We start from the raw sequence: 57,671 nt of genomic DNA on the forward strand, positions 1-57,671 counted from the left end.
ACAACTGTTGCCCCTCCAGCTTGTCCTGCGCGTTACGCGTGGTACGGCCGAATGTCGACATGGTGTCCGAGTAATAGCGCTCGAAGGTGCCGGTATCGGCGGTGCCGTCACCGACATCGTCAATCACCACCGCCGCGGTGCGCAAGGCCGCCATTTGCAGCGCGACCACGTTGTTGCCCGTCTCACCGGCGGTGTCGCTTAGCGCCAATTTGTTGGGGTCGAATCCCTGATCGGGGTCGAGCGGATCTACCAGCAGTTGGGTCGAAAGCGCAATCGAACTCGCCGCACCCGCGTAACGGTCGGGATCCACCGCGGGTGGGGCGGGCGCGCCACCGGCCGTTGGGTCCAGCGGGTCGAAGAACTGCAGGCCGGTATCGTTCGGCGCGGCCGATAAGGTGAAACCGGCCGTGTGGACCGCGTTGAATTGGCTGATGAAACCCGCGGCGAACTTGTCGAGACGGCGGCGTAAACCCGCCAACTCGGTGTCGCGCAGTTCCAACTTGGCGCCCAACATGCCGCCGTTGATCTCGGCGGTAATGTCCACCGGGGTGGCGCCGCCGTTGTCCAACTGCACATCGTAAAAGTTGTTGTTGGCGCCGTTGAGCGCGATTGAAAGTTCGTACTGATCCTCGCCGACCAACACGAAGTTGCTGTCTTTGATGTTGACCTGAATGCGGCTGTCGCCCATGTCGTAGACGTCGATGGCAACCAAGGTGCTGAGTTCGTTGATTTTGCGGTAACGCTCGTCCACGATGTCCTGGGGCGGGTTGCCGCTGCGGAAGATGCCGTTGCCCAGCGATTCGATTTCCGCGGTGAGCTGGTTAATGCGCGTGACCACTTCCTCGACCTCGAGGTTGGTGCGGCTCTGAAACTGAAACAAATCGTTGTCACGTTGGCGAATCTCCGTCGCCAAGCGATCCCCTAGCTCCAAGACCTCGCGCCGGGCGCCGCTGTCCGCCGGCCGCAAGGTCGCTTCCTCCAGGCTGTCGAAGAACTGGCCCATCGAGGCGCGGATCCCCGAGAACTCGGTTTCCGCCAGCAAACCCTCAACCTCGGCCATGCCCGAGGCAAAGGTGTCTTGAAAGCCGTGGCGCCCTTCCTCGCGGGTCAACAACTGATCGGCAATCGAACTGCGCAGGCCGTTGATGCCGGCAACGGTGCTGCCGCCGCCCACCACCAACCCCAGTCCGCCGCTGCCCAAACCACTTATGCGCGTATCGGCCACCTGGCGGGTGTAGTTCTTGGTGTTGACGTTGGCGATGTTGTTACCGCTGACGTTGAGGCCGACTTGGGCGGTGCGGACCCCGGATAAACCGGTGAAGAGACTGGAGTTGAGGGTAACCATGACGTGTCCTTAAACCTGTTGCTGAATGCGACTGTGGGTGTTGAACACCTGGTGGGCGTAACCCTGGGCGTTGTACGCGTTCGGTTGCTGGAGGGCACCGGGCACACCTTGATTGGCCCAGCGCTCGAGAAACTTCCACTGGGCTTGCTGCAACATCTGGCTCTGGCGCGAGTACTTGCGGCATTCGTGCGTGATATGGCGAATTTGGTCAATCGCATCGCTAATGCGGTCGCGAGAACGAGCGTCGACGTAGGGGAGCAGCGCTTTCAGTGATTTGAAACGCTGCAATCCCCGCCGTTTCGCGATTTCGGTTAAGAGGGCGTCCTGCGCGGCCATGATCTGCTGAAGGTTGGTCAGCAGGGCTTCTTGCGGTTGGGTCATTTCAAAGAAACGGTACCAATCCGGCTTGATGAGAAATTCACGCAGGGCCTTCTGTCGTTCGGCCAATTCAGTAAGGACCTGAATTTTATGGACGAGCAGGGCTTCTAATTTGGCAAGTAGGGCATTCACGGTAACCCCTCCGACGGTGAAATCGATCTAACTAGATCGTGACGTCGATGGAATTAAAACCGCTGACCTGCTTTTCTTGGTTCGCTTCTTCTCCAGATAACGTATAGGCAGAACTGGTGTCTTGCGCTTCCTCGTCCTCTTCCTCAAGAGATTGATCGGGGTTTTGCCGTCCTTGTCGGTGTTCTTCACGAACGCCGATCTCTGCCGAATCCTGAAGGGCTTTGATGCTCAACGCGTGTTCGCGATTGGCTTCTTGCAGCGCACGGGCCGCTCGTTCCTTGGCAGCTTGATGCCCTTGGATTTGTGCTGAGTTGATCTGCTCCGCGTAAACGGTATTCGAGATCATGTTTCTCAGAAAGACAGGGTCGGACATGGGTAAACCTTAAATCGGGAGGGGACGGAGAAAGCGGTTTAAAGATCGGTGCTTAGTTCGTCGTCGATGACTTTCTGAGCAACCTCGCGCTCATCGCGATGGTACGTGCCCTCGGCCATTTCCTGCTGAATGCCGGAAATTGCCGCGGATCGAACGTCGGGTACACCGCGGATCGCACTTTGCGCTGTTTGAAACAGTGTGGCGGAGGCCGAAACCTCGACACTGTCGCTTACAGCACTTCTGCTTCCTGTGCGGGCACTTTTGCCGTAAGCCGTGGAGGCCGAGGCATAGGTGCTCGAGGAAACCGAGCCTTTTTCTACTTTCATGAAACCCTCCGGTTTTCTTTGCCGACTACCCACCAAGTTCATCGGTTGTCTAGGGTATGAGCTTAACCGGAAAGCATGTCAGGGCTATAACTCCTTGGTTTCATATGTGTTCTTCAGGGATTGGGCGAATCCTAATCCCTGGTTTTCAACCATTTGTTCCGCGGTGTGGCGAAAAAATTCGTCGCGGAAATAACCCATGCCCTGAGAGCCTTTGCCCAGCATGCCACCACCCGGTGAGCTGTCGTCCATGGTTTTTAACATAAATGTTACCAGTTGGACTTCCAATTCTTTGGCGGCGTCATCCATGCTCGGCGCGTCTTCGGCGTGCCGTTTGAGGCGCTCACGACCCGAGTTCGGGTTCGTTGGATTCATTGCGTTGTTGAGGACCGCCGCGAAGGGATTTTCATCCGCCCCGGCGGGTTGTTGCATGCTGCGTCGCCAAGCCGTGCTTGCATCGCTTTGATGGGTTGCTTGTTTGGCGGCGGCGTTCGCCATGGCGGCAAAGGTGTCCACGTCCATGATGACCTCCTGCGGTACGGCGAATGGTGAACGGTTAACGGCTTCGATGGGGATAAGCGATTAGATCAGTTTGAGTTCCGCGTGAATGGCGCCTGCTTCCTTCATGGCTTGCAGGATGGAAATAACGTCTCTCGGCGAGACCTTTAGCGCGTTGAGCGTTTCCGCGATTTGCCCGAGCGTGACCGCCTGTTCGGCGACAAAAACGCGCCCTGGTTCCTCACGGACCTCGGTGTTGGTGTTCTGCTGGTTTACGGTGCCCGGTGCATTTACCTGACCGCCGCCTGGAACGGCGGTGTTTTCAACTTGAACCTGAATGGTGATGTCGCCGTGGGAAATCGCCACCGCCTCAATCACCACCTTCTGACCGATGATGATGGTGCCGGTGCGTTCGTTGATCACAATCTTGGCGGCCTGATCCGGTCGCAGGGTGAGGTTTTCAATGCGGGCCACCAGCGCGACCATGTTGTTGCCGCGGAATTCAGGGGGGACCAGGATCTGCATGGTGCGCGAGTTCAGCGGGCGTGCGAATTCGCTGCCGAACATTTCGTTTACCGCGGCGACGGCGCGGTCCATGGTGGTGAAATCTTCTTGGTAAAAAATGTAGTGGAGGCGGTCCAAGGTCAGAAAATCGAAGTTGACCTCGCGTTCCACGATGGCGCCGTTGGGGATGGTGCCCACGGTGGGGTGGTTCTGCACGACCGAGGAGCCGGCGCCACCCGCGCTAAAACCGCCCACCGAAATCGGGCCTTGGGCGAGTGCGTAGGTTTTGCCGTCAACCGCCTTCAGCTCGGTGACCAGCAAGGTACCGCCCTGCAAACTGGCGGCGTCACCCAGGCTGGAAACCTGAATGTCGATACGGTGGCCGTTGCGGGCGAAAGGGGGCAGCTCGGCTTGAACCAAAACCATGGCCACGTTGGCGACCTTAATATTGGTTGGGTCCAGCTTGATCCCGGATTTGGACAGCGCGTTGGCCAGGGTTTGGGTGGTGAACCGGGTTTGGTCCTTGTCACCCGTACCCATCAAACCGACCACGATCCCGTACCCGGTTAACATGTTGTCGCGGACACCTTCCAAATTGGCGATGTCTTTAATGCGTACGTCCTGCGCTGAAAGCGGTGTGAGTAGCAGCATCACAACCCACCCAATCCATTTGGTGCGGCTGATGACGCCTGATGTGACAGCGTTCCCCATAATCGCCCTCCTGTGGCGGCGATCAATCTAGCAACGGGGGTGCCAAAGTCTATCTATGTTTAAGTTGTTGAAAATAATAAAGATGATGTTTTTGGTGTCGCCGCGCCCGCTCGCTGGGCGATTTCTACCCGGTGATTTTTGCCGGGTTGGCGGTTCCGTTCATGGGCTTGCGCTTGTTGACCTTGGTGGAAATCCAGGTCTTGGAGGCAAATTCTTCCGGGGTATTTCCGCGGCTTTCCGTTAAAATAACGGCCTAGTTAATCATATATCCGGCCCCTCGCTCTGATTGCTTTTCGTATTCTAAAACCATCACCGAAAGCGATCAATCGGGGCGGATGACTTACCAAAAAGCATGAAAATGTTTGTGATAACGGGACTTAACCAATGGGTTTCGCTGGGTTCACCCGCCGAACCCGGTCCCGATTCGATCACCTGGGAGCATCAGATGTTTCAGTCTCACGTACTTCGACTTGTGACTTTTGCGGCCTTGAGCTGCTTTTTTGCCGCCGGCACGTTGTTTGGCGCGACCTTTTATGTGGCCGTCGACGGCAACGACACGACCGGTACCGGTTCCACCACCACGCCCTGGGCGACCTTGCAACAGGCCGTTTCCCAGGTGAGTGACGGCGACGAAATCGTGGTTCGCGACGGCGTGTATCGCGGTCAAAACCTGCTGGAACGTCAGTTCGCCAACGGCATTGTGATTCGTTCCGAAAACAACTACCAGGCGCGTTTTGTCTTTACCGGGCCGTCCATTGTCGGCACCGATTGCCAGGGCATGCGTTTCCAGGGTTTTGTGTTTCAGCAAGAGACCCCTTTTCCCCAGGACAATGTGGTGATGATGACCGGCGATACCCAGCGCATTACCTTCGACAACAACATCTTCCACGACGCAATCCGCCTCAGCTTGCTTTATTTCGGCCCCGGCGGCGTTGATTTGACGATGACCAACAACATGTTCTACAACGCGGGTTTGGCCTCGGAGAGCAACCATATTCGCGTTGAAGGTGGTCGCAATGTATTGATCAGCGACAACGTCTTTTTTAACGATTACGAGGGCAGTGGGCGTGGCAACACCAACAACTCCGGTGCCTTTGTGTTTATCACCAACCCCACCGATGTGGCCGGCGTGGACAACATCCAGATTCGCCGCAACATCATGTTCCACTGGCAGGGTCTCGACAACATCAGCATGATCCAGTTGGGAAGCCTGAGCAACGCCGACCATTACGACGCCGAAAATGTGACGGTGGAGAACAACCTGATGCTGGGTGACGGTCCCTTGGACAGCCGCGCTTTCTTGACCCTGCAAAACGCGCGGAGCATCACCATTCGCAACAACACCTTCTCGGGTGACTTGCCCTCGCTGGCCTTTGCCTTCTACATGATTTCCAGCCAACCGACCATTCTCAACGACGAAATTACCATTACCAACAACATTTGGAACGACCCGTTCGGCACCATGGGCGCGCGCAACAACGAGGGCATTCTCGATTTTTGCGATTGCCTGCCGCAGTTCAACGACCTCGTGATTTTGGCCAACAACCTGTACTACAACGGCGGGAATCCCATGCCTTTTGACCAGGAAGAGTTACTGAACCCGGTGGGTGATTCAAGCGGCACCTTTGAAGATCCGCTGCTGGCGACGCCTGAAACCATTACCCTGCCGCGTTACAGCGGTGGGTCCTTCCTGGGTGGTCACGCCACCATCCGCGAGGTGTTTGTGGCCATGGCCGATGCCTACGGCCGGGTCGGTGCCGGTTCGCCCGCGATCAACGGCGCCCCGCTCAGCCCGGAAGACGACTTGCTCGGCAATCTGCGTGGTTCCACCGGCGATCTTGGCGCGATGGAGTTCGCGGTTTGTTCCCTGGCGGGTGATTTGAACGACGACCGCGCGGTGAACGAGGGTGACTTCGGTGTGTTCCGCGCGGCTTGGACGACGACCGGCGTTGCCGACCTCAACAACGACGGCCGCGTAAGCGTGCTCGACGGTGTTCAGTTACGCAACCAAATCGCCGCCTGCGGCGAGGAAACCTAACCCGCATTACTCACAAGGAATTCTGCTACGGGGCAACCCATGCGATTACGAGGGGGCGGCCTTCCGCATTCCTCGGTCGAGCCGCCTTCGCCTCAGCTGTTACGCCGAATGGTCGGCCCCGCGAAAGGTCGGCCCCCTATGCCGTCTCTCGGTCGTAATCTTCGTACTCACAAGGCTTTCAGCTTCTCGCGACGAACCCTTGTGAGAAATGCGGGCTAACCTAAGTGGCGCGGGGCAAGGTTGCGAGGCCTTGACCCGCCCTTAGCCCTTACCTTGTTCTTCGCCCGGCGAAAGGGTTTCATAGCCGCGGATGTTCCAGATCTCGTCGGCGTATTGGCGGATGGTGCGGTCGCTGGAGAATTTGCCGATACGGGCCACGTTCAGGACCGCCTTACGCGCCCAGGTGTCCTGGTCGGCAAACAACCGGGACGCCTTTTCCTGGGCCTCGATGTAGGACGGTAAGTCGGCGAGATGGAAGTATTCGTCGCCTTGGTCCAGCAGCGTTTGAAAAATCCAGCGGAACAGGCCGGGTTCCTGAGGACAAAAAAGATCGGTGTTGAAGGTGTCGACCACGCGGCGCACGCGGACGTCGCGGCGATAGGTATCCCAAGGGTCGTAACTTTGATTGGCGCGGTGGTTTTCGATTTGCTCCGCGCGCAACCCGAAAATGATGATGTTGTCCTTGCCGACTTCCTCGCGGATTTCGATGTTGGCGCCGTCCAGGGTACCGATGGTCAGGGCGCCGTTCATGGCAAACTTCATGTTGCCGGTGCCCGAGGCTTCCATGCCCGCGGTTGAAATCTGTTCGCTGAGATCGGCGGCGGGAATCAGTTTCTCCGCCAGTGAGACGCGGTAGTTGGGAATAAAAGCGACCTTCACCAAGCCGCGTGTGCGGCGGTCGTTGTTAATTACACGAGCCAGATTGTTGATTAATTTAATGTACTGCTTGGCGGCCCAGTAGCCCGGCGCCGCTTTGCCGGCAAACACGTAGGTGCGTGCTACCTCGGGTTCCTCGCCGTCTTCCACCACGCACAGGTATTGGTGGATGATGTGCATGACGTTGAGCAATTGGCGTTTGTACTCGTGGATGCGTTTGGCATGGATGTCGAACAAGGAACTGGGGTCGACGGTGACCCGTGCGCGCCGGTTAATTAAAGCCGCCAGCTTGGTTTTGTTTTCGAGTTTGGTGGCCATAAAGGCTTGGCGGAACTCGGCGTCCTCGGCATAGGGTTCCAATTCGCGCAGGTGGTCGAGGTTGGTGATCCAGGCGTCGCCGATGCGGCTGGTGATCAGATCGGCCAAGCGGGGGTTGGTTTTCAGTAACCAGCGGCGTTGGGTCACCCCGTTGGTTTTGTTGTTAAAGCGGCTAGGCCACATGTTGTAGAAATCGTTGACCACCTTGGTTTTGAGCAGGTGAGTGTGGAGTTCGGCCACGCCGTTAATGGAATGGCTGCCCGCCATCGCCAGGTGCGCCATGCGCACTTGTTTATGGGGGCCCTCCTCGAACAGCGACATCTGTTGCAGGCGAACCGGGTCATTGGGCCAACGCAACGCGACCTTTTTGAGGAAACGGCGGTTGATTTCGTCGAGAATTTGCAAGTGGCGCGGCAGTACCCGTTCGAACAAAGGCTGTGGCCACTTTTCCATGGCCTCGGGCAACAAGGTGTGGTTGGTGAAGGCAAAGGTGCGGGTGGTGATGTCCCAGGCGCTTTCCCAGGGTACACCTTTCTCGTCGACCAGAAACCGCATCAACTCGGCAATCGCGAGGGATGGGTGGGTGTCGTTGAGCTGGATGGCGACCATGTCGGGCAAGGCGTTAAACGAAAGGCCTTTGGCCTCGACACGGCGGGTGATGTCGCGCAAGGCACAGGCGGTGAAAAAGTACTCTTGGACCAGGCGCAACTCGCGGCCCGCCTCGAAACTGTCCTTTGGGTACAGCACCTTGGAGACCGTTTCCGAGGTCATTTTCTCCTCAACGGCCTTGAGGTAGTCGCCCTCGTTAAAAATGCGCATGTCGAAATTTTCCGAGGAGCGCGCCGAGTACAAGCGCAGGTAGTTCACCGTATTGCCGCCGTAACCGACGATGGGCATGTCGTGGGGGATGCCGACCAGGATTTTCCAGCCCATCCACATTGGGTTGTATTCGCCGGAGCGGTCGGTGGCGTGTTCGATGTAGCCGTAAAGGGGAATCATGCAGGCTTCGTTGGTGCGTTCGAGCATCCAGGGGCAGCCTTTTTCCGTCCAGTGATCGGGCTTTTCTTCCTGGTACCCGTTGGCAATTTCCTGCTTAAACAAGCCGTATTCGTAGTTGATGCCGTAGCCGTAACCGGGCATACCGAGCGTGGCCAGTGAGTCGAGGAAGCAGGCGGCTAGGCGGCCGAGCCCGCCGTTGCCCAGCGCGGCGTCGACTTCGCTGTTGCGGATTTCCTCGAGATCGAGACCAAGCGTCTCGGCCATCGCGCGCGCTTGGTCGTATATGCCCAGGTTGATCAGGTTGTTGCCCATGGAACGGCCCATCAAAAATTCCATCGACAGGTAGTAGAGCCGTTTGGCGCCGGCGGCTTCGTAGCGGGCCTCGGTGGCCATCATGCGGTCGACCATGCGGTCGCGAATCGCCAGGGCCAGGGCCATGTACTGGTCGTGGGTGGAGACCTCCGCTTTGAACAGGCCAAGCGAGTATTTGAGGTGGTGAAAAAACGAGGCTTTGAGTTCTTCGGCGGAGACGCCTTTCATTAAATCGGCCAGTGCGTCGAGTTGAATACTCATAGGTGCAAGCTCCTGTACGAGAAAAACCAAGCAATCCCGGCCCAGGCCCGGCGGTGGGGCAAAAGCGCGACCTTAATCAATGACCCAGGTTTCGGGGATCGCACGGCGATGGTTAGCTGGGGGGAGAGAATGCGGTTCCATCATAGCCGAAAAAAACCCGCGTCGGGTTGAAATCCGTGTGAAGGGACGCCGTGGGAAAAACAAGCTGATTCAGCTGTTTTCCGACGCGAGCGAACGCGCGAGGAGGAGGGCGTCACGGCCTGTTGCATAATAGTTTTTGCGGCGGCCGACGTCCGCAAAACCATGGCGGCGGTAAAAGGCGACGGCGCCGTGGTTGTTGTCGGCCACTTCGAGAAACATGCGCGTGACCGCGGCGTCGCGGCAATGGTGCAGCAAGGCGTCGAGCAGGTTCGCGGCCAAGCCGCGACGGCGGTGTTCCGGGCGACAGGCGATGCGCAGCAGTTCGGCTTCGCCGGCCACCACCATCGCATACACAAAAGCCAGGCAGGTGTCGCCGTTCCAGATTGCGAAACCCCGGTAGTGCAGATCCGCTTGAAATTGCGACGCCCGCCACGGCTGGTCAAACGCGGTCGCCTCGACCGCGGCAAAGGCCCTGCCGTCGATGCCCGGGGTGAGCTTGGCGGTCACGATCCTGATGCACCCAATTCTGGTACGCCCAATTTTTTGAAGTCGCGGCCGGAGGGGGCTTGGAACACCTGCAACTCAAACAGGGGCACCACGGCCAGCAGGTGGTCGAAAATATCACCTTGGATGCCCTCGTAGGCGGCCCAGGCTTGGTCGTTGGAGAAGCAGTAAATTTCCACCGGCAAGCCTTCGCTGGTGGGCGCCAGTTGGCGGACAATCAGGGTCATTTCCTGGTGAATCTTGGGATGGCGACGCAGGTAGAACTCGACGTAGGCGCGAAAGATACCGATGTTGGTTTGGCGACGAACATTGGCGGGATGGCTGGTGTCGGTTTGGGTGGTGCGGTGGTGGTCGTCGATCTCCTTGTCCTTGGCTGCAAGGTAATCCTTGAGCAGGGTGATCTTGCGCATCTTGGCCAAATCCTCATCCGACATAAACCGAATGGTGGTCATGTCGATGTTGAGTGCGCGTTTGATGCGACGGCCGCCCGATTCACTCATGCCGCGCCAGTTGGTGAAGGAATCGCTGATCAGGGAGTAAATCGGGATGTAGCTGATGGTTTTGTCCCAGTTCTGGACTTTTACCATGGTGAGGGTGACGTCGATTACGTCGCCGTCGGCGCCGTATTTGGGCATGGAGATCCAGTCGCCGGGGCGAACCATGTTGTTGGACGCGAGCTGGATGCCCGCGACAAAACCGAGGATGGTGTCCTTGAAGACCAACAACAAAATGGCGGTCAGGGCGCCCAAGCCGGAGAGCAGAATCAGCGGGGAACGGTCGATAATGGTCGAAATGATCAGGATCCCGGCAAACAGGTAAATGATGATTTTGAGTGCTTGGATGTAGCCTTTGATGGGCCGGTTGCGCGAGATGTCGAAGTTGCTGTAAATATCGGCAACCGCACTGAAAAACGAGTTAAGCACCAGCAGGCTGACCACGATCATGTAGACCATGGCCGCGCGGCGCATCAACATTTCCATTGGATGCGTCTCATGGGCCGGGAACACAAAGGCGGCTGAAATGTAAATCACAATCGCCGGGGCCAGGTGGGAGAGCCGGTTGAACACCTTTCGTTCCAGAAAAACATCGTCCCATTTGTTTTTGGTACGGGTGATGATGTAACCCAAGACCCTGAGGATGTAACGTTTGGCGATGAGGTTGGCCAAAAAGCTAAGTGTGAAAATACCGATTGCCAAAAGCAACAGGGCAAGCAATCCCGCCAGGGTTTGGCTGCCCGGCCCGAGGGCGCCGAGGTGGTCGTGGATCCAGTGGGTCAGAAAATCGTACATGGGCATGGCTCCTAGCCGAGGCGACGGCTTCGACTTTTCGATGGGTCGGCACGTCTTAGCTTTGCCGAGTTCCCGCATCGCGGTCAAAACGCCCAGCCTATCACACTCACGGGACGGGTCCCATGTGATTTCGTTCGTGTTCTGGTCCTGGAGGTAGCATCTTGGAAGAAAACATGTTAGTGGACCGAGGGGTCGGTTGTCTGCTCGGGGGTGCGGTCGGTGATGCGCTGGGTTTGCCTTTTGAAACCCTTTCTGCTCGGCGGATTGCCAAATGGTTTCGACCGGGTGGTTACCAACTGTTCTTTGGTCGCGGCATGGTGAGCGACGATACCGAGCACAGCTTTTTGGTTCTGAAGGTTTTGCATCTCTCACAAGGTGACCCGGTCCGGTTCCAACGCCTTTTACGCCGGGCATTGATGCTGTGGTTGCTCGCCTTGCCGACGGGGATCGGTTTCGCCACTTTGCGCGCCCTGCTCAAGTCCTGGCTGGGGTTGCCGGTCCGTTGGGCGGCGGTCAATTCACCTGGCAGCGGGCCGGCGATGCGCGCGGCGGTGATTGGTTGCTACGCGGCGCGTTTTCCCGAGCGCGCCGATGTAGACGCCTTGACCCGTGCCGCTACTGAAATGACCCACGCCAATCGCAAGGCCGAAATCGGGGCGCTCGCGATGGCGCGTTTGGCACGAATGGCGGCGCTGTCAAACACCATGCCCGGATGGCAAGAAGTCCGCGCGGAACTGCAGGCTGTCGGCGGCGACGATCCCGATTGGGTTCGGCTCATCGCTTTGATCGAGGCCGGCCTTGAGCAGCAATTGCCGGTCCCCGATTTCGCGGTTACCATCGGGCATCGTCGGCGCCAGGGTGGCTACGTCTACTTCACCACGCCTCTGGCCATTTACAGTTGGTTGCGCCATCCGGGGGATTTGATCGAAACGGTGGCGGCGGTGATTCGGTGCGGCGGCGATACCGATACCGGCGCGGCCATGGCGGGTGGGTTGGCCGGGGCGTCCCTGGGTGAGGCCGGCATTCCAGCACATTACCTGGAAACCCTATGTGATCAACCCTTGAGCGTGTCACGCTTGCGTCGTACCGCGGCGCAAGCCTTCGGCACCGGCCCGGCAAGTGGCCTGGGGTTGCTGTTTTTTCCGCTGTTGATGCTTCGGAATCTCAGCTTTTTGACCCTGATCGTCGCCCATCTGTTCCGCCGCCTTTTGCCGCCTTATTAACTAAATCGAGCGATTCTTGCCGGCGCACGCACACAACCTTTTGGGCTGCAAAATCTTGCGCGATTGCATCCACCCGAATTGCATACTTTAAGTATGAGCGCTTAGATGAAAGATGGAAATTTTCGGAAAAGAAGTGCTTAATTTTTAATATCGCGTCCCCGATCATTATTTATAAGGCTTGGCATGTTACCTTGGCCCAAGCGTGGGCCCCTGAGCGTAAATTGGCTGCCCCCGTAATCGCCGTTTTTAGCCCGCGCTTCTCACCAAGGTTTCCACTTCGTTGCAGGCCGCCTTCTGTGCCGCGTGGGGTCGTGGTTACCGATCCTGGCAACCCGGGGGGCGCCGGCCGCGTTTGGATGTGAGCCATGTCCATCGAAGATTTTCGAAACACGAAAACCCATCGTTCCGGTGGACCGCCGCCGCGTCCGCAATCGGAAGCCGGTGAATTTGACTCGGTTGTTCTGGGGATTCCTTACCAAATCGAAGCCAAGATCGGGCGCGGCGGCATGGGCACCGTGTACCGTGCGCGTCAAGAAGTTCCTAACCGCTTGGTGGCGCTCAAGCTGATTTCCGGCGGACGGCTGGACCAAGAGTTTCAACTAAGGTTTAAATCCGAGTACGAAGTGTTGGCCTTGATGAATCATCCCAACGTCGCCGCCGTCTACGATGTGGGTTTAACCAACTCAGGTGAATCCTACTTCACCATGGAATACGTGCCTGATAGCTGCAACATTCTCGAATATTGCCAGGGTGGCAATCTCTCGATTTCTGAGCGAATGAACCTGTTTCTTCAAGTTTGCCGCGGGGTGATGCATGCCCACCAACACGCGGTCATTCATCGCGATCTTAAACCCGCCAACATTTTGGTACACGGCGGCGATCCCCTGGTGAAAATCATTGATTTCGGGATCGCCAAACAGCTTGAAAGTAATGAGCTGATGCATTACCAAACCCGACAGGGCGACTTGGTGGGAACACCGGCCTACATGAGTCCTGAACAACTGGCGGGCGGTAAGGTGCTGGTGGATACCCGCAGTGATATTTACGCGTTGGGTTTAATTTTGTACCAACTTGCGACCGATTTGCCGCCGTTTGACCGTAAATCGATGGCCAACATGACCTACGACGCCTGCCTGCGTCATTTCCGGGAAGTCGGTCCCGAGCCGGCCCGGGAGCGCAACGCCACCGTCAGTGCCGATTTGGACGCCGTCATTGGAAAGGCCTTGGCCAAGGATGTAGAGAAACGTTACGCGACCGTGGAGGCTTTTGCCGCCGACGTACAGAACATACTTGAGAACCGACCGGTTTCGGCGCGTCCCCGTGGTTTCTTTTATCTTGCGGGCAAATTTTTGCGACGGAACCGATTTCGGTTCGTCTTTTCCGCGGCCTGTGGGGCGATGCTGCTTGCCGCGTTTGGTTTGCAATGGCTGCATCGGCAACACCAATTTGCACGTGAGTCCGCGGAATCGCTCAACGATTTAATGGAAGCCGTCCAATGGACGCCCAATCCCAATTTCATTTCCCAGGGCAAAGAACTGGCGGCCCTGCGGCAGTTGGAAAAAGATTTGAATTGGCCGGGACGGGAAGATCGGCTTAAAGCCAAAACCCATAACACCTTGGGCGAAGTTTACTTCCAGCTTGATCAGGCTGATTTTGCCATCGTCCATTTCAAAAAAGCGCTTGAGAGCGATGTCGGTGCGCTGGACGAGCATAAAACCCCGGTGCGGATTGATTACCATTTAAACCTTTCCCGCGCTTACCGCGCCAAAGGTGAGGTGGAACGGGCGATTGCCCAGGCACGTGCCGCCAAAAAGCTGATCGACAACCCCGCGGTGACCGTGCAAGAAGCGGTGGTGAATGTCCATTTGGCCGCGGCCTTGTCGCAATCGGAAGAGGGCGCCTTTGAGGCGGAAAACCTGCTGATTCGGGCGATTGACGTGTTGCGCGCGGTTGAAGGTGAGACCCATGATGATTTTTTATTGGGTGTCGGCTGTTTGGCCGACCTTTACCAGCGGCAACGCAAGTACAGCCGCGCGGAGGTCTACTACCGCATCGTTTTGGAGAAGCGGCCCTTGGTGGAAGGGTTGAGTTCGCCGCCGTTACTCTCGGCCCAGAATAACTTGGCATTTTGCCTGCGGCGACAAGGGCGTTTCGACGAGGCGGAAGCGCTTTTGCGACAGTCGCTTGCGATTCGTAAGGACGCTTTTCCCGAGCGACACCCTTCCGTTGTGCGCGGTATGGATAGCTTGGGCCGTCTTTTGCTTGTAACCGGCGAGTTCGAAGAGGCCGCCGCCTTGTACCGCCAAATTGTGGCGCACCTTCGTGCCAAGGGCGATTGTTCCGGGGGACTCAAGATGGTGAACCACTTGGCCCGCGCTTTGTGGGCGATGCAGGATTACGAGGGCGCGCTCGCTGTCTTGAAGGACATGTTGGCCCGATGTGAAGGTGCCGCGAACCCGGACCAACGGTCTTTGCGAACCGCAAATATTCTGGGTCAATACCAACTGGAATGCGGCATGCCCCGGCAGGCTTTGGTCACGGCTTTTCCCTTTATTGCCGCCGATGATGTGCAAGCCCCGAAAAAGAGGTTGCACGTGAGCCGTTACATTGAAGCGCGTGCTTTTTATGAAATTGGGGCGTCGGATATCGCGCTTGATTTGTTTTACCGCTTGGCAGCCGAGTTGACCGGGGATCCAATGGCTGAAGATGAACTGGCCTTGCGGGTTCACGCCTATATCTCGCTTGCTCAGTTCGCCGAGGGGGATCGCTCGGGTTTACCCATCTTGCAGGCGTACCTGGCCAAGATCGATGCGGCGGAGAACCCAAAATTGGTTCGGGAGATCGTCCAATTGCTTGACAACCCTCCCGAACCAAAATTTTGACGCAAACCCGCGCTACGAACCGCGACCGGCCCGTTTTTCCTCGCCCGCATTTCTCACAAGGAATTCTGCTGCGGGGCAAGCCTTGCGATTACGAGGGGGCGGCCATCCGCGGGGCGGCCATCCGCGGGGCGGCCATCCGCGGGGCGGCCATCCGCATTACTCAGTCGAGCCGCCTTCGCCTCAGTTGCTACGCCGAAAGGTCGGCCCCGCGAAAGGTCGGCCCCGCGAAAGGTCGGCCCCGCGAAAGGTCGGCCCCGCGAAAGGTCGGCCCCCTGTTCCGTGGCTTGGTCGTAATCTTCGTACTCACAAGTCGTTCAGCTTCTCGCGACGAATCCTTGTGAGATATGCGGGCTAGAAGGTATGTGTTGCGGGAATGATGATGACGACCACTTGCCGGGTGCTACCAACGCCTTCGGGGTCCTCGAGTGGGTCTTCGTCCTCTTCGTCAATAATGGCGTAGGGGTCGTTGTTGAAAACCAGGCCCGCGTTGGTGTCGGTGGCGGGGAGGGTGAGGATGACGATCTGTTGGGTTGAACCGACGCCCTCGGGGTCCTCAAGGGGATCTTCGTCCTCTTCGTCAATCATGGCGTAGGGGTCGTTGTTGAAAACCAGACCGGCGTTGGCGTCGGCGGCGGGAAGGGTGAGGATGAGGATCTGTTGGGTTGACCCGACGCCTTCGGGGTCCTCGAGTGGGTCCTCGTCCTCTTCGTCAATAATGGCGTAGGGGTCGTTGTTGAAAACCAGGTCGGCGTTGGCGTCGGCGGCGGGAAGGGTGAGGATGAGGATCTGTTGGGTTGAACCGACACCCTCGGGGTCTTCGAGGGGGTCCTCGTCCTCTTCATCAATAATGGCGTTCTGGTCCAGGTCCCCGAGAAGCCTGGGTCGGTCGGCGAGCAACGGGTCAAATCCATCGTAGATTTCAACCAGGCCATCCTTTGTCACAACTTGGAAAAGCTGATCGGCGTATTCGATTTGGAAGGGTTGTGCCTGGATCGAAACATGGGTCCGAATCATGTTTTGATCGATGAAGGTTTTTACAGGTTCGGCGGCAATGATAGTCAAAGTATGAATGAACAAAATGAATACGAAAAATGGCTTAAACATGGCTGACTCCTAACTGGTCATGCCTTTCAACCTCGCGGTTGAAGGCGCACGTCTCCCATGCCCCCGTGAAAGGGCCGGCGGGACGGTCGGCTCATGATCCCGTTTGGGTTGGGGAGGTCGGTGTCATCCCCTTTAAAACCCGATGATTGACGCAAAAGGTCGTGCCGGCTTTGATGCCGTGTCGGGAACCTTGATCAATCGGTTCTCTGACAGCATCTTGTTTTTGCTCGGCCTCGTGGCGGGCTTGTTGGGGCATGTCACGCGCGCATTTCTGGTCAGGCAGAAAGCTGGAACGCAATACGCGCTGTTCATGAGCATTTTGGTTCGGTCGGCTGGAGGGGCTGAACTGACTTTGTGATATTCAAAGCCGGATCGTTTGCTAACCGACACTTACCTTAATTGCCAAGACCATGCCAATTTTAGAAAAACATATAAGATTTTTATTGCAAGGTGCTTATGTGTTTGTGGGCCATGTTGCGGCATCATGTCAATCTTTGTCAAAGTCGACCTTACAAAAAAAATAACGTTAATTAACGACATTGCTTCTTCGGTTTTAAACGGGCGGTGTGCCGTCGGGCCAAATCCGTTTGCAGCGCCGCCGCAGCGCCGAAGCGGAAACGCACAACTGGTCCGCTGCTATTTGCAAATCGCCACCACATTCACGTAGCGCGACCAAAATGATGTCGGCCTCAAGTTCCGAGGCTTTGTGGAGGCCGGGGATTTTTTTCATGAGTAGGTATAAGGCGCCGCGCGAGATGCCGAGCCGGTCGGCGCCGGCTTGAATATCCCAGCGCGCGGTGCGCAGGGCCTCGCGAACTTCGTCATGGGACAGCTGCGACGGTTTGGTGCGTTTCTTAGGTGCTTCGAGCACGGGCTTCGGCGTTTGTTCTTCTGCCTGTTTCACCACGGCGGTGGGGTCGGATAAGGATTCCGTCAGGGTGGCGGTTGCGGTGAGGTAGGGTCGGCCGCGATTGGCGACCAAAAGCTGTTGTACCGAGTTGCGCAATTGACGGACGTTGCCGGGCCAGGGGCATTCCAGCAATTGCACCATCAACTTGGTTGGGATCCAGGGTGTGATGTAGGGATCCTTAGGTGTTATTCGCGCTAATTCTTGGAGTTCCTCCAAGATTGGTTGGGCGAAATGGAGGAACAGACGGCCCAAATCTTCCAAGCGTTTGGCCAGTGGTGGCAATTTGATTTCATAACCCGCGAGGCGGTGGAACAAAGGCGCCTTAAACGCATCCACCTCCATTTTGCTTTCCAGGTTGGCGTCCGTTGCCGCCAAGAACCGCGTATCGAAGGCGATGTTTTTCTGGGCACCGACCGGGGCGATCTCGCGGGTTTCCAAGGCACGCAGCAACATGACTTGAATTTCGGGTGAGGTTTCGCCGATCTCGTCCAAAAAAAGCGTGCCGTCTTGGGCCGAACGGAAGTAACCCAGTTGGTTTTGTTGTGAGCCGGTGTAAGCGCCTTTGACCGCGCCGAACAGTTCGCTGGCCGCCAGGCTCGCTGGGATGGCGCCCATGTTCACCGAAACAAAGGGTCCGCGGCGGTTGCCGGCCTCGTGGATCGCCGTGGCGACCAGTTCTTTGCCCGTTCCTGAACCGCCGCGCAGCAGTACCGGACAGGACAGATCCGCAACCAAGCTGATTTCTTTGCGCAGTTTGCGTACCGCTTCGCTGTGGCCCACCAAACCGTGGTGGACGACTTGGCGGGTGAGCAGGGGGCCGTGATGAAGCCATAACACAATGCGGTTTGCGAGCACCAAGTGCACGCCGCGTTCGAGTTCTTTGAGAAAGACCGCGCGGGGTTCCGTGAGGGTTTCCCCGTTGAGGACCGCCTGCCCTTTGCCGTTGGGATGGATCACCAATTGGCGACCCGTTCCGAAATCAAACTGGATGGGGGCGCGGCTGAGGAAGGGATCGGCCAAAGGCGACAGTAGGTAGCTGTCTGGATTCATGAAATCCGGGGCGATCCGCGATAACGCCATGTCTTTGCTCTGAAGCTGGTAGACATCGCCGATGCGACTGGGAATCGGATGGCTCACGATGGTGAAGGTTGGGAAACGGCGCGTTTCCTCCTCGGTCAACGTTTGCGAGGGTTCGGTTGCGGCATGGAGATGGTCTAAGTTCATAGGGTGATCGATTGTTTCATTAAAGATGGACCTTGGGCCGGCGCCATGGTGTGCGGGGCGATTGGTCGGAATGCGCTATGGGTCCGAGAACAGAGCCGAAAGTGTGCGATTCTTGGCGGTACACTTTAGGCAGAGGAACGGCGGTTTTTCAGTATCTTAGGTTGGGCTCTTTCTTTCGCGCAATGTCTTTTTTCTGGATCAACTTATCGACCGAGCGGACCTTTGTCGGCCGAATCACGCTATTGCAGGGAAAGGGGCAAAGGTTCCCGGTTTCGGATCCGTGGCATAATAATAAGTAACGATCTTTGAGGTACCAATGCGTGATTCAGTCGCCCAGTGGGTGGGCCGTTACCGACGCGAACTATTTTTTGGCTTGTGGCGCCGCGCGTATTTTTTTCACAGTGTTTGGTGGCTGCCCGCCGCCGCCTGTTGGGTGCTCGGCGCGCGCTTGCTCCAGCTAACACCTGGTTTCGGGTTCTTTTTTTTAATTGCGCTGCCCGTGCCCATGCTTACCGCTTGGTGGGCCGCGCGTCGTGCGTTGCCTTCGTCGGAACGGCTGGCCGCCGATTTGGATGCGCGGTATGCCTGCGGGGGTTTGCTGTTGGCCCACGATCAGGACGGGGGCGAATCCTGGGCCGACCATCTTCCCGAAGAGCGGGTTCCCAAGGTAAGCGTTCGTTTGGGTTACTCCCTACCCTGGACGTTGGTTGCTTGGGGGTTTCTTGCCGCGATGTTTCTGCTTCCCGAGGTTTGGTTCCAAACCGAATCGGCCGCGCCGATCATGATTCAAAGTCAGCTTGTCGAGAAAGAGCAGCAGATTAACCTGCTGGAAGAAGAAACCTTAATCGAACGACACGAAGCGGAGCAGTTGCGCAAAACGCTGCGCCAGGTTCGTCGTGAAGCGGAGCAAGGGAACCCGGCGGAAACCTGGCAAGCATTGGATGCGATGCAGCGGACCATGGACCGCCAGGCCCGTACCGCTTTTCAAAATCGCAAACAAAACATCGAGCAGGCGCAAATGACCGCGGCGCTGGGGCAACGGCTCAACAACAGCACGCTAAGTGACGAAGCTTGGCAAGAAGCCTTTGAAGACTACCAACAGTGGACCTCGGACCTTCGCGCGGATAACGCGGTGTTCGACCAGGCTTTTTCGGAAGTCGGTGACCTCAAGGGTTTGGACCGCGCCGAAGCCGGCGCCAAGCTGGTTGAACTCTCTCGGGTTGTCAAACTCAGCAAAGAAGAATTGGAAGCGCTGCGCAAGCGCCTGAAAGAAGGCAAGCTGGGTGATGCCGACACCGGTGTCCTCGTTGATGGAGATCTTGACGGGGACGAAGCGCTCGCGGCCTATTTGGCCGCGGCGGGTTCCGCGCCGCCCTCGGTTCGTTTTTTGGCGCCCGGCGGTGCCGGCACGAGCCGCGGGCCCGGCTCCGTAGCCATTCAGTGGTCTGGCAAAACACCTGACGGCAAAGATCCCTTTGAAGCGGTGTTGTTGCCCGAGGGGGCGTCGGGCCGCGACAACAGCAGTGTGCGCTTGGCGGTGGGTAGCGAGGCGCCCGAGGCCGATGGGCGCGCGCGCTCCAGCGGCCTCGACGGGCGCAATGTCGCGACCGGCGGTACCGGCAGCGCCAACCGCCAACAGGTATTGCCGCGGCATCGCGCCGCGGTCGGCCGCTATTTCGAACGCAACGACAAGGAACGCTAAATGGTGCCTGTGCCGGCGGCGCGCGTAGAACAGGCGGTGATCCTGATCGGCGGAGGGTCCACCCGCATGGGGCGCGATAAGGCGAGCATCCCGCGCGAGGGTCTGCCCCAGGCGCTGTACCTAGCCCATTTGTTACGCCCCTTTTCGGCGCGGGCCCCACTGTGGTTGGGGCGGCCCAGTCCCGAGTTGGCCCAACATCAGGCGCGCCTCGCGCCGGACATCAGGTGGCTTGCCGACCCAACCCCCGAGCGCCAAGGACCCGCGGCCGGCTTGGCCGCCCTGTATGCCGGTTCCGACGCGGCCGATTTTTTGGTTTTGGCGGTAGACCTGTTTTGGTTGACGGAACCGGCGATTGCCTGGCTCCTGGCGCTGCGAAGCGGACGTCGCGCGGTGCGGCCGTTGCTGCCGGGGCGGCCCTTCGGGGAGCCCTTGTGTGCGTGGTACCGGCGCGATGCCTTGACCGCGATGGTGGCGCGGTTTGACGCCGGGGAACGCGCGGTATCTCGAGCCTTGGATCCCGCGACAGGTTGCGATGTACCCGTACCCGCCGCCTTGGTGCCTTGTTTTCGGAATGGAAACGAGCCGGAAGCTTTGCGCGACGGCGGTTTTTCCCTGATGTGAAAGCTGTCTTGGGTCCAGGTGACAGGTGCGGCGTCGGCCGTTAAGGATGCCGCCGCGCCGGCCACCGCCCGTGCCGGACCAAAAGGTTTGGGTCCGAATGGCAAGGCGCGGTTTCAGGTGTTGGGTAGGCCGGTTCTTGTGTCGTCGCGTCGATGGGTTCGCCGAGGCGCTCACAAAGGCCTCACATGTGCGACCCATTAAAGCAAGGCGCTGAAAAAGACAAATGCCAAGCTAGAGATGATGACCGAGGCGGTGGAGTGTTCCTTGGAAACCGTGCTCAGCGCGATGATCTTAAAGGACAAGAACAGGAAAAAGGTGCGCAGGGTGTGGTGAACCAAATCGTATTGGGAACGCACTTCCTGGGGCACGATGGCAATCGCGATCAGGACCAGGAACACAAAAAACTCAAGCGGGGTGCTGAGGATAATCTCGGGTGTCTTTTTGAAGATGATTTTGCCGAAAACACCGGTGACGATCAGACAGAAACAAATCATTTCAAGTCCGGCCAGATTGATACCGAGAAATTCGGGTTTGACCTGAATCATTTGGCTGATGACGAGCACCGTGGCCGCCGCCAAAAAGAACAAGCTAAAGATGATGTAACTGCGCCCGTTTTCGCCGGCGGTGACAGAGAGGAATGCCAGCAGAATGACCGTGGAAATCGCAATAAACAACACATTGGCGGGTACCGACGGCAGCGCGATGAGAAACATTAAGCCGTAAAGCGTGCTGCCGATAAGAATCAAACGCAGGGAGGCTTTGGAAAACAAGGCTTGCATCTCAAACGAAAATAGATCGTCCCATTTGCGAAATAACCGTTGGAATATCCGACTGAAATTCAAGGTGCCGGAGACATGAGCAAACAATAAAGCGAACCCGACCAAAACCATCGGCAGCAGCACATAGCGGAGCTTACTCGAAATGGCCAGGGCGACGGCACAGGCGCTCAGCGCCGTGGATAAGCCGTAAATCACGCTCACCGTTTGGCTGTGGTTCATGCCCGTGCTCAACAGGCGGTGGTGGAAGTGTTTCTTGTCCGCGCTAAAGGGGCTGCGTCCCTCGGCCAAGCGTCGCACAATGGCCCACAAGGTGTCGGCGATGGGGATCAACAGCACCAGGATCGGGGTGATCAGGGCGAGGGTGGTCAGGGACTTGAAGTGGCCGGCAATCGATAGGGTGCCCAGCGAGTAGCCGAGAAACAAAGAGCCGGTATCGCCCATAAAGATCTCGGCGGGGTGGGTGTTGTACTTCAGGAACCCCAAAATACAGCCCACCAAAATCAGGCACAGTGAAAAGATCAAGTAGTCCTGGCGATAGTATGCCAAAAAGCCAAAGGAGCTAAAGGCGATAAGTGAAATGCCCCCGGCGAGGCCGTCAAGACCGTCACTAAGGTTGATTGCGTTGGTTATACCCACGATCCAGAACAAGGTAAGTGGATAAGACAGCAAACCCAAGCTGAAGTTGGAGCCCAGCACGCCGCCAAGAATATTGATGTTGACCCCGCTGAGTACCATCGCCGCCATTGCCGCGACGATCTGTCCCAATAACTTGAGTTTGGGGTCTAGGCCGATCGCATCATCGATGAGGCCGATGAACACAACCACCACCATGCCGATCAAAATGCCTTGGTGTTGCTGATACTGTTGCAGGTAAATGAGATAGGTCAGGATAAAGCCGAAAAAGATGGCCAATCCACCTAAACGTGGCTTGATGTCCTCGTGAACTTTGCGTTCGTTGGGCGCGTCCAGGGCGCCGGTCACGAAGGCCAGCTTTTTGATCGGCGGAACAAGCAACAGGGTCGTGATGAGGGATGTAATGAATAAAAGAAAAAACTTCAACTTATTCCTCCGTTCAGCCGACGGACGGCATAGCCCTGCTATGCATCGGGCCAAACAAATTGGTCATTATACAGACTCACTGGTCAACGTCCCAGGGAAACAAAGCCACTTTGGTAACGGGGTAGCAAAGATCACAGTACGCTCACCTAAAATGAAATGAAGAGACACAAAACACCGCGGGCGGGTTCGGTTGCCGGACGTGGGGCGGGTCGTGAACGGCGGCTGGAATGAAGGCCGTCACGGGTTCCGAGCACCGAAGGGAAGCACCTTCGCGGGGTGGTTGGGACGAGCAGCCGCGCATCGTCGGGGACCGTTTCGGACGGATGCGGGCGATGGGTGGATCTAGTGGTCGCACCCGGCTTAGAGACAGAGCAAATCAGGGGCCACTTTGGTTGGAATGATGGGTTCGCGCCGCGACCCTGCCCGGTTTTACAACCTTCTTACGCTTGAGCCCGATGTTTAACCAAGGCTTTGCTTGAAGAAATCGATTAATCGCGGGGCTTGGACGGACACGGTGAGGTTTTTCTGAACATAGTCGCGACCCGCGGCGCCCAGTGCCTTGCGTAAGTCCTGGTCGGCGAGGAGTTTGCCCAGTTGATCATGCCAGGCCGCATCGTTTTCGGCCAAAAGCCCGCCGCCCGATGCTTCCACGTAGTGGCGGTTCACCCCGACCGGTGACGCCACCGCGGGCACCCCGGCCGCCATGTATTGGATCATTTTCAGGCCGCATTTTCCCTCGGCCCATTCGGTCCGTTCTAAGGGCATAACGCCGATGTCGAAGCGTTCGATAAAACCAACCTCGTCCTCCTCGCGCCACGGACTGCTGCGGATTGTCAGGTGGTCGTGACGGCTTTCAGCGCCGACGATGTGCAGCTCGAACTCATTCTGCTTGCGCAGTTCAGCCAGGCCTGGATAGAGGTTTTCCATGAAAAACAACGTGTTGGGGGAGCCGATCCAGCCGATGGTGTTGCCCGCCAAGGGGGCACGTGCGCCGGCGTATTTGTCCCAATCGACGACGGTCGGTACCAAAATCAGGTTGTCGTTGACCTCGCGGCAATAGCGCTCCAGCCAAGGGTTCCCGCAAACAATGCCGCGCGCGCCGCTGAGAATGGTGCGGTATTTTTCGGCCAACAGCGGTTTGTTTTTATAACGCAGCCAAACCGCGTCGTCGAAATCGTAAAACCGCGCGCGGGGCAGCAAGGCGTAAACCCCGCGTTCCAAGAGTGCCGGCACCAGCGGCAGCATTTCGCCTTCCAACCAAACCGCGTCAAAACGTTTGGCGCGCAGGCAGGTGAGCAGCCGTTGGCAGTAGCGGCCCAACACGTGCAACTTGCTGATCGGTTTGCCGCCCCACATTTGGTCGAGGTAGCGGTCGGAAAAAAACGGTTGAACCTCGAAACGGAAGCCGGCACGGTCAAAATCGGCAAGGTATTGCAGGAAACGATAACGTGAACTGGGTCCTTTGGTTGGGTAACGGGTGAGGATCAAAAGGTTCAAACACAATTCCTTCAGGTCGTTGAATGGGCTGGGGGGTGGGCGATGGCTAGAAGTGGGCCGGCTTGCGGAGAAGCACATCCCACCAGGCGAGCCAATAGGCTTTGGCGGTGGTGAGTGGCTGTCGGCGGCGGAGCAGAGCGAATAAACAATGTGTCACCCCGTCGAGTGACAGAATGGCCAGCAGCGGGAACCAGGTGAAGCGACCGTGGTTTTTTTCGTAGTAGCGGCGCATCGAGCGCATTAAACGGCGGATGGTTAGCACCTTGACCTTGTCGGCGCTGGCCCCGCCGGCGTGGTAGACGGTGGCGGCGGGATCAAAAAACACCTTAAAGCCCGCTTGTTTGGCGCGCAGGCAGTAGTCAACTTCCTCGTAATACATGAAAAAGCCGCGGTCGAGGGGGCCGATCTGGTTGACGACCTCGCGGCGGATCACAAAGAAGGAGCCCATTACTTGGTCCACTTCTCGGGCGTAATCGTGGTCGAAGTCGCCCATTTTGTAGCTGTTCCAGAAGCCGCTGCGCGGAAAGAGGCGGTTGATACCGGTACCTTCGATGAGTTGGAACCAGAGATTGGGGAAGCGGCGACAACTGGGTTGGAGTTCACCGTCGTGGCCGAGGATGCGGCAACCGAGTACACCGATATCGGGATCGGCGTCGAGGCGGGCCAGGATCGGGGCGAGGCAATCGTTGGTGAGGCGTACGTCGCTGTTGACCAGGACGTGGTAGCGGCCGGTGCCGCGTTCAAACAGCGGGAAGTGGCCGCCCGCGAAGCCGAGGTTCCCGCCGGTTTCGATCAACACGGCCTCGGGGTATTTTTGGCGGACCATGTGGGCCGAGCCGTCACTGCTGGCGTTATCAGCCACGAGGATTTCAATCGGCAGGTCGCCGCTTGCCGCGCGAATCGAGGCCAGGCATTCGTCCAGCAGGTCGCGGGTGTTCCAATTAACGATGGCAAAAGAGAAAAGCGGGACGTTGTTCATGGTTCCTGGCTCCAAACAGCCCGGCATTCTACCCTGTTTCGATTGAGGATGGAAGGATCGGCGCCGCTTTGCCGCGTGGTGGTGGATGTTGACTGGGTATGGGCGTGGGTTGGTATTTGGTGATTTCTCAAGATGGGAGGATGGATAGATGATGGGCGATGATCGGGGTGTTGCTCAGTGGGGCTGAATCCGCCTTTGATGAAGTGGCGCAATGGGGCCTTTTGCTCAGGCTGAAGGGTTTCCGCGTTGGAAATGGGTGTGGGGTAGGTTGTACCCAAAAAAATAGGCCAGGCCAAAATCCGCTCATCGCGGAATCCAGCTTAATTCAAGTCCAAGCACTTAATCGCGCCACTTCATCAAAGGCGGAACGGGCGTCACCAGGCAGGAAACCCAAAATCGCCTATCTTGTAATCATCCTGGCATCATAAGAAATCAAGGAGACCAAGCTGTGCCCACGGGAACCACACAACATCAAGCCTAGCGCGCGCGGCGGTAATAAAAGTGGTTGCCGTGACGGGCGCGTTCGTAGCGGGCGGTGGCGCGGTACATGGACTCGGAGGAACCCACCAGCAACATGCCGCCCGCCGGAAGGCAATTGGCCAGGTCTTGGAAAAAGGGGAGGCGAATGTCGTTGGGAAAATAAAGCGCGACATTGCGGCAGAAAATGATGTCGAACACCTTGCCCCGTTTGCGGATGTCGAGCAGGTTGAAATGCTCGAAGTCGACCATGCCGCGAATTTCCTCACGCAAGGTCATGCGCCGGTCGGCGCGTAGGAAAAAGCGGCCTGCGTAGTCTTCCGGTAGGTAAGAGCCCAGGCGAAAGTATTCCGCTTTGCGGGCCTTGGCAAGGGTGTCGTCCGCGATGTCGGAAGCCAAGATTGTGCATTTCATGCTGGGTCGTTTGCGGCAGAATTCGTAGACCACCATCGCAATCGAGTAGGGCTCCTCACCCGTCGAGCAGGCCGCGCTCCATATCGAAACCTCGCGTTTTCCCAGGCGGTACAGCCGCTCCAATTCCTCGGTTAAGGCTTCGAAGGCCCAGGGATCGCGAAAGAAGCTGGTCTCGTGGGTGGTCATGGCTTCGATCACCGCGCCGACCAGGTCTGTTGCATCCGGTGCTTGTGCCCGTTCGTAGAGGGTTTCGAAGGAGTCACAGTGATAGCGCCGCAGCAGGGGGCGCAGGCGGTTTTGGAAAAGGTAACTTTTTTCGGCGGGAATCAGCACACCGCTGTGGTGCACCATAAATTCCTGCCATAAAGAAAACCCTTCTTGGGAAAGTTCTTGATCGAGGATAAGTGGCTTGTCCAGTGTTCTGCTCCAGGACGTTAATGGCTAATGATAAGATAATCCGAACAACTTCTAAACAAAATGTGTGGGACCTCACCAGCGTGGGCTCACCGAAATGAACCTGACCGGGATTGGAATGGCCCGGGGGGCAAACCTGTTTACCCTTTGTGCCGATGCTCGGGCGCCCTTGCGGCGACCCGTTTTCGGCGCGATGGGTGAACCGTGTGACTGTTTGAATCGGTTGTGATTGGCAAGGTTGGGTTTTTTGCAAAAAAAGCCGGTTTACCGAGAAAAACGTTTAGTCATGTTTGGGTAGGATGGTTTTTTGTCGGGCGTCGCTGTGACCCTACGCGGGGTGAAGGTCGGGAAAACCACGAAACAAGAAGGGGCGAACCATGGCGGATTTGGTCATTATTGGGAACGGCGTGGCCGGAACCACGGTGGCGCGGCATGTGCGCAAGCACAGTGATCGCGACATCACGATTATCTCGTCGGAATCGCGACATTTTTATTCGCGTCCGGCGCTGATGTACCTCTACATGGGCCACATGAAATACGACAACATCAAGCCCTACGAGGATTGGTTCTGGGAAAAGAACCGCTTGGATTTGATGTTTGATTATGTGCGCCACATTGATACGGACAACAAGAAGCTGACCTTGGCCAACACCGCCGACCTGCACTACAACCAACTGGTGCTGGCCACGGGTTCCAAATCCAATTATTTCGGGTGGCCGGGTCAGAACCTGCAAGGTGTTCAGGGCTTATACAGTTTGCAGGACCTGGAACTCATGGAAGACAACACCCGCGAAGCGCGTGAGGCGGTGGTGATCGGTGGTGGTCTGATCGGCATCGAAATGGCCGAAATGCTGCTCACCCGCGGCATCAAGGTGACCTTCCTGGTGCGCGAGGACCGTTATTGGGGCAATGTGTTGCGGCGCGAGGAAGGTGAATTGATCGGGCGTCATGTGGCGGAGCACCACGTTGATTTGCGGCTCGCCACCGAATTGGACGCGATCCTGGGTGACGACGGCGGCCGTGTGCGTGCAATTCGCACCAAAAGCGGGGAAGAGATCCCGTGCCAGTTTGTCGGTTTGACCGCCGGGGTTCATCCCAACATCGATTTGGTGCGCGATTCTTCCATTCAACACGGCCGCGGTATTCGGGTGAATACCCACCTTGAGACCAATGTTCCCGATGTCTTTGCTTGCGGCGATTGCGCCGAAATAATCGAAGGCGACGCCGAGCGTGGCCGGATTGAGCCGCTTTGGTATACCGGCAAAATGCAGGCTGAAGCACTGGCGCAAACCCTGGTGGGCAAACGCACCGAATACGACCGGGGCATTTGGTTTAACTCCGCCAAATTTTTTGACATTGAGTACCACACCTATGGGTTTGTCGCCGCCGAGCCGCGTGATTGTGAGGAAACCTTTTACTGGGAACATCCCGACGGGAAACAGTGCATGCGGCTGGTGTACCACCGTGATGACGGCCGTTTGATCGGTATGAACAGTTTTGGGATTCGCTACCGGCACCGCGTGTTTGAGCGCTGGTTGGCCGAAAACCGGACCGTGGCTTACGTGCTAACCCATCTAAACGAGGCCAATTTCGACCCCGAATTTTTCAAGCGTTTCGAACGAGAGATGGTCGCCGCTTACAACCAAACCGCCAAAACCCCGATTCAGTTGAAGCGTCGCAAAGTGCTGGGCATTTTTTAGGCTGCCGGGACAGGGAGGATTCTTTTTATGCGTCATTTAGATTTGAGTTTGCAACTGATTCCCGAACGGGCCCACGCCACCCTGGACGGCCTGCAGAAATTGGGATTGGGCGGGGTGTCGATCGGTTTGTTGCTGTTGGTCGTTTCGGTGATGAGCGGGAGCACCGTGCAGGCGGGAACCGGTTTCGGGTTGGTGGTGTTCGGCGCCTTGGCCTACATTGTCCAAACCCGCAACGACGGACCGCCGGGCATCAAGAACAACTTTATTATGTTCAGCAGCATCATGTCGCGTGGGTACCTGGCTTGGATGGCGGCCGTGTTTATGACCGGTTTCTACATCATCCTTTACTTTTATCCCCAGCACCTGAAACCGCTGGTGGTGCTGGTGAACCCCCTGCAGGTGTGGCTCTCGGGTTCCTCCGCCTGGGACGCGAACGGCAACATGAGCCAGTGGTTCCTGTACGGTTTCATTTACACCGTCACCATTTTGGTGATGGGTGTCCGGGCACTCATTAAATACCGACACAGCCGCTACCAAATCCTGCGCACCCTGTCGGTGATGTTCTTCCAGCTTGCATTTGCCTTCACCATTCCCAACGTGCTGGCCAAGTTCAACAACGGTCTGTACTTCGAGTGGGCCAACATCTGGCCGTTGCGCTACTACGAACTGTTTCCCTACAGCGTGGAAGGTCTGATTAGCAGCGGCGGGCTTGGTAAGTTCATGCTGTTTTGGGCCGTCTTCTCCATCTTGATCTTGACCCCGGTGTTGACCTACTTTTTCGGCAAGCGCTGGTACTGTTCGTGGGTTTGCGGTTGCGGCGGTTTGGCCGAAACCTTGGGCGACCCGTTTCGGCAAAATTCCGATAAATCGTTGCGTGCCTGGAAGGTCGAGCGATGGATGATTCACAGCGTGTTGGTTTTGGTGGTGGTGACCACCGGGCTGATGTGGGCCAACCACCTTTATGGTGGTGAGATTCTGGGCACCTGGTCCGGTCGTTTTTCTTCCGGTTACGGCTTCTTGATTCACTCGATCTTCGCCGGCGTGATCGGCACCGGTTTTTACCCGGTGATGGGTAGCCGCGTGTGGTGTCGCTTCGGCTGTCCGATGGCCGCGGTGCTCGGCATTTTGCAGCGGTTTTTCTCGCGGTTCCGCATTACGACCAACGGTGGGCAATGTATTTCCTGCGGGAACTGCTCGACCTATTGTGAGATGGGGATCGACGTGCGCTGGTACGCTCAGCGCGGCGAGAACATTGTGCGGGCTTCCTGCGTGGGTTGCGGCATGTGTTCGGCCGTGTGTCCCCGCGGTGTGCTCAACCTGGAAAACGGTCCGATGAACAACCGCACCGGGTTCCAAGTCTAACCCGCATTTCTCACAAGGAATTCTGCTACGGGGCAAGCCATGCGATTACGAGGGTTTGCCTTCCGCGGGGCGGCTATTCGGCTTATTCGGTCGAGCCGCCTTCGCCTCAACTGCAACGCCGATAGGTCGGCCCCGCGATAGGTCGGCCCCGCGATAGGTCGGCCCCGCGAAAGGTCGGCCCCGCGAAAGGTCGGCCCCGCGAAAGGTCGGCCCCGCGAAAGGTCGGCCCCGCGAAAGGTCGGCCCCCGGTGCCGTGGCTTGGTCGTCATCTTTGTACGCACAAGGCTTTCAGCTTTTCGCGACGAATCCTTGTGAGCATTGCGGGCTAAAAGGTGTCAAATGACGACGGCTGATTCCGTTCAGGGCCGGTCCAGGGTTCTCCAAGCGGAGGCCGGGTCGGCCTTTTTCCGTTCTTGAGGTCTGGTGATTCGCCGTTGGGGACTTATCTTTTACTTGTGCGGTTTTTGGCTAGCGCCCAAAAACAAAGGGCTGTCTTTTCAGGGCTGCTCCGTTATGATGTAAGGTTCCGGCTTGAACCCCCAAGCTTGCTTTTTCTTTCCGCCAGTTCCCTAGCCCCCATTTATTATCAAAGACAGGAGACCTGAGAAATGACTCATCTTTTTTCCTCCGAATCCGTTACCGAAGGGCACCCGGATAAAATCTCCGATCAAATCAGTGACGCGGTCCTCGACGCCGCGCTGACGGGCGATCCCAAAAGCCGTGTTGCGTGCGAAACCTTCGTGACCACGGGTCTCATCGTTGTGGGCGGTGAAATCACCACCTCGTCCCAATTGGACATTGCCAATATCGCCCGTGATGTGGTTCGCGACATCGGCTACACCGACTCCGCCATGGGTTTTGACGCCGATACCTGTGCCGTGATGGTTACCTTGGACAAGCAATCGCCCGATATCGCCATGGGTGTCGACACCGATGGCGCCGGCGACCAAGGCTTGATGTTTGGTTACGCCTGCCGCGAGACCGAAGAACTGATGCCGTTCCCCATCGACTTGGCCCACAAGCTCTCGCGCCGTTTGACCGACGTTCGCAAAAAAGGCCCGCTGCAGTACTTGCGCGCCGACGGCAAGACGCAGGTTTCCGTGCGTTATGACGGCACCGAGCCGGTCGCCATTGACGCGGTGGTTGTTTCCAGTCAGCACGAAGACAAAATCGAGTTGGAACAGCTTCGCCAAGACATTCGCGAGCACGTGATCAACCCCATCATTCCCGCGAACCTGCTCCACAACGGCACCCATTACCACATCAACCCGACCGGTCGTTTTGTGACGGGTGGTCCCATGGGTGACGCCGGTTTGACCGGCCGCAAGATCATTGTGGACACCTACGGTGGGTACGCGCGCCACGGTGGCGGCGCTTTCTCCGGTAAGGACTGCACCAAGGTTGACCGTTCCGCCGCGTACGCCGCGCGTTACGTCGCCAAGAACCTGGTTGCCGCGGGTTTGGCCGACCGTTGCGAAATTCAAGTCGCTTACGCCATTGGTGTCGTGGACCCCGTTTCCATCCACGTCGAAACTTTTGGTACCGGCAAGCGTCCTGAAACGGAACTCGTCGCGCTGATCGAAAAGCACTTTGACCTTACGCCTAAAGGGATTATCGAGCATCTTGGCCTGCGACGTCCGATTTTCCGCGCCAGTGCCACCTACGGTCACTTCGGCCGCCCCGAATTCCCCTGGGAACAATTGGACATGGTCGATAAACTTAGCTAGGAACCGCAACCGAGCTCGGTTCCGAGGGTGGGACCGAGCCGCATCATTGCTTAGGGAGCAGAAAGAATGACGACTTCTACCAAAGACTACAAAGTCGCCGATATCAGCCTTGCCGACTTTGGTCGCAAAGAGATTGAAATCGCAGAAAAAGAAATGCCCGGCTTGATGGCCATTCGGAAAAAGTACCAGGACGAAAAACCCCTGGCCGGTGCGCGTATCGCCGGTTGTCTCCATATGACCGTTCAGACCGCTGTTTTGATGGAGACCCTGATCGCCCTGGGTGCTTCAATCCGCTGGTCTTCTTGTAACATTTACTCCACGCAGGACCACGCCGCCGCCGCCATGGCCGCCGCCGGTATTCCTACCTTTGCTTGGAAAGGTGAAACCGAGGAAGAGTACGAGTGGTGCATTGAGCAAACCTTGCGTTGGCCCGATGGTAAGCCGCTGAACATGATCCTGGACGACGGTGGCGATTTGACCCTGTTGGTCCACGAAAAATACCCCGAAATGCTGGACGGCATTAAAGGTGTCACCGAGGAAACCACCACCGGTGTTCACCGCCTCTACCAAATGTTTGAGCGTGGCGAGTTGAAAGTTCCCGCCATCAACGTCAACGACTCCGTGACCAAGTCCAAGTTCGACAACCTGTACGGCTGCCGCGAGTCCTTGGCCGACGGCATCAAGCGCGCCACCGACACCATGATCGCGGGTAAAACCGTGGTTGTTGCCGGTTACGGCGATGTTGGTAAGGGTTGTGCCCACTCCATGCGCAGCTACGGCGCCCGTGTTTTGGTTACCGAAATCGATCCCATCTGTGCACTTCAAGCCTGCATGGAAGGTTTCCAGGTTGTGACCATGGAAGACGCCGCCCCGGTTGCCGACATCTTCGTCACCACCACCGGTTGTAAAGGCATTGTCACCGGCGCCCACTTGGATGTCATGAAAGACAATTCCATCGTGTGTAACATCGGCCACTTCGATTGCGAAATCGACATCGCCTACCTGGAAAACCGCGAGGACATCAAAGAGGTCAACATCAAACCTCAAGTCGACGCCTTCCATTATCCCGACGGCAAAGTGGTCATCGTGCTGGCGCGCGGTCGCTTGGTTAACCTGGGTTGCGCCACCGGCCACCCCTCTTTCGTAATGAGCAACAGCTTCTGTAACCAGGTTTTGGCGCAAATCGCCATCTGGACCGAACCCGAGAACTACCCCCTCGGTGTTCACGTACTGCCCAAGAAATTGGACGAAGAAGTTGCCGCGTTGCACCTCGACAAGCTGGGTGCAAAGCTGACCAAGCTCAGCCAAGAGCAAGCCGACTACCTCGGTATTCCCGCCGAAGGTCCCTACAAGCCCGAACACTACCGCTACTAAGCGAACGCGCTTACAACAGCCACAAAAGGTCTCCCTCGGGAGGCCTTTTTTGGTGTTGGGGTGATGGTTAAGGGACGCCTACCTCGGCGCGCCGGATCATTTCGGGCCTCGGATCCCGTCGCGCCGGACCGACATCCCACCCAATATTCCGATGCGCACCCTCCCCGCCACGCCAAACGCCCCGAACCCCCGCCAGACCTGTCATCCCAACCCACGAATCAAAAACACGCCAACCAAAACCAACGCCAACCCGGCATTTCTTCCGAACCCGCCTTGGGCTAGAATGACCCGTCTACGTTCCGGCCCTTATTCATCTTCTCCAGGAGACACGCCATGGCCAACCTTCAGTTATACAGTTATTACCGCAGCTCTTGTTCCTACCGTGTACGCATCGCTTTGAATCTTAAAAACCTGGCTTACGAAACGGTCCCCGTCCACCTCGTGCGCGACGGCGGCCAACAGCACCAGGCGGCCTACCGCGAACGCAACCCCATGCGCCAAGTCCCCACCCTGGTTGTCGGCGACGACAGCATCGGCCAATCCATGGCGATCATCGAATACCTGGAACAGGTCCATCCCGAACCCGCGCTTTTTCCCAAGGACCCCGTTGCCGCCGCCAAGGTGCGCGCCTTCTGCGAAATGATCAACGCCGGCATCCAACCCGTGCAAAACCTCAGTGTGCTCCTTTACCTGGAAAACGAGATGGGTGCGACCGGGAAACGCGGCAAATGGGGCAACTACTGGATCCACCGCGGTTTCGAAGCCCTCGAACAAAGCCTGCAACACAGCGCGGGCCGCTTTTGCTTCGGCGATACCGTCACCGCCGCGGACTGTTTCCTGATTCCCCAGGTCTACAACGCGCTCCGTTTCAAAGTGGACATGGCCCAATTCCCCACCATCGCGCGCATCAACGAAACCTGCCTCGCCATGGAGGCCTTCGACGCCGCCACCCCGGCCAACCAACCGGATACCCCGGCCGATTACGGCAGCTAAGCGCGGCGGAACCCTTACCCATGAAACACGTTCTTCTGTCACGCACCGACAACCTGGGCGACGTCATGCTGACGTTGCCCATGGCCAAGGCGCTCAAAAGCGTTCATCCCCATTGCCGCATCTGGTTTTTGGGCAAAACCTACACGCGGGCGCTCGTCGAGGCCTGCGCTTCCGTCGACGGCTTTGTCAATTGGGACGATTTACGCCAACAACCCGCCGACGAACAACGGCGTTTCCTGCGGGCTTTGGACCTAGATACCGTGTTCCACGTTTTTCCGAACCGCGAGGTCGCCAAGGTGATGAAAGCGGCCGGAATCCGCGACCGTGTCGGTACCAGCCACCGCTTGTGGCACTGGTGGACCTGCAACCGCCTGCTGTTTTACTCGCGCAAACGTTCCGACCACCACGAGGCCCAGCTCAACCTGATGATGCTCCAGCGCCACGGGGTGCCCTTCTACGAACGCGATCAAATCGCCGCGCTCTACGACCTCGCCGACTTCGTCCCACTCCCCGAACACCTCGCCAAGTTAATTGATCCCAACCGCTTCAACCTGGTCCTGCACCCCAAAAGCAAGGGCAGCGCGCGCGATTGGCACGCGACCAAGTTCCGGGCCTTGTGTGAAACGTTACCGCGGGAACGCTTTAACATCTTCGTGACCGGAACGTCCGCCGAGGGCGACGCCGTGCGCGCTGACTTTTTGTCGCATTGCCCCTGGGTCCACGACGTCACCGGCCGCATGAACCTCGACGAACTCTTTGCCTTCCTCGTTGCGGCGGACGGCTTGGTCGCCGCCAGCACCGGCCCGCTCCACATGTGCGCCGCCGCGGGCCGCCACGCGCTCGGCCTGTTCGCGCCGATGCGCCCCATTCATCCCGGACGCTGGGCGCCCTTGGGCCCCAAAGCCGAGGTGTTGGTCGCCGACAAGGACTGCAACGCCTGCCGCAAGCAAACAAGCTGCCCTTGCATCGCCGATCTTGCCGTCGCCCAAGTCGCCGCCCGTGTTACCGCCTGGGCCGACACCGCCTTGGAATCCATGAAAAAAGCGTAAAGCTTTGCGAAGCCCACCGTGCCCGCCGCGCGGCTGTGGTATGTTTCGGAATCATGGTCCCAGATTTGCTCCATCCCCATGCCGGGGTGTCCATCGCACGAGTCGACCGCGTCGGCATGTCCCTGAAAGGTTTTTTTACACAAAACCCCTCGGCACGGGTCAATACGGCCCCGTTCCACCGCCGGTTATGTCACAATACCCCACCGCTTCCATTGAAGATCCAACGGCTTACAGCCAGGGAGGTTGTCCATGTTTGTTCCCGTCGTTCGTGTGCTGTGTGTGTTGCTGCTATTTGGCTTTGTCGTCGTCGGCACCACCTTCGCCCAAGATATGCGTGTCCTCAATGAAGGACGTTTTTTGATTGCCGAGAAGAAGTTCGATCAGGCTTTGCAAAAGTTTGACGCCATCCTCAAATCGCACCCCAACCACTTGGAAGCCAAGCTCGGTAAAATGGAAGCCTTGGGCAGCCAGCGCAAAACCAGCGATGTCGCCAAAGTGGCCGGCGTCGCCAAGGCAGGGGGGAGCGCCGACGAGTTAACCCTCTCCGGCTACAACAAATTTTGGAAGAAAGATTTCCCCGGCGCCCTGGCGGACTTCAACAGCGCCACCCAAAAAGATGCCAACGCCTACATGGCCCATTACCTCGCCGGCTACCTCAACTGGCGTCTGATCAAATACGATCAAGCCCTGGTCCACTTGGAGAAAACCGTTAAACTCAAGCCGGACATGGCCGAGGCTTATTACATTCTCGGCGAGATCTACAAATCCAAGGGCGACGCCAAAAAAGTCATCACCTATTGGAATGAGTACATGAAACGCATTCCCCACTCCGGCACCCGTTTCGATTATGTCAACAACACCCTGAAAAAGTTGGGGGGCCAATAACCCGTGCGCAAAAAGCTGATTCGGTTCGGCGCCACCCTCCTCGTCATTCTGCTCCTCACCCTCGGTTTCGTCCACACGCCGACCTTCGGGGATTTCGTGCTTGACGAAATCGAGGCCTTGGCCGCCGACGCGGGTTACACCTTCCAGGCGGACGGGATGCGCGTCAACCTATTCGCCCTCAGTGCGACCCTCACCGGGTTACGGCTGTCCGGCCCCGGTCTTGAGGTCGCGATCAACGAGGTGTACGTCAATGCCGACATGGCGATCGGCGCGGAGCACATCGCGCTCGACGCCCTGCGGGTTGACACCGGCACCATCGCACTCACGGACGAATTGTTCGCGAGCAGTCCCACGCCCCAACCCGAAAGTAGCGCGCCCTTTAAGCCGCCGCTAATCGATATTGATCGCCTCGAAATCAAAGACATCGACACCCGTTTCCGCGATAAAAACGTCCCCATCAACGCCGCCTTTAACCAGTTCCGTTTCGATTACGCCGAGGACCAGTTTGAAAGCAGCGGCCTGTTTCCCAGTGCCGTCGCCGCCGATATCACCACCCCGCCGCTGCGGTTTAACTTGCGCGGTAAAAGCCGCCATTTCCTCATGTACGAGGACCTCGCCCTGACCCTTACCGGCGAAGACGAACAGCTAAAGCTCTCGCTCACCGGCGCGATCAAAGCCGACTTTGAGCCCGATCTGGCCTTCGAGGCCGCGCTCCAACCCGCCCTGCTCAAAGCGCTGTTACCCGCGGACCAGGTTCCCCCGCAACTGAGCGGTGTCGCCCCGGTTCAGCTCCAGGGTAGCCTGAACGACCGCCTGCTCAAAGCCACCTTGACCACCGCCTACGACACTGCCGCGCTGCAACAGGAGCAATTGGCAACCGTCACCATCCCACTTTCCTTAACCGCGGAAACCGGCTGGCGCGAAGCGGAAATGCCAACCCGGATCGTGCTCGATCTCGGCGATTGGGGTCGCGCCGAAAGTGACCTGCGCCTGCCCGACCAACAGGTTCAGGGCACGCTCAAGCTCGCGCTCAACCGGCTCGATCAATTGGTACGCGACGTGCCCCACCTGCGTGAGCTCAACCTCGACGGCCGTTTCAAATTGCCTACCAAGGACCCGCAACAAGGAACCGCCTCGATCAAACTCGCCGCCTTGGGTGCCAACCTGAACCTCAACGTCGAGGGCAGCCTTAAAAACGGTATCCTTGGATTTGTGGGCAACGGTCGCCTCTCGCCCCAAAGCCGGCTCGACTTCAGCGGCAGTTACAGCGACAAATTGCGCATCGACGCCGACGTTGCGCTCACCGGCGTTCAGGATCTGGCTCCCTTTGTGACCCTGCCCGATGAATTGTGTACCGAAACGATTGCGCTCAACATTCAGCGCTTTACCCTCGACCCCGGCGGCGACGCGGTCACCTGGCGTATCGAGAAAGCCGCCGCCTCGATTCAAAACCTGTCCTTCGGCGATCTGTGGCGCGACGACCTTTTCCTTTCCCTTGGCGGCGACCACCGACGTTTGGCCGGCACGCTCCACGCCCTCGCCGGCGCCCAGCAGCAACCGATGGCCGTGTTCCAACTACAACCGGAACAACAGGTTTGGGATCAGCTCACCATTGCCGTTGAACACTTCGCGCTTCCCGTTTCCGACTACCAAATCGACACCGCACTATTTGCGAACGGTTCCGGCCCGCTGCTGAATCCAAACTTACAGGGCGCGACCAACGTCGCCGTTAGAAACGACAACGGCCAACCGCTTGCCAAACTCGACACCCTGCTCCACCTGGAGCAACAGGTGCTCCAGCTTCAACAAACCACCCTGCGCAGCGCCGCCGTCCAAGCTGACGGCAACAGTACCCTTTTTCTCGAAGCCTTGCTCGGCGACAATCCCGACGCCGGCCTCGCCTGGAACACCGATCTACAGGTCGTTGGGCGCGAAAACCCCGATTTCGTAGCCTTGATCGACCAAGAACTCCCGCAATTCGTCGTCCACCTGCGCGGCAACCAAGACCTACTCCAAGCCGACGTCAGCCTCCCGCGCCAGGATTTAACCGTCGCCGCCATGGCATTCCCGCTGGAAACCCCGCAACCGGCCCGGTTCGACATCGATCCCAACGCCCCCAGCGTCGCCGGCAACCTCGACACCCTTCACATCGCCGGCGTCAACCTTCGCGATCTGGTCCTCGGCGTTGAAGAAACCGGCTTGCGCATCGACGGCAGGCTCTCACTGGCCGACATCGACACGCTTAAATCGACGTTGGGCGACTCCTGGCCGCAAGACCTGGTGATCGACACCCTCGGCGGCAGCTTCCACGCCCAAGCCGACCCAACCTTCGAACAGCTTCGTGGGGCCTTCACCCTCGACGGCGCCACCTGGTCCTTTATGGAGCAACCGCTTACTTTTGAACCGGTAACCGTACGTTACGACGGCAAGCTCCGGGTGGAACCCACCAAGCTGACCTACCTCGGCGTCGAGGTGGCCGTCCCCGATTTTGAGGCCCCCGCGGACGTAGCCGTTTATGTTCCTGTTGAAATCGCCGTCGGCGACCCACGGCGCATCGTCGATTTCCTTGGCGAGGATTGGCCCGAGTTCCTTTCACTGAATATTTTCCGGGCGCAACTCGCGCTCCACGCCGGCCTCGACGGGTCAGACCCACAAATCGACTTCGAAATCAACGAACTCGACGCCGATCTCGCCGAAAAAAACCTGCGTATCTACAACCTCACCGGTCGTTACGCCGAAGGCATTTTCCTCGATCCCGGTCGCATCGAACTGGCCGGCATCCCCATGGACGTGCGCGAAAACGGCGAAGGTTTCACGCTCACCACCGAACTGACCCCCAACGATTTCGACATGCTCGCGGGCGGTTTCGCGGGCGGCGGCCGCTCCCAGCTCACCCTGGACTGGATCAACCAACCGGAGCAACCCCAAATCAAACTCCGCCTGGAACAGCTCTCCGGAGTGTTGGTTTACACGGAGCCCTGGCTGGAAATCGAAGATTTGGTGCTGGAAATGGAAAGCGGCCCCAATTGGTCCTTTACGATCACGCGCGGCGTAAGCAACCTCAACGGCGGCACCTTGAGCCTCGACGGCCACCTGCAACCGCTCGCCGAGGACGGTGCTCAGGTCCGCATCGGCATCGCCCTGACCGATGTCTCGCTTACCGAGGCCGATTACCAAATCAAAATGACCAACTACCTGCAATGGCAATACGCACCCAACGTCAACCAGATCAACGGCACCGTGCGCCTCGACAAAAGCCTGCTCGTTCCCGACCTCGGCTTGAAAACCCTGATCGAGGACCAACTCAACGCGGGTGAGGAACTGTACTTCCCCGATCCCTTCCTTGAGGACATCGACTTGTTGGTGGTGGTGCAGGCCACCCAGCCGATCACCATCGACACCGACCTGGGTTTCGTCGAACTAGAGGTCCCGGCCGTGGTGGTCGGCGGTAACCTCGCCGAACCCATCGTGTTGGAAGGCCAGGTCTTTATTAATGAAGGCAGCGTGGTTTCCCTGGGCAAGGAGTCGATTGCCTTCCGCGACAGTCAGATCCAGTTTGAGGCCTCGCGCCCCAACGATCCCTACCTCCAGCTTTACATGGATTACGAAACCCTGACCGGCCACACCCCGATCAACCTGATCAGTTATGCCAGCGAAGTGAGCCAAAACCTGGACGGCGGCAACCTGGCCGGCCTCATCTCCAACTTCCTGGTGGGCCAGGTTTCGTCCTTGATCAGTTTGGAGAGCGAGTCGAGCCAAACCTTGTTCAACAGTAGTTTCACCCTGGTGGTGAGCCGGCCCTTGGCGCGCCGCGTGATTACCCGCTACGCCTATCCCTTACAGGACGGCGCCGGCAAACAGCGGTTTGAACTGCAACTCGGCCCTAAATACGATTCCTACGTGAATTTTATTAGCCAGGAAGACACCCTGACCACCTCGCTGCGTCACCAGCGTTCGTTCGGCTACCACGAGGGCAAACGACCCGAGATCATCCGCGACCGTGACTTCACCCCGGGCGACCTGCCTCGTTGGGTGCGTCGCAAGTTCCGTCTCAGCGAAGAGGACGAGTACACGCCGACCCGCTGGCGCCACGCCGAGGTGGATCTGCGTAGGCGGGCACGGGAACGCGGTTACTTGACCCCGGAGATTGAGGGCGAGTACGACAACCATCGTCTGGAAGTGATCGTTGACTTGGGCGACCGCGTCGACATCAAGCTGGAGGAAACGGGTTTCGCCCAAACCGAGTTTAAGCTCTCAGAAGACAAATTACGGCGCATCATGCGCCGCCTGGGTCGCGATGAAGAAACCGACAAACGCATGATTGCGGATTTGATCGAGCGCATGGCCGCCGCCGAGGGGTACCCCAGCGCCTTTGCCAACGTGGCCAAAACCGACAGCGGGTTTGTGGTCGAGCTGTTTACCAGCCAGAAGATCAACAACATCGGTTTAACCTTCGGTGAGGCGACGCCAATTTTAGAAGATCTGTTGAAGGACAAGGACTGGGTCAACCAGTTCATGTTGGATTGGCTGTCCTCGGAAAGCAGCGCGCGTGACCGCCTGCGCGCGATCCTGGCCGCGCGCGGCTACTTAAACGTGAACATCAGCCGCGGCGATTTCGTGGACATGACCCATTACCGCATTCCGGTTGATCCCGGTCAGCGCGGCATTTTGGTGGAGGTCTACAAAAACGGCGAGCCGGTGCGTTCCAATTTGGTGGGTCGCCCCTTCGAGTACGGCTTCCTGGCCCGCGTTGCCCAAGATTTGTTCCCCAACAAAAACGCACGCGTGAAACCCATTCCCCAGGACGGCAACATCGCGATCAACGTGATGTACAGCGCGCCGGTCGAAATCCAATACGATGATTTGGCGATTGCCAACGAGGGTCGCATTAGCGACAAGAACCTCAACCGATTTGTGGGTTACCGCGACAGCATCACCAAGAAAAAGCTGATCGACGCCCAGAACCGGCTGAATGAAACCGGCGCCTTCCGCATGGTGCGTTTGGAGACCCAGGGCGAGCATGCCAAGTTGTTTTTGCGGGAGCGCAACCGCTACAGCGCGGGTTTGGAAGTGAACTACGACGAACGCAACAAAGCCGGTTACGCGATTCAGTTTAGCGACAACATGTTCTTGAAGCGGTTGGACCGCTTTTCGATGCGGGCGGAGCACAACAACCGCATTGATGATTTACTGACCCAGGTTCGCCTGCGCCGTTTGTGGTGGTTGCCGGTGGATTTTCAATTGAGCGGGCGCTGGACCGACAACAAGGAGCCGATTTTCACCCAGGTGGAGGACGACGACTTCTTTGGGCAACGGCGCCGCTCGCAACAGTTCGAAACCATTACCGAGGGTTCGCTGGAAGCGATTTACAAATTAACCGAGACCCAGGAAGTCAGTGCCGGGGTGCGCATGCGCCGCTCGACTTTAAACGACATTAGCGAGGTCTTCGGCCCGGACGACGAGGGCAAACCCAACAGTGACCCGGCCAACCTGTTGCTGAGCACGGAAAACGAATTTGCGGTGGACGCGTTGCCGATCAATTTGACCTGGGTCTACCGCACCTTGGACAACCCGACCAAGCCGCGTTCCGGCTTGTTGTTGTCGTTGGCGGTGGAGCATTCGATTGACGGATTCGGCACCGACGAGGCGGTGGAGGGCACGCGTTGGCTGGGCAAAATGAGCCGTTTCCAGTCGTGGAACAAGTGGTTGTGGACCCACCGTTTGGAGTCGGGCATTTACCGGCGCACGCAGGACTTGGAAGTTTCGGGCGGCGGCACGGGCAGCGGCAGCGAGGTGGACACGGTCTTTTTCCTGGGGGGTTCGACCACGATGCGCGGCTTTGATCAAGAGTTCGCGGGTCCGATCGGCAAGGAATTAAGCGCGACCTTGGACGAGGACGGCGTAACGATTTTGTCGCCGCCAACCTTCCGCGGCCTGGGTGGCGATGCCATGTTTTTCATGAGCGAGGAACTGACGTACCACACCAATTGGTATTGGATCGAGGTGGCCGGTTTCGTGGATACGGGTTGGGTGTGGAACAAGTACGACGAGATGTTTGATTTCAGCCCGGCGGTGACGGGTGGTTTCGGCTTAGGCATTGATTCGCCGATTGGTTATTTCCGGTTCGATTGGGCGCGGCCGATTTACGACGACGCGCTGCAACGGGTTTTGGACGATTCAACCAACATCACCCCCGACGACCAGGAATTCGCCAGGGAACGTGCGTTGCAAGAGTTCACCTTCCGGTTCGGGCGTACTTTTTAGCACGGGTGATCCGGCGCGTGCGCCGCCGAACAAAATGCCGCGCTTTTGGATGGCGGTACACGCCCACCGCCGCCATGTCCGTTTGGGTGGTGATCCGGCCTGGGTTAAAAACCGAATCTAACCGTCGATTTGGAGGTGCCAGCGTGCGCCCGACGCCTCGGCCTGTTCCAGGACTTCTAAAAACTCATTGAGCTCGTCGGTGATGTTTTCCTGGTTCTCCACCGCCGCCTCTTCCTCTTCCAGGTGGGCGATCAAGGTTTGTAACCAGTTAATCCCTTCCACCGGTTCAAACCAAGTACCGCTAATCGGGCGGTCTTCCGACTCTTCCATCCCGAAATCGTCGTCGTCATCGCTCTCGTCGTAATCGCCACCGTCGCCCACGTAATCGCTTTCCGGGTCACCGAACCAATCTTCAAAGGTGCTAATCCCCAACGCTTGGGTGAGCGCCTCAAGTTCTTCCGAGGCCCTCGCCAGGGCTTTGCCGTTCACAAAAGAGTCGAAGCCGGGGTCCTCTTGGTCTAGCACGATGTAGTATGCGGCGCTCATGACGGGGTTCCTCTCATCTTAATCGGGTGCGGACGCACCTCCGGCACCGGGCCGGTTCGGACATAAGCCGGAATGGGGTGGCGCGACTGATGCCTCCCGCGTAATGGTTCCATTCGCGTTCATTGTCCACGGCTTGTTGGCTTTTTGCAATCTTCAAATTGCCTGTCCGCGGCAAAAAAGACCCGATCCATGACGGCTCAGGCCACGGTTAGAACTTCGTCCCCTCACGCTTTTGTGGTAAAACCTTGGGTCCTAAGCCCGCGGTTCTCACAAGGATTCGTCGCGAGAAGCTGAAAGCCTTGTGAGTACAAAGATTCCGACCGAGGGACGGCACAGGGGTCCGACCTTTCGGCGTAGCAGCTGAGGCGAAGGCGGCTCGACCGAGTAAGGCGGATGGCCGCCCCCTCGTAATCGCATGGGTTTCGGCTTCGCAGCAGATTCCTTGTGAGAACCGCGGGCTAAGCAGCGCCGTATTCCTCGGCCCTACACCCTTCTTTGCCGGTACGCGTAAAAAGGTGGTCTCCCTTGGCTTCCCAAAAAAAACTCTTCTTATTGACAACCGAATCCAGCGGTGACCTTCTCGGTGCCCGGCTTTTGGCCGCCCTGAAACCCAATGTACCTGGGCTTGAGGTGCGCGGGGTTGGTGGCGAAAAGCTCAAGGCCGAGGGCATGCATTTGGTGCGGGCCGTCAGTGATTTTAATGTGATGGGTCTGGTTGAGGTGCTTTCCCAGCTCAGTCGCCTCCGCGCCATGTTCGCGGAATTGGTTGAAGACCTGCGCACCTGGCAGCCGGATGTGGTGGTGCTGATTGACGCCCCCGATTTTAACCTGCGCTTCGCCAAAGCTTTGCGCGGCCTGGGTATTCCCGTTGTCTACTACGTTTCTCCCCAGGTTTGGGCCTGGCGCAAGGGGCGCGCCAAGAAAATTGCCAAGCTGGTCGACCACATGATGGTGCTTTTTCGTTTTGAAACCGAGATTTACCACCAATACGGCTTGAAAACGACCTGGGTCGGTCATCCCCTCGTTGACGAAGTAACCTGTGACACCTCGCGGGCGGCTTTCCTTGCCGAGGAAGGTTTGGACCCGTCTCGGCCCTTGGTGGCCTTGGCGCCTGGTTCCCGTCGTAAAGAAGTCAAAAGCCTGCTGCCGACCATGTTGGATGTTGCCAAGGCCAAAGGGGATCGCTATCAATTTGCGATTCCGGCCGCACCCACCATCGATACCGGCTTGATGAAACAACTCATGGCCGAGGCCGGGGTGCAGATCCCGATTTTGCCTGGTAAGATGCGGCCACTGATCCGCCATGCCGACGCCGCCGTGGTGGCTTCCGGCACCGCCACCCTCGAAACCGGCTTGCTCGGCACGCCCATGATCGTCGGCTACCGCTTACAGCGACTTAGTTACGCGCTTGCCAAGCGTTTGGTGCAGTTGGACAACATTGCCCTGGTCAACATTGTGTTGGGTCGTCGTGTCGTTCCTGAGTTGATTCAGGACGCGTTTAACCCGGATACCATTTGGACCGAGCTGGAACCCTTGCTGGAAGACGCGGCCCATCGTCGCGAGGTTGAGGCCGAGCTGGCGCGTTTGCCGGAGGCGCTTGGTGGGGGTGGTGCCGCGAATCGGGCCGCCGCCGTGGTGAAGGATTATTTGATTTGAAAAAACTGATCGCGCTTCTCATTCCTTACCGCGGTATTTTCTTTCTTGCCGTGGCGGCCTTGGTCCTGGGGGCCGTGGCCAACTCGGCGCTGACCGGTTTGGTCAGCTCCTTGATGAACAACGTCATGACCGAACAGGCCGGCACCGTTGAAAGCCAGGCCGATAAGATGTTTGGTTACCGCGAGCGGATGGAAGATATCGAGCAGGCGTTGAAAGGGATCGGCATTCCGCTGGACCAATTGGGGAAAGCCAAGGACGAAGCTTTGGTGAACCCGATCCCATGGTCGATCATGGCGATTCTGGTGTTTTTGACCCAGGCCTTCTTCAACTACTTGGGTACCTACACCATGGGCCGCATCGGGTTGATGGTGGTCGTCGGGTTGCGCCAGGATTTGACCGAAAAAATGATGGCGCTGTCCATGAACTTTTTCAAGCATTACAGCACCGGCGACTTAATCGCGCGCGTTAACACCGATGTGTTGCGGGTCCAGCAGGCGATTTCGGTTAAGGCCGGCGAGATGATCAAGGAATCGGCCAACGTCGTGGTGTTTGTGATCGTGGTTTTCGCCCTAAATTGGAAGCTGTCGACCACCCTGTTTGTGTTGGTGCCCTTAGTGGGTTTGCCGGTCTCGATTTTCTCGCGCAAGATTCGCAAATATTCGCGCCAATCTCAGTCCTACCTTGGGCATTTGACCGCCCACCTTAAGGAAGTCTTAGTAGGCGTGCAAATCGTCAAAGGTTTCCGGCGCGAGGCCTTTGAGGCGGGCAAATTGCGGGAACTCAACCAGAAGTTTTTGAAATACGCCTTGCGCGAATTGCGCATTATGGCCGTGACCACCCCGGTCATGGGCCTGATCGGCATGGCCGTGGTGGTTTCCTTCGTGTGTTACGGCAGCTTCATCATTCAAAGCGGTGAGATGAACCAGGGCGATTTCCTGTTTTATTTGTTGTGCGTTTACCAGCTGTATCAACCGATCAAACGCATGGCGCGCGCCAACAGCGACATCCAGCAGGCTGTCGGGGTTCTGCCGCGCCTTGACGAAATATTGCAGTGGAACAACGACATTCCCGAGCCCGCGCGGCCGCGACCGGTGCCCAATGCGCCCGTCGTGTCCTCCATTCGTTTCGAGGATGTCTCGTTCCGTTACAGCGATTCAGGTGAAGAAGAAAACGAGGATCGCGCTTGGGTGCTGGATGAGGTCGCTTTTGAGGTCGGCCGCGGTCGGGTCATCGCGCTGGTGGGTGCCTCGGGTAGTGGTAAGTCTACCCTGGCCAAGCTGTTACCGCGTTTTTATGATGTCAGCCGGGGGGCGATTGTCATCAATGGCGTGGACATCCGCGATGTATCGAAAAGTGATTTGCGCGCCCTGTTCGCCCTGGTTACCCAGGACACCGTTTTATTTGACGACAGCATTCACAACAACATCGCCTACGGCATGCCCGACGTGCCTCGCGAGGACGTAATCGCCGCCGCCCGCAAGGCCTTCGCCCACGAATTTATCGAGCGTCTGCCCGAGGGTTACGAAACCGTCATCGGCGAGTCGGGTTCGCGACTCTCCGGCGGCCAGCGGCAGCGGATTTCCATCGCGCGTGCTATTCTCAAGGACGCGCCCGTGTTGATTCTCGACGAGGCCACTTCCGCGCTGGATACCGAAAGCGAGCGCGAGGTGCAGCAAGCCTTGGATGCGTTGATGGATGAGCGGACGACCCTGGTCATTGCGCACCGATTGTCCACCATTCGCAAGGCCGATCAGATTTTGGTTTTGGACGAGGGCCGTGTGGTGGAGCGGGGCAATCACGCCGCCTTGCTGGCGGAAAACGGTTTGTACCGCAAGTTGATTCAATTACAGGAGGAGGGACGCGATGCTTTATAGCATGACGGGTTATGGCGAGGCCGTTGTAGAAAACGACGATCTGCGCGCCGGTTTTCGTATTAAATCGGTAAACAACAAAGGGTTGGATATCAATTTGAAATTGCCCTTTGATTTTATGTACCTGGAAGGTGAATTGCGGCGGATGCTCAAAAAAAGCCTCTTCCGCGGGCGGATTGATGTGTTTTGCGAGATCGAAATTCGCGATCCCGACGCCTTGCCGCCGACCCCGCTCAATCGCTCGCGCATGAAGCAGCTTGTTCAGTTGGCCGAGCAAATTAAAGGCAACTACCCGGTAGAAGGCGCGTTGGAGTTAAATACCCTGATTCGCATGAGTGATCTGACCGTTACCCAGCGGACCGGATTCCGTTTACCGGAAGCCTTCGAGCAGGCGATTCGTCAAACCGTGACCGAGGCCGTGGGTCGTTTGGAAGCCTCGCGGCGCAAGGAAGGCGCCAACCTGGAGCCTTTTTTTCTGGAGTCCCTTGCCAAGATTGAAAAGCAGGTTGAGGCCTTGGCGGACCTGATGGACGCCCGGCGCGATGTGTTGCGTGAGCAGATCACCAAACGCGTGAAGCTGTTGCTGGAAGATACCAATTTGGATGAAAACCGCTTGGGCCAGGAAGTGGTTTATTACGCCGACCGACTCGATGTCACCGAGGAAATCACCCGTTTGGGTGCCCACCTCAAAACCACGACCGCCTTGATCAAAAGCGATAAGCGGCCGATGGGTAAAGAGTTGGAGTTTTTGTTGCAGGAGCAAATGCGCGAGGTCACCACCATCGGCAACAAAGCCAAGCACAAAGAGATCGCGGACATGGTGGTGGCGTTGAAGACGACCTACGAAAAAATTCGTGAGCAGGTCCTTAACGTGGAGTGATGGGTTCGGGGGAACCCGAGCAAGGAGAATGTTTTGCGTTCACATACTTATCCCGGAAACCTTTACATGATGATTGGTCCGTCCGGTGCCGGGAAATCGACGCTGTTGCGCAGGCTTATTGATGAAGACCCGCATCTATCCTTTAGTGTCAGTTACACCACCCGTGCCCCGCGTCATGGTGAGGTTGACGGCAAGGATTACTTTTTTATTGATCGTGCCCGCTTTGAGGCCATGATCAAAGAAGGCGCCTTTTTAGAATGGGCCGAGGTGCACGCCAATTGCTACGGTACCTCGCGCGCACACATCGTCGAGCAGTTGCGTGCCGGTGAAGATGTTTTGCTTGATGTGGACGTCCAGGGCGCGATTAATTTAAAGCGGCAAATGGAATCCGTCGTGGCGATTTTTGTGGCGCCGCCCAATGTTGCCGCGTTGCGTGCTCGGCTAGAGGCTCGCGGCAAAGACAGTGCGGCGGTTATTGAGCGTCGGTTGAAAAATGCGCGCGGTGAAATGGAACAAATGGAGCAGTTTGACTTTTTGCTGGTGAATGATGACCTGGACCGTTGTTATGACGAGCTGCGCACCATTGTTGCCGCCGACCGCTTGCGTCTTTTTCGCCGCCGCGGTTTGGCGGCGGAGTTACTTGATCATTTTTAGGTCAGCCGTTAAAATCATGGTTTGCGCCTGGTGAAAGATTCCCTTTCGCCGGGCGCGACCGCACCTCCGTCACCGGCGCATGGACCCCATTCCCGGCGACAACCCCGAATTCATGTGGAGATGTTCATGCACGTACCTGATAATATTGGCTCGAAGTACCGCTTAATCGTTTTGGCCGGCCAGCGCGTATCCCAATTGCAACGTGGCGCCGCACCCCGTGTTGAGAATGTTGAAAACCAAAAGATGACCACGATTGCGATGCGTGAAGCCTCTTCAGGCACCTTGTCTTTCCATCCCAAGGGTTTGCTCGAAAAAGAACACCAAGCATACTAAACCCGGGGCCGCTTGGAGCGGCTCTGGTTTGGTGATCTGATTGTTTGTGCGCCGATGCGAGCGACCCTTTGTCGTTTCGCTGTAAAGGAGCCCCTGTGCTCGCTGATTTCCAAGCCTCCGAGATTGTTGGGGAGCGCGCTTCGATTGCGCTGGGTATCACCGGCGGCATTGCTGCATACAAGGCCGCCGAACTGGTGCGTTTACTGGTCGGCGCCGGTCATACCGTTTACCCGATCATGACCCGTTGGGCGACCGAGTTTGTTGCCCCGCTTACTTTTCAGACTTTGTCAGGGCATCCCGTCCGTATGGCGACTGCCGGTTTTGCGGACGGTGGCATTGACCATATCGATTTGATTCGCAAGTGTGAGTTGTTGTTGGTCGCCCCGCTGACTGCCAATACCATGGCCAAAATGGCCGGGGGTTTGGCGGATAATTTCTTAACCAGCACCTACCTAGCTCATCGCGGGAAAACCATGGTTTGTCCGGCGATGAACACCGCGATGTTGGAGCACCCCGCTACCCGGCGCAATATGGCGCAACTTCAAGCCGACGGGGTCGAGGTCGTGCTGGGCGAGGCCGGTGACTTGGCTTGTGGTGAGGTTGGCGCCGGTCGGATGGCCGAAGCGGCCACGATTTTAGATCATGTTCGCTGGGTCTTGGCGCCGAAGCATCCCTTTCTTGAGGGGAAACGCGTTTTGGTTAGCGCCGGGCCGACCCAGGAAGATGTGGATCCGGTACGTTTCTTAACCAACCGCAGCAGCGGCAAAATGGGCTTGGCTGTTGCCGCGGCCTTTCGCGATGCCGGTGCCGAGGTTGAAGTCGTGCATGGCCCGATTCATGTGCCGGTTCCCGCGCGGGTCAAGGCGCGCCCGGTGCGTTCCGCCGCCGACATGGCGAGCGTGGTGTTGTCGCGTCAGCCCGATGTCGACATCATTGTGATGGCCGCCGCGGTCGCTGATTTCCGGCCGCGCCCGTCCACGGAAAAACTTAAAAAAGCGGCCTTTGACGGTGCTCTCCACTTGGATCGAACTCAGGATATTTTAGCCACCCTGGGGCAGCGCAAGCGCGCCGATCAGTGTTTGGTGGGGTTTGCCGCGGAGACCGGTTCCGTCCTCGAAAACGCGGCGAAAAAAATACGCGACAAAAACCTCGACTTTATTTTTGCCAACGATGTTGCCGCCGCCGGTTTGGGTTTTGCCGGGGATCGCAATCGCTTGATTGCCTTGAACCGCCACGGGGTGCAACATGATTTGGGAACCCGTGATAAAGAAGCCCTGGCCCGTGAGTTGGTGGCGTACGTGGTGCACGAGCTTCAGCACCGGTCATGACTTTTTCCGATACGCCGGCTTCCCTAAAACATGCACGGGCAAACCTTGACGGGTTTGACCGCGTCCAGGTTTGCCCATTTTCTATGGGTCGGTATTCGCCGTACGGGTGATCTAGCCCTGGGCGGCTTCCATTTCTTTCATTTTCTTGCGCAGGGACAGGGGGCGCATGTCGGTCCAAACTTCCTGGATGTAGTCCAGGCATTCTGTTTTGGAGCCCTCTTTGCCGGCGTCGTTCCAGCCGAGCGGTAATTCGCGATCAGCAGGCCAGTAAGAGTACTGTTCCTCGTGGTTGTAAACCACTTTGTAGATGGTGTTGTCTTCGCTTTCAGACATGAAAGTCCTCCTAACGTGAATCGGATGGTCCTGGGGAAAAAAATGGACACCGTGAAAAATGGCGTTGCTTGAGAAACAAAAGCCATTTTACCTAAGCGGTGCGATAAGCGCGAGGGGTTTTCGCTAAAGGTCTGGAGCGATATGGCTTGGGAAAAGCGGCGTTGAACAACCGCACCCCTTAGGTGCGGTGTGTATGTCGCACACCGTTGCAGCCCAGAGGTTTCGCTAAAATCACCGCGTCGCGTTTCTTAGGTAAAGCTTGATCTGACCATCTGTCGAGCATGATAACGCAAAAACAACAAAATTTTAACCGATGAGATGGGGGATGGTTCGGCCGGCGTGTGGTCCGGTGTGCGCCGGTTCCAAGGCGCCTGGAACTGGCGATTGTGTTTGTTTGGCCATCGATGTCCGATCAAACCTGTACGTCGAAAGTGGGGGGGCTAACCCAGGAGCAAAAACAGCGTGCCTTTGCACCGCCGTCGACCATCAGGCGGCCTTGCCGCCTTTGAACACGCGAAACTTGCCGCGTCGCAACCCGCCTCCGCCGCGACCGTGGGCGAGGAGCAGGCCCGCGACAAAACCGCCGATGTGGGTCATGAAGGCGATTTGTTGGGTGGCGGTGCTTCCCAGCTGGGTGATGAACCCCAGGAATTGGCCGAGCAGCCACATGGCGAGCAGGCCTTTGTACGGGATGATGTGGTCGCGGTAGTTGTTGCCGCGGAATTTCCCAATGGTGAAGCGGAAATCGTGATGGCCGAAGAGGATGAGGTAGCCGCCGAGCAGGCCGCTGATCGCACCGCTGGCGCCGATGATGGGCGCCACGGAGCTGGTGTCATACAGCACTTGGCACAAGGTGCCGACCGCGCCGCAGCTGAAGTAATACAGCAGGAATCGCTTCCAGCCCATGCTTGCCTCAAGGTTGGGCGCGATGAGGGTGAAAAAAAGCATGTTGGTGAGGAGGTGGAAGAGGTCGGCGTGGAGGAACATACCCCAGAACAGCGCGAGCACGGCCGGGGCGCGGGTGGCCGGATCAAGCGGGGTTGCCGCGGCCAGGGTTTCCGGCGCGAACAACTCAGCCGGGATGACGGCGCCCGCGAAAAAGACAGGGTAGGGATCTGGGCCCATGGCGAAATGGGTGACGTAAAAGGCAAGCACATTGAGCATGAGCAGGACCCAAGTGGCGCGTACTTTTCCTGGAACGCGATAGCTGTCGGTGAATCGAATCATGGTGCCTCGGTTTGTCGGGCGGCAAAGGCTTCCGCTCATTAAATAAATGAATGCGTCCGTGGGGAAAGCGCGTTGCCCGGCTTGAATGGACGCATTTTACCATTGAACCTAAGCGGCGCGATAAGCGTGAGGGGTTTTGGCTAAAATCTGGAGCGAAACGGCTTGGAAAAAGTGGGCCGGGTGCGGTGAGTATGTTCACCGTCCTTTGCAGCCCAGAGGTTTCGCCAAAACCACCGCGCGTGATCGCGCTGCTGAGGAGCAACGCCTATTCGGCTTTGGTGTCCCGTTTGGGTGTTGCGCCATGGACGGATGATGCTGAAATTTGACTGGTAAAACCTCTGAATGCCGGTGTTCAGGTTAAAAAGGTGTTTGGTGAAAGATTGTGGTGGGTTGGGATTAAATACAATATTTTGTGGCGGTCGGCGAATTTGACCGTATTTGTGGGGTAGCTCACGGAGTTATCGGCGAAAGGATTCGGTGAGGGCGGAGTTATGACAATTTGCGCGGTTCTTGCAACGGGTTGCTTTTTTCTGTTACCCTTACTGACCCAATTGGTTGCGTCTTCTTGCCGCTTCGTTGTTTGATTGGCGACGCTGTTTTGAGGTCGGGAAATCGTTGTGAACGAAGCACGCTAAGGTGGATCCTGTCGGCCGGCGTGCTAGGGTCGTAAAGATTCTTTTACAAATTAAAAGTGAGTCGTTCACGGGTTTTTCACGTAAACCCGCTATGGGTGAAGAAATCGGAAGGAGTCGACTTTTTGGGTGGATGTCCCGTGGTTTTACGGTGTGAATGGGTGCAAATGTGGTGAAAATCGGGAAGGATAACCTTGGTAAAAAAACCGCTTACACCCATTGTTGGAAATCCATGAGGAACCCCGTGCAGGCCGCGTTGCCCAACCATTTCGACTTTACAATCCCCTGAAAATTGAATAAGGTCCTGTAAGTAAAATGAATCCCTTTGCCCTTTGCGGCGAGCCAGGATTTCGAAAATCTCGGTTCGCATCTGAGATTTCACTCGAGCGTGGGCCTGTTTCTCCCAGGAAAAACGTGCGTTTGGCTCGTACCTAAAACGCTTTCCTTTGCCTGGGCCCGGTTATTCATTCCGTTTGAGTCTGTTGAAAAGAACCCGTTTTTGTGTTGGTGAAATCATGATTGGTGAGACCCTCAATAATAAAAAGTACCTCATTATGAAGCGCATTGGTGGTGGCGATAAAAGCGCCCTCTACCAAGCCAAGGATCAGCAGTCGAATGCGATTGTGACCTTGTCACAGTTCAGCTACGGCAAAAGCTCCTATCAGCCCGGCGGCGAACAGTTTCGTCAGGTGACCGCCGGCTTAATGGGTCTGAACCATACCAATATCCAAGCCTTCAGCGATTTTTTCGTTGAGGACGATTACCTGTACGCGGTATCCCCCGCGATTAACGGCAACCTGCTCACCGATTTGTTGAAGCAAGGTGCCCCACCGGTTGAAGAATCGGTCGATATCATTCGTCAGGTGCTTACCGGCCTCAATTACTTACATGGTAAAAAGGTACAGCACCTCGACCTCAAACCTGATTCGATTTGCGTTTCCGCCGACGGGACCAAGGTTACTATTCTCAACGCCGGTATTTCCAAGCTGTTAGAAGGGATTCACAGCGATTCGGAGACCGTGGTGGTCGGCAGCGGTGAATATGTCGCGCCGGAACAGATTGAACCCGACTTGTTCCAAGAGCCCGAGTTGGGCGTGACCGACATTTACGCCGTCGGCATGGTGTTTTACCACCTGATCGCCGGTGAGCCTGCATTCCAAGGCAGCACCCACCTTGAGGTGCTGATGAAACAACTGAAGGATGCGCCGCCTCTTCTGTACCTCAAAGACGACAGCTTCCGCGCCTTCGATACCTTGCTTGGCAAGGCTTTGGCGAAGCAGCCGGAGAAACGTTATCCCAACTGTACCGAGTTCTCGAACGCGTTGAACCAAGCGGTTACCGGTTGGCAGCAAGCGGCCGAATCGAGTGCCGGCGCCGCCGCCGCGGAGCAACGCACCGAATCAACCATGCGCTTGCCCATGGATTTCGTGAACGAGGTAACCCAGACCCCGGAACCCAAGCGCCGGCCGGCCGCGGGTCCCGCGCCCGGGGTGGGCGACAAAACGCAGGTGATGAACAATCCACCGCTCCCGACTCCGCCGCCCAAGGCGAAGAAACCCGAGCCGCTGCCCGCCGCGGAGGCTCCACCCGCCGCGCCGAAACGGGCTGAGACGCCCAAACCGGCGCAACCCAAAAAAGAGGAAGAGAAAAGTGGCGGCGGCTTGCCGATCATTCCGATTGTCGCCCTGGTGGCGCTGTTGCTGATTGGCGGGCTGATCTTTTTGTTTGTCGGCGGTGGTGACGATACCCCGGCCGACACCACCGGCAATGTGGCCGATACCCAAACAACCGAACCAACGCCCCCGCCGGCCACTGAGCCCGGCCAGGGCCAAGCGGCCTTTGTTGAATTCGATCTGGACGAACCCAGTGCCGAGGGTGTTGTGGGTGAGCCTGTTCGTTTGACCTGGAACCCCGGTTCCTTGGCCGGTGACACCGAATTCAAGGTGAGCGTGGATCCCGACGACGGGGTGATCACGGAACCCGGCGACGACAACAGCCTGGAGCTGACTTTTGACACCGCCGGTACCAAATACGTGAAAGTAGAAGCTTACGAAAACGGTTTGAAGGTCGGCGGCTCCAACGAAATTGAAGTTCAAATCGGTGGTGGCGAAGCTGCCGTTGCTAAAAATGAACCCGCGGTGACGCGTCCCGAGCCCAAGCCGGAACCCAAACCCGCGGCAAGCACGGCCAAAACCGAGCCCAAGCCCGCGGCCGTGGCAAAAACCGAACCCAAGCCGACGCCGAAACCCGCGGCGACCGTGGCCAAAAACGAGCCCAAACCGGCGGCACAACCCAAACAGGAACCGCCGAAGCCGAAACCAGAGCCGAAGCAAACCGAGACCCGGGTAGCTGCCAACCAACCTCCGGTACAGGACGAACCGAAACCGGTTGCCAAACCCGAGCCGAAGCCACAGCCAAAACCCGCCGCGGCGACCAATACCGCGCGGAATCAGCCGGTTGCCGACCGCACCGAGGCGGTTGCCAAAACCGAACCCAAGGTGAGTGAGCCCAAGCCCGAGCCGGTTAAACCCAAGCCCGAGCCGAAGCCGGAACCCGCGCCGACCCGTGTGGCGGAGAACACATTCGCCGACGAGCCCATCGATTTGCCCGAGGCTTCCGGCCTGGTGGATTACACCTTGGTCGTGCGTGATGAGGATGGGAACTTTATCCCCGGCAGCCGGGTGACCTTCAACTGGGACGGCAAGTCCAAAACTGTTCGTTCTAACTCTCGCGGGATTGCCTCGGTGAAGCTGCCCGCCAAGAAACGGGTTTCCTTTGATGTTCAAGGTTCGGCGGGTTTGTTTAAAGACGCCTACCGGGTTAACTTCACCCTGCGCAAGCGGGAATTCCCCATCTCCTTTAAAGTGCGCATAAACGAAGCGGAAACCACCGAGGGCAGCATCTTGATCAGCCAGGAAGGGACGCGCTTCAAGAAAGTAACCCAGCCGGGTAAAACGGAAAATTTACTGGAAGGGACCTACTTCTTTACCTACCAGAGTAAAACGCTCAGCCACTCGGAAACCTATACGGTTACCCGTCGTAACCGTTTTGTTTTTGACATTTCCACGGATCCCAACGTGTACTACCGCGACCTGTTCCTGAAGAAGAACCAAGAGGCGTTGGCGGCCGCCGTTCAAAAAGTGAGCGACCCCACCAAAGGTTATGAATTCTTCATGCCGCGTTACTGGTTGGCGCAGTACCACATTGACGAAGGGGATTGGGCAGCGTCCAACGAATTGTTGGGTCAGTTGTTTTCCCATGCCAATCAATGGGAACGGATGGCGATCAAACCCAATTATGTGCTTGATTACCTGCGTTGCCTGTCGGCGATTGACAAACCCGACTACCTGATGATTGCGCGCATTTGCCGTAACCAGGATGTGGTGAAACAGTTCAATACTTTGAGTACCGGCCGGAAGGAATCCAACTGGAAGTTTTTGTTTTACTACTACCGCATTACCGCTTTTTATGAATTGTCTGAAGAGCGGACCGGCCCTCAAAAACGGTCGATGGTGAAACAAACACTCAAAACCTACAACTGGCTCGACGACATCCAGGCCGAGGTTTTGAACAGTAACCCTGACAAATACGGTCGCTTACGCGAGATCCAACAAAAACTGGAAACACAAACAACCAACTAACACCCTCTTATGGAGAGATGAACCATGTTGAAACGATATACAGCCTTGTTGACCACGATCTGTCTCTTGTCGCTTTTCGTATCTTGTGGCCCAACGAGTGGACCCAACACGAATGCGAGCCGTTCCGGCGGTGGTGGTAGCGGCGACTATAACTTCGTCATTCGCATGTATGGGGATTTTCCCAGCAAGTTTAAAGACAAAAACATCCACATTCTTGTGGAAGGCCGTCGTGTTGACACCCGTCAATCGTCCGAACCGCTTAAAGAACTGCGCTTTAGCCTCAGTAAATCTCAAGTGGATCAAGCCACGGCCGGCAAAGAAGGTCCCGAGGCAAGCCGCCTTGACGTGACCGTTCGTTTGGAACCCAAGAAATGGGAAGGCAAAGAAGAAACGCTCGCGGTCATGTTCGACATTCGGGAAACCAAACCTGAGTACGATGCGAGTTGGGGAACCGGTCGGATCTTTGAAGGTGATCCGGTTGCACCGGAAGATACCCACCAGAAAACCCGCATTAATTAACGCCTTACCCCTTGATACATCTTTGGTTGCCCTTGCCGTGTTCACCTGAACCGAAAGCAAGGGTTGCCGACTTTTTAAGGGAGCGTTTGCGAAAAGCCCCCCTCGCGAACGCAGCCGTGTCTCCGGCACTCCCTGCCCCTAAGACCTTTCCACTTTCCATTGTCTGGAGATTCTTATTATGCGTTGGATGATCCCTGTATGGGTTGTCGTGGCCGCTTTCGGCTGCGTTTTGAATGCTCAGGATGAAAAAACCCGATTGAATGTGGCCCTCTTGAAACCGGTCACCACGCTGAACCCCTATTACAATGACGGGATTGAAGCCGAATCACTGCTTAACGTGTTGTTCGACTCAATTTACGTCGATGCCGGCGGTGGCACACGCCCCAGTTACGCCACTTTGCTTGAAGGCGCCTCCCCCGCTTCTCTGAATCGCCCGCTCGAGGTGACCGACCGGTTCGTGCGCTGGATGCCCGAGTACCGTGATTTTGTGCGTCCCGAGGACGTGCGCTTTACCTTTTACTATCTCAATGCCAACAAGGCGAGTAACAACACTTATACCGCCAACTATGTACGTGGCTTCCGTGTCGACGGCGAAGAAAAGTTCGAAGTGTTGTTGCGGACGCCGCCCGACACCAAAACGCTGAAGCAGCAGTTGGATTTCAAAATCCTGCCCGCGCGTTTTGCCAAGGAACACATTGCCCTGTTCGACATGAAAGCCAAAAAGTTCGTCGACAGCAGCAGCCACCACGAGGCCAAAGGCATGTTGGCCAAACCCGCCAATTACCTGAAGATTGATGATTTGTTGGTTGACTGGGGTGACGGCAACAAATTCCAAGATCGCGGCGAAGGCACCTACCGGATTCTTCTCGAAACCACCAAGGTCGACCGCTTCAAAGGGAACATCTTCCGTAATTTGAACTTGGGCGAAGTCGCCTACAGTTTTTACGTTTACAAAACCTTGTTCCCCGACCTGCTCAAAGACTTTTCGGTCATTGACATTGAACCCATCAACAATGGTCTGGCCGCCTCCGTCTTTTTGCCTGCCGACAAAAACCCCGATACTTCCGGCCTCAAGGCGTTTGCCCAGTTGCCCCTTTTGTTCCGCCAACTCGATTCCGGCATGAAAAACAGCAACATTTTTTGGGGTTCACCGCAAACCTCTTACAAGTTCTCCATTCAAGAACGCGCCAACGATTTCATCGCGCTGAAACGTGAGAAGTCACGGGTTAAAGGCAAAGACCGCGCCGAATTTTCGGTTCAATCCGTTCACTTCACCCGTCAGGCGGGCAACGATATTGCTTCCATCCGCAGTGGTTTCCAATCCGGTGCCATCGACATGATCATGAACGTGTCACCCAGCTTGTCCAAACACATCACCAGTGAAACCGTCGACAAGCTGTACACCAAAGGCAGTCAAATCGAAATGATCGCGCTGAACTGCCAAGAGACCATTGATGGGAAAAAGAATCCGTTGTCCGATTACCGCGTTCGGTTGGCCCTGAATTACGCGCTTTCTAAGGAAGACTTGCACGTGGGTCAAGCCCCGGAAAACTCCAACATCATGCACAGCCCGCTCACGTCCGCCGATACCCGCGACAAGATGAAAATCGTGAAGCTGACCAACAACCGCGAGAAAGCGGGGCAACTGCTTCAAGAAGCCGGCTACACTAAAAAAGGTGCTGCATGGGTTGATAAATCCGGTAAGCAACTGACCTTTAAACTCATTTTCGAAAAAGTGATCGATTCTCGCGACCGCAACCTTCTGGTTGAGGTGGTGAACCAGCTTCGCTCTTTCGGTGTTCAGATTTCCGATCCCCACGCCAGCAGCTTGAGCCGCGTCGACTTCTACAAGGAACTCAAGCAAACCAAGGATTGGCATTTCGCGCTGATTCGTTTGTACCAGTCGAGCAATACCGATATCGACATGTACAACCCCGATTCTCCGTCCAAAAACGTCTTCAACTTCTATCCCTCCGAAGCCAATGCGGCGAAGTTTGAAGATTTGTTCAAGACCTACCAGACCGCGCGTGACGAACAGCGTCGTAACGTGAAACAGGAATTGGCCACAATGATTCGCGACGAAGCGCCTGCTTTGTTCTTGTGGGACTTCCGGGCGAACTACATGGTGAACGCCAACACGCTGTTGATCCAGAACAACAACAGTCCCTCAACCTATAACGTGCTGCAACACATCGATGATTTTCGATTGACCAAATGAGGTAGAGGGTGACTATCAAGCCTCGAACGTGGTTGACGTTACTGCAAGGGGTCTTGATCGTACTGGTTCCTCTCGCGGTAATTTATCAGTTAGCCTCCTGGAAAAACGCCCCGTTGGATCTCTCCGACCCGACGTTTTTCCAGTGGCTGGCCGGTGTTCTGCGCGGCGAGCTCTCGGCGGATGCCAGTAGTG

General features: G+C 57.2%; 41 protein-coding genes (2 of these 41 cut by a window edge). 23 read left to right on the plus strand and 18 right to left on the minus strand.

Annotated features, from left to right (window positions below; genetic code table 11):
• The 6 genes from flgK to J3U88_RS01430 all read right to left on the minus strand — a co-directional run.
• Positions 1–1,345, minus strand: partial view of a flagellar hook-associated protein FlgK gene (gene flgK, locus J3U88_RS01405; protein WP_207856329.1) — the 5' portion only. Its footprint begins 161 nt before the window's first position; 1,345 of the gene's 1,506 nt are visible here — the first part of the coding sequence; the start codon lies at positions 1,343–1,345; its stop codon lies off the left edge, out of view.
• Positions 1,346–1,354: 9 nt separating this feature from the next.
• Positions 1,355–1,855: a flagellar export chaperone FlgN gene (gene flgN / locus J3U88_RS01410; RefSeq protein ID WP_207856330.1), complete on the minus strand. Its 501-nt coding sequence runs from the start codon at positions 1,853–1,855 to the stop codon at positions 1,355–1,357.
• A gap of 31 nt (positions 1,856–1,886) precedes the next feature.
• On the minus strand, positions 1,887–2,228 hold the full coding sequence (locus tag J3U88_RS01415) for a hypothetical protein (RefSeq protein ID WP_207856331.1): 342 nt from the start codon (positions 2,226–2,228) through the stop codon (positions 1,887–1,889).
• A gap of 38 nt (positions 2,229–2,266) precedes the next feature.
• Positions 2,267–2,554, minus strand: a complete 288-nt coding sequence (gene flgM / locus J3U88_RS01420; RefSeq protein WP_207856332.1) for a flagellar biosynthesis anti-sigma factor FlgM — start codon at positions 2,552–2,554, stop codon at positions 2,267–2,269.
• 84 nt (positions 2,555–2,638) lie between these two features.
• Positions 2,639–3,073 (minus strand): rod-binding protein, encoded by a 435-nt coding sequence (locus J3U88_RS01425; protein WP_207856333.1) that lies wholly within the window; start codon positions 3,071–3,073, stop codon positions 2,639–2,641.
• A gap of 60 nt (positions 3,074–3,133) precedes the next feature.
• On the minus strand, positions 3,134–4,264 hold the full coding sequence (locus J3U88_RS01430; RefSeq protein WP_207856334.1) for a flagellar basal body P-ring protein FlgI: 1,131 nt from the start codon (positions 4,262–4,264) through the stop codon (positions 3,134–3,136).
• Positions 4,265–4,709: 445 nt separating this feature from the next.
• Here J3U88_RS01430 and J3U88_RS01435 point away from each other — a divergent pair, with 445 nt between their 5' ends.
• Positions 4,710–6,302: a hypothetical protein gene (locus J3U88_RS01435; protein WP_207856335.1), complete on the plus strand. Its 1,593-nt coding sequence runs from the start codon at positions 4,710–4,712 to the stop codon at positions 6,300–6,302.
• Between the two features lie 261 nt (positions 6,303–6,563).
• Here J3U88_RS01435 and J3U88_RS01440 read toward each other — a convergent pair whose 3' ends face one another.
• From J3U88_RS01440 to J3U88_RS01450, 3 genes are all read right to left on the minus strand, one after another.
• Positions 6,564–9,068 carry a glycogen/starch/alpha-glucan phosphorylase gene (locus J3U88_RS01440; protein WP_207856336.1) on the minus strand — a complete coding sequence of 835 codons (2,505 nt, stop codon included), beginning with the start codon at positions 9,066–9,068 and terminating at the stop codon, positions 6,564–6,566.
• Positions 9,069–9,278: 210 nt separating this feature from the next.
• Positions 9,279–9,716 carry a ribosomal protein S18-alanine N-acetyltransferase gene (rimI, locus tag J3U88_RS01445; RefSeq protein ID WP_207856337.1) on the minus strand — a complete coding sequence of 146 codons (438 nt, stop codon included), beginning with the start codon at positions 9,714–9,716 and terminating at the stop codon, positions 9,279–9,281.
• On the minus strand, positions 9,713–11,002 hold the full coding sequence (locus J3U88_RS01450; protein ID WP_207856338.1) for a mechanosensitive ion channel family protein: 1,290 nt from the start codon (positions 11,000–11,002) through the stop codon (positions 9,713–9,715). Before J3U88_RS01450 ends, rimI begins: the two co-directional genes overlap by 4 nt.
• A 173-nt stretch (positions 11,003–11,175) precedes the next feature.
• Between J3U88_RS01450 and J3U88_RS01455 the strand changes: the two genes are divergently transcribed.
• Together J3U88_RS01455 and J3U88_RS01460 are read left to right on the plus strand one after the other, a co-directional pair.
• Positions 11,176–12,225: an ADP-ribosylglycohydrolase family protein gene (locus J3U88_RS01455; RefSeq protein ID WP_207856339.1), complete on the plus strand. Its 1,050-nt coding sequence runs from the start codon at positions 11,176–11,178 to the stop codon at positions 12,223–12,225.
• Between the two features lie 365 nt (positions 12,226–12,590).
• Positions 12,591–15,107 carry a serine/threonine-protein kinase gene (locus J3U88_RS01460; RefSeq protein ID WP_207856340.1) on the plus strand — a complete coding sequence of 839 codons (2,517 nt, stop codon included), beginning with the start codon at positions 12,591–12,593 and terminating at the stop codon, positions 15,105–15,107.
• A gap of 351 nt (positions 15,108–15,458) precedes the next feature.
• Here the strand turns inward: J3U88_RS01460 and J3U88_RS01465 are convergent, their stop codons facing one another.
• Both J3U88_RS01465 and J3U88_RS01470 read right to left on the minus strand, forming a co-directional pair.
• Positions 15,459–16,211, minus strand: coding sequence for a hypothetical protein (locus J3U88_RS01465; RefSeq protein ID WP_207856341.1), 753 nt, complete (start codon positions 16,209–16,211; stop codon positions 15,459–15,461).
• Positions 16,212–16,764: 553 nt separating this feature from the next.
• Positions 16,765–18,345: a sigma 54-interacting transcriptional regulator gene (locus J3U88_RS01470; protein WP_207856342.1), complete on the minus strand. Its 1,581-nt coding sequence runs from the start codon at positions 18,343–18,345 to the stop codon at positions 16,765–16,767.
• Between the two features lie 316 nt (positions 18,346–18,661).
• On the opposite strand from J3U88_RS01470, the gene J3U88_RS01475 reads away from it, so the two are divergent.
• Complete coding sequence (locus tag J3U88_RS01475) at positions 18,662–20,047, plus strand: AAA family ATPase (protein WP_207856343.1); 1,386 nt, start codon at positions 18,662–18,664, stop codon at positions 20,045–20,047.
• Positions 20,048–20,668, plus strand: a complete 621-nt coding sequence (gene mobA, locus J3U88_RS01480) for a molybdenum cofactor guanylyltransferase (protein ID WP_207856344.1) — start codon at positions 20,048–20,050, stop codon at positions 20,666–20,668.
• 197 nt (positions 20,669–20,865) lie between these two features.
• Here the strand turns inward: mobA and J3U88_RS01485 are convergent, their stop codons facing one another.
• The 4 genes from J3U88_RS01485 to J3U88_RS01500 form a co-directional block, all read right to left on the minus strand.
• Positions 20,866–22,506, minus strand: coding sequence for an MraY family glycosyltransferase (locus J3U88_RS01485; RefSeq protein WP_207856345.1), 1,641 nt, complete (start codon positions 22,504–22,506; stop codon positions 20,866–20,868).
• A 459-nt stretch (positions 22,507–22,965) separates the two neighbouring features.
• Positions 22,966–24,003 carry a glycosyltransferase family 4 protein gene (locus tag J3U88_RS01490; protein ID WP_207856346.1) on the minus strand — a complete coding sequence of 346 codons (1,038 nt, stop codon included), beginning with the start codon at positions 24,001–24,003 and terminating at the stop codon, positions 22,966–22,968.
• A gap of 46 nt (positions 24,004–24,049) precedes the next feature.
• The gene (locus J3U88_RS01495; RefSeq protein ID WP_207856347.1) at positions 24,050–24,982 is read right to left on the minus strand and encodes a glycosyltransferase family 2 protein; all 933 of its coding nucleotides are present in this window, start codon (positions 24,980–24,982) and stop codon (positions 24,050–24,052) included.
• A gap of 477 nt (positions 24,983–25,459) precedes the next feature.
• Complete coding sequence (locus tag J3U88_RS01500) at positions 25,460–26,290, minus strand: CheR family methyltransferase (RefSeq protein WP_279382457.1); 831 nt, start codon at positions 26,288–26,290, stop codon at positions 25,460–25,462.
• A gap of 374 nt (positions 26,291–26,664) precedes the next feature.
• Here J3U88_RS01500 and J3U88_RS01505 point away from each other — a divergent pair, with 374 nt between their 5' ends.
• The 8 genes from J3U88_RS01505 to J3U88_RS34910 all read left to right on the plus strand — a co-directional run bounded on the left by J3U88_RS01505 (position 26,665) and on the right by J3U88_RS34910 (position 41,641).
• Positions 26,665–27,987 carry an NAD(P)/FAD-dependent oxidoreductase gene (locus J3U88_RS01505; protein ID WP_207856348.1) on the plus strand — a complete coding sequence of 441 codons (1,323 nt, stop codon included), beginning with the start codon at positions 26,665–26,667 and terminating at the stop codon, positions 27,985–27,987.
• 27 nt (positions 27,988–28,014) lie between these two features.
• Positions 28,015–29,349 carry a 4Fe-4S binding protein gene (locus J3U88_RS01510; protein ID WP_207856349.1) on the plus strand — a complete coding sequence of 445 codons (1,335 nt, stop codon included), beginning with the start codon at positions 28,015–28,017 and terminating at the stop codon, positions 29,347–29,349.
• 608 nt (positions 29,350–29,957) lie between these two features.
• The gene (metK, locus tag J3U88_RS01515; RefSeq protein ID WP_207856350.1) at positions 29,958–31,076 is read left to right on the plus strand and encodes a methionine adenosyltransferase; all 1,119 of its coding nucleotides are present in this window, start codon (positions 29,958–29,960) and stop codon (positions 31,074–31,076) included.
• Positions 31,077–31,142: 66 nt separating this feature from the next.
• On the plus strand, positions 31,143–32,450 hold the full coding sequence (gene ahcY / locus J3U88_RS01520; protein WP_207856351.1) for an adenosylhomocysteinase: 1,308 nt from the start codon (positions 31,143–31,145) through the stop codon (positions 32,448–32,450).
• A 333-nt stretch (positions 32,451–32,783) separates the two neighbouring features.
• Positions 32,784–33,443: a maleylacetoacetate isomerase gene (maiA, locus tag J3U88_RS01525; protein WP_207856352.1), complete on the plus strand. Its 660-nt coding sequence runs from the start codon at positions 32,784–32,786 to the stop codon at positions 33,441–33,443.
• A 20-nt stretch (positions 33,444–33,463) separates the two neighbouring features.
• Positions 33,464–34,492, plus strand: a complete 1,029-nt coding sequence (locus J3U88_RS01530) for a glycosyltransferase family 9 protein (RefSeq protein ID WP_207856353.1) — start codon at positions 33,464–33,466, stop codon at positions 34,490–34,492.
• 249 nt (positions 34,493–34,741) lie between these two features.
• Positions 34,742–35,377, plus strand: a complete 636-nt coding sequence (locus J3U88_RS01535) for a tetratricopeptide repeat protein (protein ID WP_207856354.1) — start codon at positions 34,742–34,744, stop codon at positions 35,375–35,377.
• Between the two features lie 3 nt (positions 35,378–35,380).
• Complete coding sequence (locus J3U88_RS34910; protein WP_207856355.1) at positions 35,381–41,641, plus strand: BamA/TamA family outer membrane protein; 6,261 nt, start codon at positions 35,381–35,383, stop codon at positions 41,639–41,641.
• A gap of 117 nt (positions 41,642–41,758) precedes the next feature.
• Here J3U88_RS34910 and J3U88_RS01545 read toward each other — a convergent pair whose 3' ends face one another.
• On the minus strand, positions 41,759–42,187 hold the full coding sequence (locus tag J3U88_RS01545) for a hypothetical protein (protein WP_207856356.1): 429 nt from the start codon (positions 42,185–42,187) through the stop codon (positions 41,759–41,761).
• A gap of 525 nt (positions 42,188–42,712) precedes the next feature.
• On the opposite strand from J3U88_RS01545, the gene lpxB reads away from it, so the two are divergent.
• From lpxB to coaBC, 6 genes are all read left to right on the plus strand, one after another.
• A complete protein-coding gene (lpxB, locus tag J3U88_RS01550; RefSeq protein ID WP_207856357.1) occupies positions 42,713–43,843 on the plus strand; it encodes a lipid-A-disaccharide synthase in 1,131 nt (376 codons plus the stop codon).
• A complete protein-coding gene (locus tag J3U88_RS01555; RefSeq protein WP_207856358.1) occupies positions 43,840–45,717 on the plus strand; it encodes an ABC transporter ATP-binding protein in 1,878 nt (625 codons plus the stop codon). Before lpxB ends, J3U88_RS01555 begins: the two co-directional genes overlap by 4 nt.
• Positions 45,707–46,594 carry a YicC/YloC family endoribonuclease gene (locus tag J3U88_RS01560; RefSeq protein ID WP_207856359.1) on the plus strand — a complete coding sequence of 296 codons (888 nt, stop codon included), beginning with the start codon at positions 45,707–45,709 and terminating at the stop codon, positions 46,592–46,594. Before J3U88_RS01555 ends, J3U88_RS01560 begins: the two co-directional genes overlap by 11 nt.
• 33 nt (positions 46,595–46,627) lie before the next feature.
• On the plus strand, positions 46,628–47,248 hold the full coding sequence (gmk, locus tag J3U88_RS01565) for a guanylate kinase (protein ID WP_207856360.1): 621 nt from the start codon (positions 46,628–46,630) through the stop codon (positions 47,246–47,248).
• A gap of 126 nt (positions 47,249–47,374) precedes the next feature.
• A complete protein-coding gene (rpoZ, locus tag J3U88_RS01570) occupies positions 47,375–47,581 on the plus strand; it encodes a DNA-directed RNA polymerase subunit omega (RefSeq protein WP_207856361.1) in 207 nt (68 codons plus the stop codon).
• A gap of 95 nt (positions 47,582–47,676) precedes the next feature.
• Positions 47,677–48,909, plus strand: coding sequence for a bifunctional phosphopantothenoylcysteine decarboxylase/phosphopantothenate--cysteine ligase CoaBC (gene coaBC, locus J3U88_RS01575; protein ID WP_207856362.1), 1,233 nt, complete (start codon positions 47,677–47,679; stop codon positions 48,907–48,909).
• A 111-nt stretch (positions 48,910–49,020) separates the two neighbouring features.
• Here the strand turns inward: coaBC and J3U88_RS01580 are convergent, their stop codons facing one another.
• Together J3U88_RS01580 and J3U88_RS01585 are read right to left on the minus strand one after the other, a co-directional pair.
• A complete protein-coding gene (locus J3U88_RS01580; RefSeq protein WP_207856363.1) occupies positions 49,021–49,242 on the minus strand; it encodes an MbtH family protein in 222 nt (73 codons plus the stop codon).
• A gap of 486 nt (positions 49,243–49,728) precedes the next feature.
• Entirely contained in the window at positions 49,729–50,469 is a 741-nt protein-coding gene (locus J3U88_RS01585; protein WP_207856364.1) for a rhomboid family intramembrane serine protease, read from the minus strand.
• Positions 50,470–51,616: 1,147 nt separating this feature from the next.
• On the opposite strand from J3U88_RS01585, the gene J3U88_RS01590 reads away from it, so the two are divergent.
• From J3U88_RS01590 to J3U88_RS01605, 4 genes are all read left to right on the plus strand, one after another.
• A complete protein-coding gene (locus J3U88_RS01590) occupies positions 51,617–54,742 on the plus strand; it encodes a protein kinase domain-containing protein (RefSeq protein ID WP_207856365.1) in 3,126 nt (1,041 codons plus the stop codon).
• Positions 54,743–54,766: 24 nt separating this feature from the next.
• Positions 54,767–55,261: a hypothetical protein gene (locus J3U88_RS01595; protein WP_207856366.1), complete on the plus strand. Its 495-nt coding sequence runs from the start codon at positions 54,767–54,769 to the stop codon at positions 55,259–55,261.
• A gap of 178 nt (positions 55,262–55,439) precedes the next feature.
• The gene (locus tag J3U88_RS01600) at positions 55,440–57,479 is read left to right on the plus strand and encodes an ABC transporter substrate-binding protein (RefSeq protein ID WP_207856367.1); all 2,040 of its coding nucleotides are present in this window, start codon (positions 55,440–55,442) and stop codon (positions 57,477–57,479) included.
• Between the two features lie 8 nt (positions 57,480–57,487).
• Positions 57,488–57,671, plus strand: the 5' end (the start) of a protein-coding gene (locus tag J3U88_RS01605; RefSeq protein ID WP_207856368.1) for an ABC transporter permease family protein. It continues 689 nt past the right edge of the window; the window shows 184 of its 873 coding nt (coding positions 1–184); the start codon lies at positions 57,488–57,490; its stop codon lies beyond the right edge, outside the window.

The organism is Acanthopleuribacter pedis (genome assembly GCF_017377855.1).
GTDB lineage: Bacteria > Acidobacteriota > Holophagae > Acanthopleuribacterales > Acanthopleuribacteraceae > Acanthopleuribacter > Acanthopleuribacter pedis.

Coding starts and splice junctions, on each gene's coding strand:
- J3U88_RS01415 (WP_207856331.1), bottom strand. CDS start 2,228: ATGTCCGACCCTGTCTTTCTGAGAAACATGATCTCGAATACCGTTTAC.
- flgM (WP_207856332.1), bottom strand. CDS start 2,554: ATGAAAGTAGAAAAAGGCTCGGTTTCCTCGAGCACCTATGCCTCGGCC.
- J3U88_RS01425 (WP_207856333.1), bottom strand. CDS start 3,073: ATGGACGTGGACACCTTTGCCGCCATGGCGAACGCCGCCGCCAAACAA.
- J3U88_RS01430 (WP_207856334.1), bottom strand. CDS start 4,264: ATGGGGAACGCTGTCACATCAGGCGTCATCAGCCGCACCAAATGGATT.
- J3U88_RS01435 (WP_207856335.1), top strand. CDS start 4,710: ATGTTTCAGTCTCACGTACTTCGACTTGTGACTTTTGCGGCCTTGAGC.
- J3U88_RS01440 (WP_207856336.1), bottom strand. CDS start 9,068: ATGAGTATTCAACTCGACGCACTGGCCGATTTAATGAAAGGCGTCTCC.
- J3U88_RS01450 (WP_207856338.1), bottom strand. CDS start 11,002: ATGTACGATTTTCTGACCCACTGGATCCACGACCACCTCGGCGCCCTC.
- J3U88_RS01455 (WP_207856339.1), top strand. CDS start 11,176: ATGTTAGTGGACCGAGGGGTCGGTTGTCTGCTCGGGGGTGCGGTCGGT.
- J3U88_RS01460 (WP_207856340.1), top strand. CDS start 12,591: ATGTCCATCGAAGATTTTCGAAACACGAAAACCCATCGTTCCGGTGGA.
- J3U88_RS01465 (WP_207856341.1), bottom strand. CDS start 16,211: ATGTTTAAGCCATTTTTCGTATTCATTTTGTTCATTCATACTTTGACT.
- J3U88_RS01470 (WP_207856342.1), bottom strand. CDS start 18,345: ATGAACTTAGACCATCTCCATGCCGCAACCGAACCCTCGCAAACGTTG.
- J3U88_RS01475 (WP_207856343.1), top strand. CDS start 18,662: ATGCGTGATTCAGTCGCCCAGTGGGTGGGCCGTTACCGACGCGAACTA.
- mobA (WP_207856344.1), top strand. CDS start 20,048: ATGGTGCCTGTGCCGGCGGCGCGCGTAGAACAGGCGGTGATCCTGATC.
- J3U88_RS01495 (WP_207856347.1), bottom strand. CDS start 24,982: ATGAACAACGTCCCGCTTTTCTCTTTTGCCATCGTTAATTGGAACACC.
- J3U88_RS01505 (WP_207856348.1), top strand. CDS start 26,665: ATGGCGGATTTGGTCATTATTGGGAACGGCGTGGCCGGAACCACGGTG.
- J3U88_RS01510 (WP_207856349.1), top strand. CDS start 28,015: ATGCGTCATTTAGATTTGAGTTTGCAACTGATTCCCGAACGGGCCCAC.
- metK (WP_207856350.1), top strand. CDS start 29,958: ATGACTCATCTTTTTTCCTCCGAATCCGTTACCGAAGGGCACCCGGAT.
- ahcY (WP_207856351.1), top strand. CDS start 31,143: ATGACGACTTCTACCAAAGACTACAAAGTCGCCGATATCAGCCTTGCC.
- maiA (WP_207856352.1), top strand. CDS start 32,784: ATGGCCAACCTTCAGTTATACAGTTATTACCGCAGCTCTTGTTCCTAC.
- J3U88_RS01530 (WP_207856353.1), top strand. CDS start 33,464: ATGAAACACGTTCTTCTGTCACGCACCGACAACCTGGGCGACGTCATG.
- J3U88_RS01535 (WP_207856354.1), top strand. CDS start 34,742: ATGTTTGTTCCCGTCGTTCGTGTGCTGTGTGTGTTGCTGCTATTTGGC.
- J3U88_RS01545 (WP_207856356.1), bottom strand. CDS start 42,187: ATGAGCGCCGCATACTACATCGTGCTAGACCAAGAGGACCCCGGCTTC.
- J3U88_RS01560 (WP_207856359.1), top strand. CDS start 45,707: ATGCTTTATAGCATGACGGGTTATGGCGAGGCCGTTGTAGAAAACGAC.
- rpoZ (WP_207856361.1), top strand. CDS start 47,375: ATGCACGTACCTGATAATATTGGCTCGAAGTACCGCTTAATCGTTTTG.
- J3U88_RS01580 (WP_207856363.1), bottom strand. CDS start 49,242: ATGTCTGAAAGCGAAGACAACACCATCTACAAAGTGGTTTACAACCAC.
- J3U88_RS01585 (WP_207856364.1), bottom strand. CDS start 50,469: ATGATTCGATTCACCGACAGCTATCGCGTTCCAGGAAAAGTACGCGCC.
- J3U88_RS01590 (WP_207856365.1), top strand. CDS start 51,617: ATGATTGGTGAGACCCTCAATAATAAAAAGTACCTCATTATGAAGCGC.
- J3U88_RS01595 (WP_207856366.1), top strand. CDS start 54,767: ATGTTGAAACGATATACAGCCTTGTTGACCACGATCTGTCTCTTGTCG.
- J3U88_RS01600 (WP_207856367.1), top strand. CDS start 55,440: ATGCGTTGGATGATCCCTGTATGGGTTGTCGTGGCCGCTTTCGGCTGC.